This is a genomic window from Streptomyces sp. NPDC050704 (assembly GCF_040654355.1).
Lineage (GTDB): Bacteria > Actinomycetota > Actinomycetes > Streptomycetales > Streptomycetaceae > Streptomyces.
On record NZ_JBFAHW010000022.1, the window covers coordinates 54584 to 105489 of the forward strand.

81 protein-coding genes (2 of these 81 running past the window's edge) are annotated in these 50906 nt (G+C 68.0%); 65 read left to right on the top strand and 16 right to left on the bottom strand.

The window, feature by feature from the left end; genetic code table 11:
* Nucleotides 1-893: the 3' portion of a DNA cytosine methyltransferase gene (locus AB0I18_RS15415; protein ID WP_363105960.1), read on the top strand. 871 nt of this gene lie to the left of the window's left edge; the window shows 893 of its 1764 coding nt (coding positions 872-1764); the start codon falls outside the window, past its left edge; its stop codon occupies nt 891-893.
* Between the two features lie 64 nt (nt 894-957).
* Here AB0I18_RS15415 and AB0I18_RS15420 read toward each other — a convergent pair whose 3' ends face one another.
* Nucleotides 958-1197 (bottom strand): hypothetical protein, encoded by a 240-nt coding sequence (locus tag AB0I18_RS15420; RefSeq protein WP_363105961.1) that lies wholly within the window; start codon nt 1195-1197, stop codon nt 958-960.
* Nucleotides 1198-1379: 182 nt separating this feature from the next.
* Between AB0I18_RS15420 and AB0I18_RS15425 the strand changes: the two genes are divergently transcribed.
* The 16 genes from AB0I18_RS15425 to AB0I18_RS15500 all read left to right on the top strand — a co-directional run bounded on the left by AB0I18_RS15425 (nt 1380) and on the right by AB0I18_RS15500 (nt 10491).
* A complete protein-coding gene (locus tag AB0I18_RS15425; RefSeq protein ID WP_363105962.1) occupies nt 1380-2570 on the top strand; it encodes an HNH endonuclease signature motif containing protein in 1191 nt (396 codons plus the stop codon).
* Nucleotides 2567-2809 (top strand): hypothetical protein, encoded by a 243-nt coding sequence (locus tag AB0I18_RS15430; protein ID WP_363105963.1) that lies wholly within the window; start codon nt 2567-2569, stop codon nt 2807-2809. The genes AB0I18_RS15425 and AB0I18_RS15430 overlap by 4 nt, the downstream gene beginning before the upstream one ends.
* The gene (locus AB0I18_RS15435) at nt 2810-4129 is read left to right on the top strand and encodes a DnaB-like helicase N-terminal domain-containing protein (protein WP_363105964.1); all 1320 of its coding nucleotides are present in this window, start codon (nt 2810-2812) and stop codon (nt 4127-4129) included.
* The gene (locus tag AB0I18_RS15440; protein ID WP_363105965.1) at nt 4126-4875 is read left to right on the top strand and encodes a hypothetical protein; all 750 of its coding nucleotides are present in this window, start codon (nt 4126-4128) and stop codon (nt 4873-4875) included. The genes AB0I18_RS15435 and AB0I18_RS15440 overlap by 4 nt, the downstream gene beginning before the upstream one ends.
* A gap of 104 nt (nt 4876-4979) precedes the next feature.
* The gene (locus AB0I18_RS15445; RefSeq protein WP_363105966.1) at nt 4980-5297 is read left to right on the top strand and encodes a MazG-like family protein; all 318 of its coding nucleotides are present in this window, start codon (nt 4980-4982) and stop codon (nt 5295-5297) included.
* The gene (locus AB0I18_RS15450) at nt 5297-5563 is read left to right on the top strand and encodes a hypothetical protein (RefSeq protein ID WP_363105967.1); all 267 of its coding nucleotides are present in this window, start codon (nt 5297-5299) and stop codon (nt 5561-5563) included. The genes AB0I18_RS15445 and AB0I18_RS15450 overlap by 1 nt, the downstream gene beginning before the upstream one ends.
* A gap of 60 nt (nt 5564-5623) precedes the next feature.
* A complete protein-coding gene (locus AB0I18_RS15455) occupies nt 5624-5890 on the top strand; it encodes a hypothetical protein (RefSeq protein WP_363105968.1) in 267 nt (88 codons plus the stop codon).
* 42 nt (nt 5891-5932) lie between these two features.
* Nucleotides 5933-6874 (top strand): hypothetical protein, encoded by a 942-nt coding sequence (locus AB0I18_RS15460; RefSeq protein ID WP_363105969.1) that lies wholly within the window; start codon nt 5933-5935, stop codon nt 6872-6874.
* A gap of 99 nt (nt 6875-6973) precedes the next feature.
* Entirely contained in the window at nt 6974-8005 is a 1032-nt protein-coding gene (locus AB0I18_RS15465; RefSeq protein ID WP_363105970.1) for a hypothetical protein, read from the top strand.
* Entirely contained in the window at nt 8002-8247 is a 246-nt protein-coding gene (locus AB0I18_RS15470; RefSeq protein ID WP_363105971.1) for a hypothetical protein, read from the top strand. The genes AB0I18_RS15465 and AB0I18_RS15470 overlap by 4 nt, the downstream gene beginning before the upstream one ends.
* Nucleotides 8244-8561 (top strand): hypothetical protein, encoded by a 318-nt coding sequence (locus tag AB0I18_RS15475; protein WP_363105972.1) that lies wholly within the window; start codon nt 8244-8246, stop codon nt 8559-8561. Before AB0I18_RS15470 ends, AB0I18_RS15475 begins: the two co-directional genes overlap by 4 nt.
* Nucleotides 8558-8872, top strand: coding sequence for a hypothetical protein (locus tag AB0I18_RS15480; RefSeq protein ID WP_363105973.1), 315 nt, complete (start codon nt 8558-8560; stop codon nt 8870-8872). The genes AB0I18_RS15475 and AB0I18_RS15480 overlap by 4 nt, the downstream gene beginning before the upstream one ends.
* On the top strand, nt 8869-9213 hold the full coding sequence (locus AB0I18_RS15485) for a hypothetical protein (protein WP_363105974.1): 345 nt from the start codon (nt 8869-8871) through the stop codon (nt 9211-9213). Before AB0I18_RS15480 ends, AB0I18_RS15485 begins: the two co-directional genes overlap by 4 nt.
* 269 nt (nt 9214-9482) lie before the next feature.
* Entirely contained in the window at nt 9483-10100 is a 618-nt protein-coding gene (locus tag AB0I18_RS15490) for a hypothetical protein (protein WP_363105975.1), read from the top strand.
* Nucleotides 10097-10327, top strand: coding sequence for a hypothetical protein (locus tag AB0I18_RS15495; RefSeq protein WP_363105976.1), 231 nt, complete (start codon nt 10097-10099; stop codon nt 10325-10327). The genes AB0I18_RS15490 and AB0I18_RS15495 overlap by 4 nt, the downstream gene beginning before the upstream one ends.
* Entirely contained in the window at nt 10324-10491 is a 168-nt protein-coding gene (locus tag AB0I18_RS15500) for a hypothetical protein (RefSeq protein WP_363105977.1), read from the top strand. The genes AB0I18_RS15495 and AB0I18_RS15500 overlap by 4 nt, the downstream gene beginning before the upstream one ends.
* A 52-nt stretch (nt 10492-10543) precedes the next feature.
* On the opposite strand, the gene AB0I18_RS15505 is transcribed toward AB0I18_RS15500, so the two are convergent.
* From AB0I18_RS15505 to AB0I18_RS15530, 6 genes are all read right to left on the bottom strand, one after another.
* On the bottom strand, nt 10544-10858 hold the full coding sequence (locus tag AB0I18_RS15505) for a hypothetical protein (RefSeq protein WP_363105978.1): 315 nt from the start codon (nt 10856-10858) through the stop codon (nt 10544-10546).
* 393 nt (nt 10859-11251) lie between these two features.
* Nucleotides 11252-11611, bottom strand: coding sequence for a hypothetical protein (locus tag AB0I18_RS15510; RefSeq protein WP_363105979.1), 360 nt, complete (start codon nt 11609-11611; stop codon nt 11252-11254).
* A 186-nt stretch (nt 11612-11797) separates the two neighbouring features.
* Entirely contained in the window at nt 11798-12112 is a 315-nt protein-coding gene (locus AB0I18_RS15515) for a hypothetical protein (RefSeq protein ID WP_363105980.1), read from the bottom strand.
* A gap of 279 nt (nt 12113-12391) precedes the next feature.
* Nucleotides 12392-12802, bottom strand: coding sequence for an NUDIX hydrolase (locus AB0I18_RS15520; RefSeq protein ID WP_363105981.1), 411 nt, complete (start codon nt 12800-12802; stop codon nt 12392-12394).
* The gene (locus tag AB0I18_RS15525) at nt 12799-13437 is read right to left on the bottom strand and encodes an NUDIX domain-containing protein (RefSeq protein WP_363105982.1); all 639 of its coding nucleotides are present in this window, start codon (nt 13435-13437) and stop codon (nt 12799-12801) included. Before AB0I18_RS15525 ends, AB0I18_RS15520 begins: the two co-directional genes overlap by 4 nt.
* A gap of 149 nt (nt 13438-13586) precedes the next feature.
* The gene (locus AB0I18_RS15530; protein WP_363105983.1) at nt 13587-13841 is read right to left on the bottom strand and encodes a hypothetical protein; all 255 of its coding nucleotides are present in this window, start codon (nt 13839-13841) and stop codon (nt 13587-13589) included.
* Between the two features lie 263 nt (nt 13842-14104).
* Between AB0I18_RS15530 and AB0I18_RS15535 the strand changes: the two genes are divergently transcribed.
* From AB0I18_RS15535 to AB0I18_RS15650, 24 genes are all read left to right on the top strand, one after another.
* The gene (locus tag AB0I18_RS15535) at nt 14105-14479 is read left to right on the top strand and encodes a hypothetical protein (protein WP_363105984.1); all 375 of its coding nucleotides are present in this window, start codon (nt 14105-14107) and stop codon (nt 14477-14479) included.
* A complete protein-coding gene (locus tag AB0I18_RS15540) occupies nt 14476-15024 on the top strand; it encodes a hypothetical protein (RefSeq protein WP_363105985.1) in 549 nt (182 codons plus the stop codon). The genes AB0I18_RS15535 and AB0I18_RS15540 overlap by 4 nt, the downstream gene beginning before the upstream one ends.
* Nucleotides 15024-15374: a hypothetical protein gene (locus AB0I18_RS15545; protein WP_363105986.1), complete on the top strand. Its 351-nt coding sequence runs from the start codon at nt 15024-15026 to the stop codon at nt 15372-15374. The genes AB0I18_RS15540 and AB0I18_RS15545 overlap by 1 nt, the downstream gene beginning before the upstream one ends.
* Nucleotides 15371-15526 (top strand): hypothetical protein, encoded by a 156-nt coding sequence (locus tag AB0I18_RS15550; protein WP_363105987.1) that lies wholly within the window; start codon nt 15371-15373, stop codon nt 15524-15526. Before AB0I18_RS15545 ends, AB0I18_RS15550 begins: the two co-directional genes overlap by 4 nt.
* A gap of 105 nt (nt 15527-15631) precedes the next feature.
* Entirely contained in the window at nt 15632-16063 is a 432-nt protein-coding gene (locus AB0I18_RS15555) for a hypothetical protein (RefSeq protein ID WP_363105988.1), read from the top strand.
* 56 nt (nt 16064-16119) lie between these two features.
* Nucleotides 16120-16353, top strand: coding sequence for a hypothetical protein (locus tag AB0I18_RS15560; RefSeq protein ID WP_363105989.1), 234 nt, complete (start codon nt 16120-16122; stop codon nt 16351-16353).
* A gap of 151 nt (nt 16354-16504) precedes the next feature.
* A complete protein-coding gene (locus tag AB0I18_RS15565) occupies nt 16505-16672 on the top strand; it encodes a hypothetical protein (protein ID WP_363105990.1) in 168 nt (55 codons plus the stop codon).
* 89 nt (nt 16673-16761) lie between these two features.
* Nucleotides 16762-16944, top strand: coding sequence for a hypothetical protein (locus AB0I18_RS15570; RefSeq protein WP_363105991.1), 183 nt, complete (start codon nt 16762-16764; stop codon nt 16942-16944).
* A 96-nt stretch (nt 16945-17040) separates the two neighbouring features.
* A complete protein-coding gene (locus tag AB0I18_RS15575) occupies nt 17041-17226 on the top strand; it encodes a hypothetical protein (RefSeq protein WP_363105992.1) in 186 nt (61 codons plus the stop codon).
* Between the two features lie 3 nt (nt 17227-17229).
* The gene (locus tag AB0I18_RS15580; protein ID WP_363105993.1) at nt 17230-17751 is read left to right on the top strand and encodes a hypothetical protein; all 522 of its coding nucleotides are present in this window, start codon (nt 17230-17232) and stop codon (nt 17749-17751) included.
* A complete protein-coding gene (locus AB0I18_RS15585) occupies nt 17751-17954 on the top strand; it encodes a DUF4236 domain-containing protein (RefSeq protein WP_363105994.1) in 204 nt (67 codons plus the stop codon). The genes AB0I18_RS15580 and AB0I18_RS15585 overlap by 1 nt, the downstream gene beginning before the upstream one ends.
* A 47-nt stretch (nt 17955-18001) precedes the next feature.
* Entirely contained in the window at nt 18002-18130 is a 129-nt protein-coding gene (locus AB0I18_RS15590; protein ID WP_363105995.1) for a hypothetical protein, read from the top strand.
* Between the two features lie 36 nt (nt 18131-18166).
* Nucleotides 18167-19534: a hypothetical protein gene (locus tag AB0I18_RS15595; RefSeq protein WP_363105996.1), complete on the top strand. Its 1368-nt coding sequence runs from the start codon at nt 18167-18169 to the stop codon at nt 19532-19534.
* A gap of 23 nt (nt 19535-19557) precedes the next feature.
* Nucleotides 19558-20157, top strand: a complete 600-nt coding sequence (locus tag AB0I18_RS15600; RefSeq protein ID WP_363105997.1) for a hypothetical protein — start codon at nt 19558-19560, stop codon at nt 20155-20157.
* 57 nt (nt 20158-20214) lie between these two features.
* Complete coding sequence (locus tag AB0I18_RS15605; protein WP_363105998.1) at nt 20215-22401, top strand: hypothetical protein; 2187 nt, start codon at nt 20215-20217, stop codon at nt 22399-22401.
* A gap of 177 nt (nt 22402-22578) precedes the next feature.
* Entirely contained in the window at nt 22579-22989 is a 411-nt protein-coding gene (locus AB0I18_RS15610; RefSeq protein WP_363105999.1) for a hypothetical protein, read from the top strand.
* Between the two features lie 21 nt (nt 22990-23010).
* A complete protein-coding gene (locus AB0I18_RS15615; protein ID WP_363106000.1) occupies nt 23011-23193 on the top strand; it encodes a hypothetical protein in 183 nt (60 codons plus the stop codon).
* Between the two features lie 3 nt (nt 23194-23196).
* A complete protein-coding gene (locus AB0I18_RS15620; protein WP_363106001.1) occupies nt 23197-23382 on the top strand; it encodes a hypothetical protein in 186 nt (61 codons plus the stop codon).
* 41 nt (nt 23383-23423) lie between these two features.
* The gene (locus AB0I18_RS15625; RefSeq protein WP_363106002.1) at nt 23424-23669 is read left to right on the top strand and encodes a hypothetical protein; all 246 of its coding nucleotides are present in this window, start codon (nt 23424-23426) and stop codon (nt 23667-23669) included.
* Nucleotides 23670-23757: 88 nt separating this feature from the next.
* Entirely contained in the window at nt 23758-24273 is a 516-nt protein-coding gene (locus AB0I18_RS15630) for a hypothetical protein (protein WP_363106003.1), read from the top strand.
* 23 nt (nt 24274-24296) lie between these two features.
* Nucleotides 24297-24506: a hypothetical protein gene (locus AB0I18_RS15635; protein WP_363106004.1), complete on the top strand. Its 210-nt coding sequence runs from the start codon at nt 24297-24299 to the stop codon at nt 24504-24506.
* Between the two features lie 13 nt (nt 24507-24519).
* A complete protein-coding gene (locus tag AB0I18_RS15640; protein WP_363106005.1) occupies nt 24520-24717 on the top strand; it encodes a hypothetical protein in 198 nt (65 codons plus the stop codon).
* Nucleotides 24718-24786: 69 nt separating this feature from the next.
* A complete protein-coding gene (locus AB0I18_RS15645) occupies nt 24787-25134 on the top strand; it encodes a hypothetical protein (RefSeq protein WP_363106006.1) in 348 nt (115 codons plus the stop codon).
* A complete protein-coding gene (locus AB0I18_RS15650) occupies nt 25134-25343 on the top strand; it encodes a hypothetical protein (protein WP_363106007.1) in 210 nt (69 codons plus the stop codon). Before AB0I18_RS15645 ends, AB0I18_RS15650 begins: the two co-directional genes overlap by 1 nt.
* Here AB0I18_RS15650 and AB0I18_RS15655 read toward each other — a convergent pair whose 3' ends face one another.
* Together AB0I18_RS15655 and AB0I18_RS15660 are read right to left on the bottom strand one after the other, a co-directional pair.
* Complete coding sequence (locus AB0I18_RS15655; RefSeq protein WP_363106008.1) at nt 25344-25544, bottom strand: hypothetical protein; 201 nt, start codon at nt 25542-25544, stop codon at nt 25344-25346.
* Nucleotides 25545-25596: 52 nt separating this feature from the next.
* The gene (locus AB0I18_RS15660; protein ID WP_363106009.1) at nt 25597-25875 is read right to left on the bottom strand and encodes a sigma-70 family RNA polymerase sigma factor; all 279 of its coding nucleotides are present in this window, start codon (nt 25873-25875) and stop codon (nt 25597-25599) included.
* 414 nt (nt 25876-26289) lie between these two features.
* On the opposite strand from AB0I18_RS15660, the gene AB0I18_RS15665 reads away from it, so the two are divergent.
* The 5 genes from AB0I18_RS15665 (at nt 26290) to AB0I18_RS15685 (ending at nt 28423) form a co-directional block, all read left to right on the top strand.
* Nucleotides 26290-26784: a hypothetical protein gene (locus AB0I18_RS15665; RefSeq protein ID WP_363106010.1), complete on the top strand. Its 495-nt coding sequence runs from the start codon at nt 26290-26292 to the stop codon at nt 26782-26784.
* Nucleotides 26781-27056 carry a hypothetical protein gene (locus tag AB0I18_RS15670; protein WP_363106011.1) on the top strand — a complete coding sequence of 92 codons (276 nt, stop codon included), beginning with the start codon at nt 26781-26783 and terminating at the stop codon, nt 27054-27056. The genes AB0I18_RS15665 and AB0I18_RS15670 overlap by 4 nt, the downstream gene beginning before the upstream one ends.
* A 172-nt stretch (nt 27057-27228) precedes the next feature.
* Nucleotides 27229-27696 (top strand): hypothetical protein, encoded by a 468-nt coding sequence (locus AB0I18_RS15675; protein WP_363106012.1) that lies wholly within the window; start codon nt 27229-27231, stop codon nt 27694-27696.
* Between the two features lie 17 nt (nt 27697-27713).
* Nucleotides 27714-28175 carry a hypothetical protein gene (locus AB0I18_RS15680; RefSeq protein WP_363106013.1) on the top strand — a complete coding sequence of 154 codons (462 nt, stop codon included), beginning with the start codon at nt 27714-27716 and terminating at the stop codon, nt 28173-28175.
* The gene (locus AB0I18_RS15685) at nt 28172-28423 is read left to right on the top strand and encodes a hypothetical protein (RefSeq protein WP_363106014.1); all 252 of its coding nucleotides are present in this window, start codon (nt 28172-28174) and stop codon (nt 28421-28423) included. The genes AB0I18_RS15680 and AB0I18_RS15685 overlap by 4 nt, the downstream gene beginning before the upstream one ends.
* Before the next feature lie 104 nt (nt 28424-28527).
* On the opposite strand, the gene AB0I18_RS15690 is transcribed toward AB0I18_RS15685, so the two are convergent.
* The 3 genes from AB0I18_RS15690 to AB0I18_RS15700 all read right to left on the bottom strand — a co-directional run bounded on the left by AB0I18_RS15690 (nt 28528) and on the right by AB0I18_RS15700 (nt 29459).
* The gene (locus tag AB0I18_RS15690; RefSeq protein WP_363106015.1) at nt 28528-29016 is read right to left on the bottom strand and encodes a hypothetical protein; all 489 of its coding nucleotides are present in this window, start codon (nt 29014-29016) and stop codon (nt 28528-28530) included.
* A 66-nt stretch (nt 29017-29082) separates the two neighbouring features.
* Nucleotides 29083-29271, bottom strand: a complete 189-nt coding sequence (locus tag AB0I18_RS15695; RefSeq protein WP_363106016.1) for a hypothetical protein — start codon at nt 29269-29271, stop codon at nt 29083-29085.
* Nucleotides 29271-29459, bottom strand: a complete 189-nt coding sequence (locus AB0I18_RS15700) for a hypothetical protein (protein ID WP_363106017.1) — start codon at nt 29457-29459, stop codon at nt 29271-29273. Before AB0I18_RS15700 ends, AB0I18_RS15695 begins: the two co-directional genes overlap by 1 nt.
* Before the next feature lie 153 nt (nt 29460-29612).
* On the opposite strand from AB0I18_RS15700, the gene AB0I18_RS15705 reads away from it, so the two are divergent.
* The 19 genes from AB0I18_RS15705 (at nt 29613) to AB0I18_RS15795 (ending at nt 48673) form a co-directional block, all read left to right on the top strand.
* Nucleotides 29613-30221 carry a hypothetical protein gene (locus AB0I18_RS15705; RefSeq protein ID WP_363106018.1) on the top strand — a complete coding sequence of 203 codons (609 nt, stop codon included), beginning with the start codon at nt 29613-29615 and terminating at the stop codon, nt 30219-30221.
* The gene (locus AB0I18_RS15710; protein WP_363106019.1) at nt 30218-31798 is read left to right on the top strand and encodes a hypothetical protein; all 1581 of its coding nucleotides are present in this window, start codon (nt 30218-30220) and stop codon (nt 31796-31798) included. The genes AB0I18_RS15705 and AB0I18_RS15710 overlap by 4 nt, the downstream gene beginning before the upstream one ends.
* A 7-nt stretch (nt 31799-31805) precedes the next feature.
* A complete protein-coding gene (locus AB0I18_RS15715) occupies nt 31806-33326 on the top strand; it encodes a hypothetical protein (protein ID WP_363106020.1) in 1521 nt (506 codons plus the stop codon).
* Nucleotides 33319-34365, top strand: a complete 1047-nt coding sequence (locus AB0I18_RS15720; RefSeq protein ID WP_363106021.1) for a hypothetical protein — start codon at nt 33319-33321, stop codon at nt 34363-34365. The genes AB0I18_RS15715 and AB0I18_RS15720 overlap by 8 nt, the downstream gene beginning before the upstream one ends.
* A gap of 14 nt (nt 34366-34379) precedes the next feature.
* The gene (locus tag AB0I18_RS15725; protein ID WP_363106022.1) at nt 34380-35156 is read left to right on the top strand and encodes a hypothetical protein; all 777 of its coding nucleotides are present in this window, start codon (nt 34380-34382) and stop codon (nt 35154-35156) included.
* A 138-nt stretch (nt 35157-35294) separates the two neighbouring features.
* The gene (locus AB0I18_RS15730) at nt 35295-36236 is read left to right on the top strand and encodes a phage major capsid protein (protein ID WP_363106023.1); all 942 of its coding nucleotides are present in this window, start codon (nt 35295-35297) and stop codon (nt 36234-36236) included.
* Between the two features lie 76 nt (nt 36237-36312).
* Nucleotides 36313-36795: an SAP domain-containing protein gene (locus AB0I18_RS15735; protein WP_363106024.1), complete on the top strand. Its 483-nt coding sequence runs from the start codon at nt 36313-36315 to the stop codon at nt 36793-36795.
* On the top strand, nt 36795-37253 hold the full coding sequence (locus AB0I18_RS15740; protein WP_363106025.1) for a hypothetical protein: 459 nt from the start codon (nt 36795-36797) through the stop codon (nt 37251-37253). The genes AB0I18_RS15735 and AB0I18_RS15740 overlap by 1 nt, the downstream gene beginning before the upstream one ends.
* Nucleotides 37253-37591, top strand: coding sequence for a hypothetical protein (locus AB0I18_RS15745; RefSeq protein ID WP_363106026.1), 339 nt, complete (start codon nt 37253-37255; stop codon nt 37589-37591). The genes AB0I18_RS15740 and AB0I18_RS15745 overlap by 1 nt, the downstream gene beginning before the upstream one ends.
* Nucleotides 37592-37690: 99 nt before the next feature.
* Nucleotides 37691-38065: an HK97 gp10 family phage protein gene (locus AB0I18_RS15750; RefSeq protein WP_363106027.1), complete on the top strand. Its 375-nt coding sequence runs from the start codon at nt 37691-37693 to the stop codon at nt 38063-38065.
* Nucleotides 38065-38517 (top strand): hypothetical protein, encoded by a 453-nt coding sequence (locus tag AB0I18_RS15755; protein WP_363106028.1) that lies wholly within the window; start codon nt 38065-38067, stop codon nt 38515-38517. Before AB0I18_RS15750 ends, AB0I18_RS15755 begins: the two co-directional genes overlap by 1 nt.
* A 7-nt stretch (nt 38518-38524) precedes the next feature.
* Nucleotides 38525-38692 (top strand): hypothetical protein, encoded by a 168-nt coding sequence (locus AB0I18_RS15760; protein ID WP_363106029.1) that lies wholly within the window; start codon nt 38525-38527, stop codon nt 38690-38692.
* Nucleotides 38693-38695: 3 nt separating this feature from the next.
* Nucleotides 38696-39256 carry a hypothetical protein gene (locus tag AB0I18_RS15765; protein WP_363106030.1) on the top strand — a complete coding sequence of 187 codons (561 nt, stop codon included), beginning with the start codon at nt 38696-38698 and terminating at the stop codon, nt 39254-39256.
* A 9-nt stretch (nt 39257-39265) separates the two neighbouring features.
* Nucleotides 39266-39670: a hypothetical protein gene (locus tag AB0I18_RS15770; RefSeq protein WP_363106031.1), complete on the top strand. Its 405-nt coding sequence runs from the start codon at nt 39266-39268 to the stop codon at nt 39668-39670.
* Nucleotides 39671-39822: 152 nt separating this feature from the next.
* The gene (locus AB0I18_RS15775) at nt 39823-39954 is read left to right on the top strand and encodes a hypothetical protein (protein ID WP_363106032.1); all 132 of its coding nucleotides are present in this window, start codon (nt 39823-39825) and stop codon (nt 39952-39954) included.
* Nucleotides 39955-39956: 2 nt separating this feature from the next.
* A complete protein-coding gene (locus AB0I18_RS15780) occupies nt 39957-43631 on the top strand; it encodes a hypothetical protein (protein WP_363106033.1) in 3675 nt (1224 codons plus the stop codon).
* Nucleotides 43631-45274 carry a hypothetical protein gene (locus tag AB0I18_RS15785; protein ID WP_363106034.1) on the top strand — a complete coding sequence of 548 codons (1644 nt, stop codon included), beginning with the start codon at nt 43631-43633 and terminating at the stop codon, nt 45272-45274. Before AB0I18_RS15780 ends, AB0I18_RS15785 begins: the two co-directional genes overlap by 1 nt.
* A gap of 2 nt (nt 45275-45276) precedes the next feature.
* Nucleotides 45277-48072 (top strand): fibronectin type III domain-containing protein, encoded by a 2796-nt coding sequence (locus AB0I18_RS15790; protein ID WP_363106035.1) that lies wholly within the window; start codon nt 45277-45279, stop codon nt 48070-48072.
* 13 nt (nt 48073-48085) lie between these two features.
* On the top strand, nt 48086-48673 hold the full coding sequence (locus AB0I18_RS15795) for a hypothetical protein (RefSeq protein ID WP_363106036.1): 588 nt from the start codon (nt 48086-48088) through the stop codon (nt 48671-48673).
* Between the two features lie 92 nt (nt 48674-48765).
* On the opposite strand, the gene AB0I18_RS15800 is transcribed toward AB0I18_RS15795, so the two are convergent.
* The 4 genes in view from AB0I18_RS15800 to AB0I18_RS15815 are tightly spaced (each overlapping or abutting the next) and all read right to left on the bottom strand, a layout consistent with a single transcriptional unit that may run on beyond the window.
* Nucleotides 48766-48960, bottom strand: coding sequence for a hypothetical protein (locus AB0I18_RS15800; protein WP_363106037.1), 195 nt, complete (start codon nt 48958-48960; stop codon nt 48766-48768).
* Nucleotides 48957-49859, bottom strand: coding sequence for a hypothetical protein (locus tag AB0I18_RS15805; RefSeq protein WP_363106038.1), 903 nt, complete (start codon nt 49857-49859; stop codon nt 48957-48959). The genes AB0I18_RS15800 and AB0I18_RS15805 overlap by 4 nt, the downstream gene beginning before the upstream one ends.
* Nucleotides 49820-50575, bottom strand: a complete 756-nt coding sequence (locus AB0I18_RS15810) for a glycosyltransferase (protein ID WP_363106039.1) — start codon at nt 50573-50575, stop codon at nt 49820-49822. Before AB0I18_RS15810 ends, AB0I18_RS15805 begins: the two co-directional genes overlap by 40 nt.
* Nucleotides 50572-50906, bottom strand: partial view of an NAD-dependent epimerase/dehydratase family protein gene (locus AB0I18_RS15815; RefSeq protein WP_363106040.1) — the 3' end only. Its footprint extends 514 nt past the window's final position; 335 of the gene's 849 nt are visible here — the last part of the coding sequence; its start codon lies beyond the right edge, outside the window; it ends in the stop codon at nt 50572-50574. Before AB0I18_RS15815 ends, AB0I18_RS15810 begins: the two co-directional genes overlap by 4 nt.

Genomic DNA, 50906 nt, shown 5'->3' on the forward strand with positions numbered 1-50906 from the left:
TGGCCGCCCTGGACCTGAGCGACCTCGGGACGCGCCTCGGCGACAAGCCGGTCAAGACGTTCGCGGACGGGTTCGTCGGACCGCTTGCGCGGGCGACTATGGCCCGCGCGGAGCGCTGTCGGTCACGGTTCGCCGAGTTCCCCGCAGTGCTCATGCCGGCGAAGGCCGTGCACGGCAGCGAGCGGCACCCGTGGCAGCCGCTATCAACGCAGACCAGCCAGCAGGAGACGTCGATCCTGTCGACCGGCACGGTCACCTCGCCGATCGCGCTCGCGGTGGACAACTACCAGGGCGGCCCGCGCGGCGCTGATACCCCGCTGCCCACCCAGGTCGGCAGCGAGACGCTCGCCGTCGTCTCCTCCGGAGTCATCCCGTTCCGACAGAACACCGTGCCCACGATGCACAGCGAGGCCATGCCGACGGTCACCTCCGACCAGATCCCCGGCTTGCTCACCGCCGCCGGAATCATCAAGAACAACGGCTCCATCAATGAGGCGAAGTACCGCGCCCACCCCGTAACCAACCCGCTGGGAACCCTCGTCGGCTCCGCCGCCTCCCAGGCCCTGCTGTTCTCCGGATGGGCGCACGACGACCTCAGCAACGACCCGATGGCGCCGTTCATGGCGGAGTGGCGGGCCGCCCTCGCCGACCTGCCGTTGGAGGAGTGCTACTTCCGCATGATGGCCGCCCACGAGGTCGGCCGCGGGTGCGGCTTCGACGTCGACTTCCCCGAGCACAAGGGCACGTTCCGCGTCTGGGGATCTGCCCGCAACCAAGTCGACGGCTTCGGAAACGCCGTATCCAAGCAGGTCGGGACCTGGATCGGCGCCCGACTGCGGGCCGTCCTCCACACCTCCCAGGACCGCGGCCCAGAACTCGCCACCGCCGCCTAGCCCGGACACGACGAAGCCCCGCCGATGAGGCGGGGCCGGAGGAGAAGGAGGGGGAGCGATGAGGTCAGGACTCGGCGATGTTCTTCGCGGCGGCGATGTCGCGCTGCACCTTGGGGTCCGGTGCGATCTTCGCTACCCACTCGCGGGTCATGCCGGACCAGCGCGCCATGTCGGAGGGGCCCTTGCCTTCGGCGCGCCACTTCACGAACAGCTCCCGCAGGGCTGCGTCGTCGCGCTCGAACGCGGCTTTCGACCGCTCGCGCTTGCGGGCGGCGGCTCGGATCTCCTCCTCGGCGGTGGTCATGCAACTCATGTTGCCATGCGCGGTCGCGATTCCGCTACGCGATCGCGGTCATCACTCGCGCACAGCGTATGCGAACGGTATTCTCGTGTCTGGGGTCGAGAGATCACCGAGAACGGGCCGCCCTGAGGCCCTGGTTCCGTGCGCCTAGATCCCTGTCAACACCCTCAGGAAGAAGTCATCGAATGCCCCGCATCCGAACCGTGAAGCCCGAGTTCTGGGAGGACGAGCTCCTCGGCGTCATGCCCCGCGACGCGCGGCTGCTTTTCATCGCCACGTTCAACATGGCGGACGACGAGGGGATCCTGCGCTGGACGCCGGCTTACATCAAGGCGCAGGCGTTCATGTACGACGACGACTTGGCGATCGGCGACGTCGGCAAGCTCATGCAGTGCCTCGCCGACTCGGGCCTCGTCTTCCCGTTCATCGGGGGCGTGGCCCGTCAGCAGATGGCCGTGGTCGTCAACTTCCGCAAGCACCAAAAGATCAACCGGCCACAGAAGAGCAAGCTCCCTGCGCCGTCGCTGGGTAACTGGCAGGTTCGCGCGATGTATGCCCGGCGCGACGGTTGGACGTGCCAGCTGTGTGGCGGCGGCATCCCGGAGAAGCCGGTCAGTAACGACTCGCACAACCTGTCCATCGATCACATCCGGCCGGTGTCCGCGGGGGGCACCGATCACCCTTCCAACGTTCGCGCGGCGCACCAGGCGTGCAACAAGAGCCGTCGCGACACCCCGGACGGGGAGGAGTTCATTCCGCCCCGGAGCCTCTCCGGTCTTGAAGCCTCACTGAACGACGCACTGAACCGTTCACGGAACCATTCACTGAATGACTCAGTGAACGAATCTGACGCAGCGTTCAACTCAGACCGTCACGCGGATGCAGACAGTGAGGTTTCTTCACTGAACCATTCACTGACGGAAGGGAAGGGAAGGGAAGGGAAGGGAACAGGGAAGGGAACCCCCCACCCCCCCGCCTCCCAGTCATCCGACCGCCCCGCCGTCGTGCAGACGGGCGAGAGGGCCATCGAGGACCAGATGACCGGGTCCTTTCTCGACCGCTACCGCGCCGGCAACGCCTACAGCCAGCGACAGGTGCGCAAGGTCGTCGCCGACACCCTCGCCAACGGCACGAACCCAGACGAGCTCTGGAGCGCCTTGGAGCGCCTTGGCTCTCTGTCCAAGCCGGTGAGCCCCGGCACCCTCCAGTTCGCCTTCTCCGAGATTCGCGCCCAGAAGGCCAACAACGTCGTCGAGATGCGCCCCTCCACCGCCGACCAGCGCTTCGCAGCCGGCCAGGCCCTCGCTGCCAAATTCCGTGCGCAAGAACAGCGCGCCCTTGAGGCCGCGCCCGACGCCAACCAGGAGCCCGCATGACCCTCGCCGAAACGGCCGACCTGCTGTCCATCGCAGCCGCCATCGACAAGCGCACGCTCGGCGAATCCGACGTCGTCGCCTGGCAGATGGTCCTCGACGACATCCCGTTCGACGCCGCCCGCGACGCCCTGCGAGCCCACTACCGGGAGACGACCAAGCACGCCATGCCCGCCGACATCGTCCGCCGCACCAAGCCGAAGGCCGGCTACGAGTCCAACGTCGAAAAGGGGATCTTCTAAGTGACCGACGAGTTCGGCCCCGACTTTCCGCCGTTCGAGCGGAAGCCGCCCAACGACATCGACGCCGAGAAGTCGGCGCTCGGCTCCTGCCTCATGTCGCAGCGGGCCTGCGCCGAAGTCCTTGCCGCTGTCGCCCCCGAGGCGTACTACAAGCCGCAGCATGCGACGATCCACCGCGCCATCGCCGACTTGTTCGTGGCTGGCCAGCCCGTCGACCAGATCACCCTGGGCAAGTACCTGGCCGACCGCGGGGAGCTCAGCAAGGTCGGCGGCCAGTCGTATCTGGTTGAGCTCGTCCAGTCGGTGCCCACGCCGGGCACCGGTGGGTGGTACGCCGACATCGTCCAGGACCGTGGCCTGCGCCGGGCGCTGATCGAACTCGGCACCCGGCTCGTGCAGATGGGCTACAGCCCCGACGGCGAGACCAGCGAACTCATCGAACGCGCCGTCACCATGTCCCGGGAACTGCGGGACCGCACTGGCGACGAAGACGACATGCCGACCGAGGACATCCTCGACTTCGTCCAACACGAAGACACCTACGACTGGATCGTGCCCGGCCTCATCGAGCGCATGGACCGACTGATCCTCACCGCGGGGGAAGGCGGCGGCAAGTCGGTCCTGCTCCGACAGATGGCCGTCACCCTCGCCGCGGGCGTCCACCCGTTCGAGACGTGGAAGACCATCGACCCGATCAAGGTGCTGGTCCTCGACTGCGAGAACGGCGAAGCCGCATCCCGCCGCAAGTTCCGGCCCTTGCTCGCCGCTGCCGACAGCCTCGAACTGCCGGTCCGCCGCGGCCAGTTCCACATCCGCTGCCGCCCCGAAGGCCTCGACCTCACCCGGCCACAAGACCGGTCATGGGTGATGCGCCGCGTTGAGGACTTCAACCCCGACCTGCTGATCATCGGCCCGATCTACCGGCTCCACGCAGGCGACCCCAATAGCGAAGAGCTCGCCCGGAAAGTCTCCGTCGTCCTCGATGAAGCCCGCGCCACCGCCGGATGCGCCGTCTTCATGGAAGCCCACAGCCCCCACCACAACGGCTTCGGCCAGCACCGCACCCTGCGCCCCGTCGGCTCCTCGCTGTGGATGCGCTGGCCCGAGTTCGGTTTCGGCCTGCGCCCCGTCGAAGACGAGAAGTCCGCCGAAGACGGCGACGGCGCCCGCGGCCGTCGCTTCATGCCATGGCGCGGCATGCGCGACGAACGGGCCTGGCCGCAATTCATCAAGCAGGGCGAGAAGTGGCCGTGGATCTCCTACCGGCCCATCGACACCAACGAATTCACAGGCCACTCCGAGACAGGAGCCATCTGGTGAACGAGCAAAACGACTGGGAGGAGTACGTCGAGCAACTCCTCAAGGACTGCACCGACCGTCAGGCGACCGCGAACCTGCGCGCCGGGCGTGCGACGGACAGCAGCCTCGACGAGCAGGCCGGCATCGCAGCCCTCCCGACGATCTACCGAGGGACCGAGTTTCGGTCTCTACTGGAGGCCTCGTGGGCGGCAACCCTGGACTCCTTCGGCATCGCGTGGGAGTACGAGCCGGAGACCTTCGTCCTTCCGTCCGAAGTCCGGTACCTGCCTGACTTTCATCTGACCGAGATAGGCGTCTGGCTTGAGGTCAAAGGGCCCGGCATACCTCGGATCGAAAAGGCCTACGAGCTCGGCAAGATGCTCGCCTGCGGCTGCGAGGACCTCTCCTGCGCGTGCTCCTGGGCCGGTGGTGAAATGGTCATCATCGGCCACCCGCCCAAGCCGTTCGACCCGTGGAGCGACGAGAAGTACAGCCACTGGCCCGGCCGCTCGAAAGCCGAGATCGCCCGGAACCACGGCGGCTTCATCCGCTGGACATCGACACGCCGCCACAACTCCTGGCTGACGCGCTGCTCCGGCTGCGCGCGCATGTCCTGGGTCGAGGGCGTCAGGCTCCTCCGCTGCCCGGTATGCGGCGCTTCTTCCGAGTCCCAGCTCTACCGCGACTTCGAGGACGGCTTCGAGTTCGTCCGCCTTCCCTGGCTCTCCGCTGCATCCGTGCAGCCCGACGCGGGCGAGGCCGCCTGATGCGGATGTCGCCCGTTGATCCGCGCCCGGCGGGGACCGGGCGGCGACCAGAACGCGCGCCTGCCCGGCCCTCCCTCGCAACGAACTCACCGACAGGAGAACCGATGTTGAGCACCGAGCAGTGGGCCACGATCCGCGGCCTCGTCGACTGGCTGGACCGCAGCAACGGCCGCAGCCAACAAGAGATCACCCTCCGCCTGCTGAAGATTACCGAGGAGGCGGGTGAGGCAGCCCAAGCCTGGATCGGCGTCATGGGGCAGAACCCGCGCAAGGGCGTCACCCACACCCATCCGCAGGTGCAGGACGAACTCTGCGACGTCATCGTCACCGCCGCGGTCGCCCTGGCCAGCCTCGTCGACAACCCCGGCTACGTCCTCGACCAGAAGCTCGCGAAGATCACGGCCCGGTCGGAGGCGTCCTGATGGCCCGCCACATTCGTGCCGTCGCCGTCGACGCCGTCCTGGCCCGCAACGGCTACGAGCCGTCCGAGTTCGTCGACGGCGACTGGGGGCCCGGCTACCGCACCGCCCAGGACGGCCGCCGCCAGGTGAACGTCTTCCACGACGGGCCCGGCGAGCAGGACGGCATCGAGCGCTACCGGCTTGAACTGCAGGCCGCCGGCTACCACGTGATCCCCGACCAGCAGCCCGGCGGCGGACGGCGCCGACTCCACGTCACCAAGCCCTAACCCCGCCGGCCGCGCACCGAGACGACAGTCCAACGATCAACATCCACGCGAAGGAGCCCCGTGACCGACCTCCACCTGATCATCAGCCGCCCCGCGCCCGGCCACTGGCACGCCCGCCTCGACGTCGCCGAAGCCCTCGAAGCCGCGGGCTGGACCGGCGACGCACCCACCCTCCTCGGCAAGGACGGCGCCTTCTGGGGTGTGACGAGCGTCGACGACGACTCCAAGCTCACCTGCCCGAACGACACCGTCATCGAGTTCCCCGCCGGCACCCCGACCGTCGTGGTCGTCGCCGCCTGCCTCGCCGCCGCCGACCAGCCCGTCTGACCTGCCCTCCGGTTACCGACCAGCCCACCCCAGGAGACCGAAATGACCGACCCGACCCTCCGGATCCTCAGCCTCGGCGCCGGGGTGCAATCCACCAGCGTGCTTCTCCTCGCCGCCGAGGGACGCCTCCCCAAGCCTGACGCGGCGATCTTCGCGAACACCGGCTGGGAGCCGAAGAAGGTGTACCGCCACCTCGAACGCCTGAACCGCGAAGTGGCCCAGCCCGCAGGCATCCCGATCTACGAAGTGTCCGCCGGGAACATCCGCAACGACGCCCTCGACCCCCTCCACCGCTTCGCCTCCATGCCGCTGTTCATCAAGAACCAGGACGGCGGCGACGGGATGACCCGACGCCAGTGCTCGAACGAGTACAAGGTCAAGGTCATCAAGGCGCAGACCAGGGTGCTCCTCGGCTATCCGCACCCGAAGCCCGTGCCGCGCGGCGTGTACGTCGAGCAGTGGATCGGCATCTCCCGCGACGAGATCGGCCGCGCCAGCGACGCCGACGTGAAGTACATGCGCAACGCCTTCCCCCTCCTCGACATGGGGGGGGCGGCCGACGGCCGCGAAGGCTGGACCCGCGACGACTGCCAGCGCTACCTGAACATGCGCGGCTACGGCGACACCCCCAAGTCCGCCTGCATCGGCTGCCCGTTCCACGGCAACGCCCAGTGGCGTCGCATGCGGGACGAGGAGCCGGAGGAGTGGGCGGACGCGGTCGCCTTCGACCACGCCATCCGTTCCGGAAACGCGCGGGGCAACGCCAACGGGAAGCCGCTCCTCGGCGAGGCGTACCTGCATCGGTCGCGTCTGCCGCTCGACCTGGCGCCGATCGACCGGGTCACCGCGCACGAGTGGCGCCAGAAGCAGACCGACATCTTCGGCCAGATCGCCGATGCCGAGCTCGAAGAGGGCGACCCGGACGGCTGCTCGCCGTGGTCCTGCCGCTCCGGCCAGCCCGTGACCGTCGACCCTGCGGCTTGACCGACGGACAGCACCGGCCGGGCGCATCGGTAGTGCGCCCGGCCGGCACCTCGAACCCTACGCAGCCCGTCCCTGCACCCGACTGGAGAACCCGAACCCATGAACGCTGACCCGCAGACCCCGGCTACCCGGATCCGCGCCTATCTCGACGCCCTCCCCGGCACCGTGAACCTCGGCGCCGAGTTCGCCTACGGCAGCCAGTTCCGTTCGGAGGAGTGGCCGCACGACTCGTACCCGCTGACCCGGGATGACGTTGAGGCGCTGCTTGCCGAGCTGGCCCGTGCTCGGGCCGAAGTGCACCAGTACCGGACGGCGTTGCAGGGAGTCGCGCGTGCTGCTGCCGTGCCTGTTGCCGTACCGCCCACGGTGGAACGCCGCGACCGGTACGCGCAGGCGATCTGTGAGGCCACGGGCGAGAGGTGGCCCGCACAGGCGTTCTGGACGGAAGCGAACGCGGTGCTGGCCGTCGCGGACGCCGAGCAGGCCGCCATCCGCCGCGAGCGTGACCTCGCCATCGCCCACGACCGGCAGCCGTACCCGACCGCGTGGGCCTACGAGCAGGCGTGCGCAGCGCTGCATCGGAAGGAGGCCGCGATCGCCCGGGTGCTGGAGTTCGCGGCCAGCCTCGACGAGACCGGCCGTCAACTGGCCGGGCCGGAAGCTGTGCATCCGGTGGCCGCGCACATCCGGCACCTGCTCGACACGCAGCCCGTCGACAGCCCGAGCCGTGTGGCCGACGAGGAGCAGCAGCCCGAGACGCAGGCCGTGACGCTGCCGTTCACCCACGCCGACGACGACAGCGACCAACTGATCATCGGCGTCACCATGGCCTCCACGCTCGACGGCCAGGCGTCCATCGTCTACGTCTGCGCGCAGCAGTTCAGCGACGACGGCACGGAACAGACGACCGTCTACGTCCGACCGGAGCGCGTGGAGCAGGTCGTCACGGCTCTGCGGGCGGCGCGCAGCAAGGCGGAGGAGCAGCCCGCCGTTGTCGCCGAGCCCGGCAAGGAGTGCGCCGCGTCGATCTCCGGCAACTGCCTTGCCGAGGCCCAGTCCGAGACCGGATGCGCGACCGAAGACGGCGAGTGCATCTACGCGGGCCAGCCCGGCAAGGAGCCCACGTCGTGATCTTCGAGGCGATAGAGGCGATGGAGTACGTCGCCCACGCGCTCGCCGTGTGGCTCGTCATCGGCGCAGCGATCCTCACCGCCGTCGGCTGGGCTGCCGCGTGGGCAGCGCGTGCCGCATGGCGGCGCCTCACAGGGGCCAGGAGCGCCGTAGACGCCACGGAAGCCCCTCGCTGCCCTCAATGCGCTCCTGGCGCCCTAGAGACCCCGTACAGCGAATCCGGCTACCAGGAGGCAGCGTGAGCACCCACCGCCTCGACGTCCCCGAACTCCACCGCAGACTCGACGCCCACCGCCAAGACCTCGGCCTCACCTGGCGTGCCGTCGGACGCCAAGTCGGCCTCCCCGTCTCCACGTTCACCCGCATCAGCAAAGGCCGCAGTCTCGAAGCCGACGCCCTCGTCACCCTGCTGGTCTGGCTCGACCTCGACAACGAGATCGCCGTGCTCATCGAACCCGGCCAGCCCAAGGTCCCGTGCCCTGACTGCCGCCGCCTGTTCGAGCCGAAGAACGACGGCACCGTCCGCGCCCACAACTGCCCCGAGCAGACCGCGTGACCGCCGCCCGTCTCGCCCACACCAACCGGAGAACCACCGTGACCTACATCGACGACATCCGCACCGCACTCGACTCGCAGACACCCGGACTCGCCCCCGAACTCCTCGACCTGTACACCCTCCTCGCCCTCGTCCAAGGGCCGAACGTGCGACTCGCCGACATCCACGACGCGTGGGCCATCTGGCGCTCACGCACACGTCCGGACCACCGGTCGATCGTGCCGTTCAACGACCTCACCCCAGAGGTGCAGGCTCTTGACCAGCCCTACGCGGACGCCGTGGCCCGCGCCGTCACCGGAGGCCAGCCGTGATCACCTACCTGATCCTCACCGCCACCCTCAGCGCCAGCGCCGGCTTCACCCTCGGCTTCCGCATGCGGCCCTTCACCCCGCCGGCACCCGGCTGCCCATGCCGAGGCCAGACCGCACTCGACGCGCAGGCCACCGTCGAGCAGCGCGACGAACCCCACTGCGAAGACGTGATCCGTGGCGCCCGCCTCAACAGCCTCGGCGTACTCCTCTCCCGCATCGCCAACGGCATCACCCTCACGTCCGACGAGGCGCAGCTCCTCATCGACCACATCGACATAGAAGTCCGCGAAAGCACCACGGCCCGCGAGATCGCCAACAGCGCCACACGGAGGACCCGATGACCGCCCTCGACCGCCTCCGCCAACTCTGCGAAGGCCTCGCCGCACAACCACCCACACACCCCAACCCAACCCCCCACATCCTGTGCGCCCAGCACCACCCCACCAGCCACACCACCATCTGCGACCAGGCCGCCGGCCACGACACCCACCAAGGCGCCAGCCACGACCGGCGCGTCACCTGGACAACCGAGCCCCGACCCAACCCCGCCACCAACATCCGAAGCGACCAACACCCGTCGGCAGCCGGACGAACCCCTCAAGGAGACGACGTGACCGACCAGCCGGCACCCGAGACCAGCACCCTGTTCGTGCCCCCGGCCGCCCGCAACCTGCCCCTGGCCGCCCTCGACTCCGCCACCGCAGGCGCCGACATGCTCGACGCGACGGCACGCACCCCCACCGGCCGCAACCTGCTCGCCCACGCACTCGTGCAGCTCGCCCGCGACGGGTGGCTACGGGTTGAGCCGGGGGAGGGGTTCGAGCCGCGTGGCGGGGCGCCGTCGGCCGCCACGCCCCCGCAGGACGGACTCAGCGGCCCCCAGGACGGCCCGGAGGTGCCGGAAGCGGGCGCGGAGCCGCGAGGAGGGCCGAGCGGGGCGGAGACGGGCGTACAGGGCCGCGAGACGCTGCGGCAGCAGTACGCGGCAGCCATCGACGAGGTGACCGGAGGAATCTGCCCCGGCGACATCATCGACGCCGCCCTCGCCGTCCACCACCGCGACACCGCGCAACTGCGGCGCGAACGCGACATGGCGCTCACCGCCGCCGACGAAGCGCGCGGCCTCAACCAGCGCATCACCACTGAAGCCGCACGACGGGGCGTCATCAGCATCGACGGCATACGCCGCATCGGCGGCGTCACCGACCAGATCCAGGAGCAGCCGTGAAGGTCATCGTCAACTACGCCTGGTGCTTCTCCCACGGCACCCTCCACCGCTTCCGGTACCGGGAAACGCCCTGGTGCACCGCCCAGTGGGTTTCGCTCGACGCCTACAGCGAAGAAGCCGCACTCGCCGTCAAGCAGCGCGCATGGGGCGGCGCCCGCTTCCTCCACGAACTCCCCGCCGAACAGCAGCTGGCCATCGCCGGCGGCGAGGCAGGGGAGCAGCCGTGAACGTGATCGACCGCATCCGCGACCTCTGGGCCCGGCTGCACGGCAACACCCCGCGCTACTGCCACGACTGCCGGCGCCGCATCCGGGGCGCCTACCGCAGCGACATGGACGCGCCCGTCACCCGGCCCATCCACCGATGCTGGCCCGACTGCCCGCCGACCTGACACGACGACGCCCCCGCCCGGATCACTCCGGTACGGGGGCGCGCTGCTGCGTCTAGAACCGTCCCGTGCAGGCGAGGCAGATCCGTGCCGTACTCCACTCCGCAAACGACCGCTGGTACGCCTCAACGCCCGCATGCATCACCGCACCCCAGACGAGACCGCCCACCGCCACCAGCAGCCCGAGCAGTACCTCGCCAGACACTGCGAACGCGATACCCGCCGCTACCGCCAGCAGGGCCACCCAGTACCGGGCCTCGACCTTGCTCGGCGGCGCGTACTTCACCCGCAACGGCGACTCCGCCGGCAGCGCCTGCCAGTAGTGGGCGAGCTTCTCGATATTGGTCGACGAGCACGTCTTGCACTGCATACCAACCCCCGGCATCCGCACGGCACTTGACCGCAGGCTCGCCAACCGGGGGACGGGCGGCAAGTCGTACCGCCCGGTGTGTGAGCGGCGGCACAACCCAGACGCGGCAAGGGCCCCACCTGGCGCAGGCGGAGCCCTCAGGTAGCGGTGCGGCTACACGCTGGGAAGCTCATGCCATGACTCGGCTGCCAGCAATGTGAGGCGATCAAGCCTCGCGCGTGCGCACGCACTACGGCTGGGCTTCGCCCCGAAATATTTGCCTGCCGCGGAAGCGGGAGTGTTTGCCAGCCAGTGTTGAGTAACCCCGTGTAGGTCTTTTAGGGCCGCGTTCACGAAGTGTTCCGTCAGGAAGTGTTCGTGGTGGAAGGCTTCGCCACTGACACCTTCCAGAGGTCATCTCTCCGAGGTGTCGTAGACCGTCAGGATCGTCACGAAGTCCCCTGCTCCCGGCTTCCCCTTGGGGACCTTCGTCTTCACTCGGGTCATGTAGCCGACCGCCTCCAGCTCGGCGAAGGCCCGCCGGAAGGCCCGCTTGCTCTCGGCCTGGGCGCCGCGGTGCCGGTCGGCCGTCTCCCACAGCTTCGCCGCGTTGGTCTGCCAACCCGGCCGGTGCGCGAGCATCTGGATCAAGACCAGACGGGCGAGGGCACTCAGGCGCTCGTCGTTCACCAACTCGTTGGGGATTTGGACGAAGTTGTTCTTCGGCTTCGACCGCTCCACGATCAGCACGCGGTCACCGCCTGGTGGCGACATGGCGGTGTCATCGGTATCGTCATGCGTAGACCTCGCTTGGTGGTGAGGGTGAACGAAGCGGGTGGCGACCCGCTTTGGATAGGCGAACGGCCGGACGGAATGAGCCCCGTCCGGCCGCTGTCTTTTTGCAGATAATTCTAGTGGCGAATGGGTCTCAAGTGGCCGCATTCGCCTGGCAATTCGCCCTTAGATCCAACTCGTGACGAACGGTTCCGAAAGCTCCGGCAGGCCGACCTCGAAGACCTGCGCGAGCAGGTAGCGGGCCATCGTGTCGTGTTCAAGCTCGCTGCGCCCCGTCGGCATGGTCAGATACACCTCGCCGCTCCTCCGCTGCACGACCGCACCGAAGAACTCGCGGTCCGTGATCGAGCTGTCGACGATCTCAACGCCGGCCTCAGCAAGCAGGTCGTCCAGTGGGGAGTCGAGGATGCGGTCGGGCGACAGGGGCGGCGTGACGTATGCCGCAGGCGGCATCGCAGGGTCGCGCAGTAAGGTGTTCATGAGACCTCTTCTCTAGCGGGGAGTGGTTGTTGATCGGCGAGCGTGAACTCGCTGGTCGAAACGGCCGGGGTGTTGACGCACCTCGGCCGCTCGCTTTTCCGCTACTGACGCTAGGCCACTTTCGGCCCCTGCTTGCGCAGTTGGTTACAGATCCAGACTGTTGGCGATCTGGTCGTCTAGCTGGGCGGATCGCGGATTTGCCTGATCCGATAGGATGTGTCGCGTCTCCGTCCCCTCGCGCGGACATATCGGCCGCCGGCCAAGGGTGGCCGGAAGACGTCAGTGCGGCAGGATGCTGTCGAGGTACTCCTGCACTGGGCCGAACAAGCCGTAGGGCACGTACTCCGCGATCTCCGAGTGGGCCACCCAGGCGACCGCGTCCAGCTCCTCGTCATCCGCCACATGCGCCGTGCCCTCGAGCACCTCGCAGGCCGTGTACGACATCAGCCGGCCCGTCTTCGGGTGCACGCGCTCCCCAAGCAGCTTGATCGCCTCGACGGTGAGGCCCGTCTCCTCGAGCGTCTCCCGAACGGCCGCAGCCTCCGCGGACTCGTCGCCCTCGATCGCGCCCGCCGGGAACTGCCACATGAGCTCCCCCTCCTTGACGGCTCGGCGCACCATCAGCACACGGTCGTTGCGCACGATGATTGCCGCACTGATGCCGGGCTTCTCGGTGATGGTCTCGGTCATACGGTTGCCTCCAAGGCGTCCAGGATCGGCGGGAAGATGCGGTCGGCTGGGATGTAGCGCGCGAGATCCCTTATCGGCGCCCACGCCACGGCGGCATTCTCGGAAGCATCCCCGTTGATCGCCTCACCGTGCACGAAATCGCAAATGAAGTATGAGCAAAGCGCCCGCGTCACGGGATGCAGTCGTTCACCCAAATGCTCACGGACCATGCAATGCACGCCCGTCTCGTCCAACGTCTCGCGGACTGCGACCTTCGTGGCGGAGCCGCCCGGCTTGACGATGCCAGCTGGGAACTGCCACGTGATGTCCGTGCCGTCCTGCCTGCAGACGAGGAGCACTTCACCCTCGCGCCGCACCACTGCAATAGCCACGCGCAGAGCCTGCGCCTCAATGTGGCCTGCGGCTATGCGCGATAGGTGGATGAACCGCCGGCGCACCGCATCACCTGCCCTCTCGTATGCCGTGTCGAGGATTCGCTGCGTTTCGCGCTGAGGAATCATGTTCGGTGAGGCGTGCCAATTGGCGACGCTGCGCACCGATACTCCGAGGCGACCCGCGAACTCTTCCTGGGTCATGTCGAATGCTTCATTGAGCCAGGCTGCTTTCTGCCCGGTCCACTGGTGAACGACGTCCACTATCGGCTCCTCGGCCGCGTTTGTGGGACCTGTCGCGGCGGGTCTGCATGGCGCCTGCATACCCGCTGCAGATCACTGCATGTTGCTGCATGGGGCCTTCATGGTTTGAGCGCGCGCACACGCGTTGACTCGATCCCATGGACCCTCGATCACTCGCCCTTGCCGTACTGGAAGGCGCGCTGGAAAGAAACGTCTCCCATGATCGTGCCGATCTCCTTCCACTTCTTGCCCTCGACCCGGAGCCCCTGCGCGATTTCCTGGCGCTGTCTCCGCCGCCACAGCTCGAGCTCGTCCTCGAGGAACTTGGCCAGGTCGAGGTAGGCGGCCCAGCGCTCGGTCAGGTCTTCGATTGCGCGCAGCTGGTCGTCGTAGCGCGCGTAGGGAGCGTCGGGAGAGTCGGCCATGACGTGAGAGTACGGGCGATCCGACGGTCGCTCAAGATGCAACTAGAAAACTTGAGTTGGGCGCTTGACTCGCCGCTGCGGGCCCTCTACGGTCGCACCAAGTCTTCAAGGCGCCACCTAGAAACTGGCGCAGTCGTCCACTCCTACCGGACCCAGTCCGCGGACGACACCACAACCGAAAAGCAGAGCGGGCCGGGCGCTTGCGACTCCTACATCGCGCACGCACCGACCCTGACCACCAGGCTCTTGTGAGGAGCACCCTGATGGCTACGCAGAACTCTACTGGCACGCCCGAGCGCGTCGATCACTACCGCCCCACCGCTCGTTCTCACTACGCCCACATGCGTTGCGCCGAGCAGTCGGCCCGCAATATCTCGGTCCGGCTGTCGGTGCGCGGCTTCCTCGCTTCCGAGTCGGCCGACGTGATCGCTGACTTGCAGGCCACCCAGACCAGCCACTACCTGCTCGCGGCGGCGTACCGCAGTGCTGGCCGTCGCCGTGAGCGTGCCGAGCGTCGTGCCGCGCACCGGAAGCTGTTCCGGCAGGAGCCGGCCCGGTACTTCCGTCTCACGGCCCGCGAGATGCAGTCGACGGTGCGCGCCGCTTTCCGCCGGATCGTCAAGGCGGTGTCGGCATGAGCACCGCAACCCCACTTTCCCCCGCCGACCGTCTGGCCCACGATGCGGCGTCCCACGTCACGTGGCGTGCCCGCGAGCGTTACCTCGCCGACAGGGCCGCGAATGGCCGCATCCGCACGGCGGGTGGCCTGTGGCTGGCCGACCGTGCCGGTCACATCGTCGACATCGAGGTGACCGTCGAGTACGTCAGCCCGGTGTCTCCGGACGGGGACGTGTTCCTGATCCTCCGATCCCTGGATGGCACCGGTATGGCGCTCGCGATGACGGATGCTTCCGAGCGGCCGGACGCCCTGAGCTGGATGGACCGCAGCCTCGTTAGTCTGTTCGCCCGCGCCACCACGCTGTTCGGGCAGCCGGCCATCGACCTGCGCCGCGCCACTGCGATCCATGGCAGCGTCACCGCCAACACGGCCTCACTCCCGCAGGCGGCCGTCGACGCTATGCGCAGCGTGGAGCGGACTTTCGTCGCCGAGCACGACAAGGCGAAGGAGCCGACGCTTCCGCAGCATCTGCGTGGCCCGCACCCGCAGTCGGCGGTGCGCTGATGTCTGCCGCGAATGAGTTCAAGTTGCGTTGGCAGCGTGCCGCGCACCGTGCGCTGGACGAGTTTCTGACGTCGGCTGCCGAGCTGGGGTTGCCTGCGCTGTCGTGGACGATCGCCACGTCGGGTGCGCTGGTCGGCGATGTCGATTCGTTGACGTCGACACCGGATGAGATGCGGGCCGCGTTCCGGACGTGGGCCGGAGTGCTCGGCGGGACCGTGACGCCGGAGCGCACCGACTCGGACGGTGCCGCCCACCTGTACGCCAAGTTCACCTGGTCGAAGGACCCGGAGGTGCGCGGCGCGATCCGGGCGACGATCGTCCCGCCGTTCGAGGACGGTGACGAGTCGTGACCGCCTCGACGAAGCCCCGGATGCCGGTCGTGTTCTCCGACGACTTGGACCGTGTTCTGCGCCGTGAGACCCGCGAGCAGACCCCGGACGCCGATCGCCTGACCTGCCCGGTGCATCTCGACTGGCGGGACCGCTGCCGCAGCTGGCATTAGCCAGCCCCTGATCGCCGCGGGTTGGCGGATGTTCCGGTTCCCCCCGTCCCGCCAGCCCGCGGCTTCCAACCCCGAACCGCTTCTTCGTCGCCCTGGAGGGCTGCCATGTCGTACACCCCGAGCGCCCCGGACCTGAAGACCGAGCTCGCCGACCGGATCCGCAGCCATCGCAAGAACCGCGACAACGGCGGCAGGTACTTCAGCCCGCACGTGAAGGTGCGTGAGGAGGCTGGCCGCTTCACCGCCGCCGGTGAGGCTGAGGTCACCGTCGAGGCGCTCGTCTCCTTCAGCACCAAGTACGTCTACGACAATCCGGGTTCCCACGACGAACACCGGATCGCCGTCGGCGCGGTCGCGAAGTGCCACGGCAACGGCTGCGTCGCGCCGGACTTCGAGAAGAACCATGCCGGTCACTGGCTGCTGGAAGACGACGCGGACAAGACCGCCGAGTCCTCCTTGCCGCTAGTCCAGGCGGCCCGCGAGTGGGCCCAGTCCCATGCCGAGAAGTGCCGCGCCCAGCCCTACACCGGCCGCTGAACCACCCCGAACTTCCGCCCCACCCTCACCAGCTCCCGTGACCGAAAGGGTCTCCCATGTCTCCGTACCTCATCTCTGACGCCGATCTGGCCCGCACGACTCCGCTGGCGGCCCTTCGCCGGGAGCGCACCACGGTCGCCGACGTCATGACCGAGCTGTTCGGCGACGGCTTCACCCGCGCCCTGTACCGGGAGACCACTTACGCGGTGCCGGACTCGGAGCGGCAGACGTGCCCGGTGCATCAGGACTGGCGGTCGCACTGCATCGACCTGCACCTGAAGGCCGCCTGACCCCTGTTCGGCCGTGGTGGTGGCCGGCTGGTCCCCTCCCGTTCCACCGCCACGGCATCCCTTCTGGCCGCGCCAGTCGCCGCCCCGCATCCGCGGGTTGGCGTCGAGCACGACCAGCACCAACCCAATCCGACAACTGAGAGGACGCGTGATGTTCAAGAAGGGCGACCGGGTCGAGATCGTGGATGCCGAACATTTCCGGTGCGGCCAGAAGGGAACGATCGCCGGTCCGCCGGAGCGTGGCGAGTGGCCGGTTGACGATCTGCCGGGCACCAACTGGACCACCCTCTACAGGACTGACCAGCTCCGCAAGGCCTGACCCCCTGGCGTCGTGGCGTCGTGGCGGTGGGCCCCTCCCGCCGCCACGACCTCCAGCCCGAACCCCACCCAACCCGAGAGGAGCCCGTCATGGGCACGTGGAACTTCACCGCAATCACCCGCGACATCGACGGGAAAATCGATGAGCGCATCCGTGGGCAGGTGTCCGGCCCTCACCCGGGGGACGCCCAGGAGGCAGTTCGCGAGCAGGTCCAGGAGAGGACCGGCCGACGGTGGGTCGAGGTGTACGTGGACGACCCCTACTTCGACTGACCCGCCACCCCAGCCCCGGCCTGGCCACCACGGGCGTGAGCAGCAAAGCAGGCCGGGGCACGCACAGGCATCCAATCCGATCGAGAGGACTGAGCAATGCATAGCGGAAGCCCAGAGGAGCTGCGCGACAAGGAGCGCAGGGCGCTGGAGATCGGGCAGCAGATCGCCTCGCTGCTCGACGACTTGGAGCAGATCGCGCCCGGCTCGGTCCACGCCCAGGTGTCCGGCCTCGGCTTCAGCATCCGGCGCCGCGGCGGCGGCTTCACCGCAGTGGAGGGCTGATCTGTGCGCATCGTCAGCCATCGTCTCGGCCGTCAGCATCGTCCCGTCGTCGAGCGTGTCACCCGGATCGCCGACGAGGCCGGTCGTCTGGCCGCCCGGCATGCGCGGTCTTCGCTGGGCCGGGTCGAGTTGGCGGTCACGACCACCAAGGGCATTCCGGACCTGATCTGTGCCGCGCATGAGCGGATCTTCGGTACGAGCGACTGGGATGCCTGGCACGAGCAGGGTGTCGCCGGCTGCACGACGATCCGTCCGGGCGGCTCCCTCGTGGTGATCAACGCTGAGGCGAACCGCGGGTGTCTCGATGAGGCCGACATGACGGTCATTCACGAGTTGGTGCACGCCGCCCAGGTCAACCGGCGCGGGATGTGGGAGCTGGTCGCCCGCGGCCTGGCCCACAACTACGGCATCGAGCCGATGTCCGACCGCGAGGTGTGGGCGGCGAACCTGCGGCGCGACCGCGATGAGCGGGAAGCCGCAGCGGCGGAGCGCCTGCACCGGCAGCTCGCGAAGGCGGTGGCGTGATGCCGATCACCTTCCGCAAGAGCTTCCGGGTCTTCCCCGAGGTCCGTCTCAACATCAACCGCCGGTCGTGGTCGATCACCGTCGGCGCCTGCAACGGGCCGCGCTACACCCGCAGTTCGACCGGCCGCGACACCACGTCGATGAACCTGCCCGGCGGGTTCGGCTGGCGCTCCACCCGCACCCGACGCAATCGAGAGGACTGAGCGTGCCGGCCTGGATGTTCACTGCGACCTCCCGTACCGGTCAGCCGGTGAACCAGATCACGAAGGCACCGACCGACTCGATCACCGTCTACGACCGGGCCGACCTCGACCGGCGGCTCGCCGCCGCGAAGACCGACCCGCGCGACCTTGACGTCACCGTCCAGCGCATCGCCTGACTGCCCACCAAGATCCCGGAAAGGACTGAATCCGCCATGACTGCCAGCCCGCCCAAGGTGAACGGCCGGTCGCGGCCTGCCATGCCCGTGCTGGGGGACTGGCAGCCGATAGAGGCCACCCCCACCGAGCCGGAGGCCACCGAACCCCCCACCCCCCAGCCCGACGCGATCGCCCAGGCCGAAGCCGAAGCCATCCGGGCCCGCGCCTGGGCCGATTCCGAAGAGCGGCGCCTCGCCGCCGAAGCCGAGAAGGAGGCCGCCCTCAAGCTGGCCGAAGCCGAAGCCGACGCCATCCGCGCCAAGGCCGAGGAAGAGGCCCGCAAGCAGCGCCTCGCCAACGACCGGGCTGAGCGCAAGACGGCCGAGGAGAAGGCCGCATCTGAGGCGCGTATCGCTGACCACAATCGGCGCCGCGACGACTCCGAACGCGCCCGCCGTCAGGCTGTCCGCCAGGATGCGGAGCAGCAGCAAACCGAGGCCGAGCAGGCGAAGGCCGTCGAGAAGTCCGGCAAGCGGTGGAGGAACGTCGCCCTCGCCTTCTACGGCCTGTGCGCGGCGGTCGCCCTGCCGGTCCAGATGAACGCCTTCTACGACCCGAACGCCGAATACCTGCTCATTGCCCCGGTATTCATCGAGGTGATCGCGCTGGTCGCCCTCGTCGGGGCCGCCGCCGCAGTCACTGCCGGGCGCCCGCACTGGCATTACCGGCTCGTCGCCTGGGCGGGGGCGCTTACCGCGGCCAGCATCAACATCGTTCACGGGCTTGCCGAGTACGACGCAGCGACCGCGTTCGGTACAGCGCTCGCCTCGATCGCAGGCCCCGGCATGTGGGACCTCCATGAGCACGGACGCATCCGCAAGCGCGACGGCCGCCCGTCGTGGCACGAGCGCCGCGCGGTGAAGAAGGCGGCCGAGGAGCAAGCTGCCGAGGAGGAGCGGAGGGCCGCCGAAAAGGAGGCCGACGAAGAGGCTACCGAGCTGGCCCAGTACGAGCTTGCGGAGGACCGCCAGCGGGAGTTCCCGGACGTCTGGCAGGAGGCCCTGAAGATCGCCGCTGCGGTTGGATCGACCACCGACGACGACGCCGTGTGGGTGCGCGCCTACCGCAACATCAAGGGCTGCGACCCCGGCGAGTCCATCGAGTCCATCACCGCCCGCCGCGCCGCCGAGAAGCGCGTCGAAGCCGCCCTCACCGGGACCCCCGTGAACACCCTCAGCAAGACCACGAACGCACAGCGTGCGATCCAAATTAAGAACCCTGCGCGCCGGTCCACGTACAAGCCCGTTCCGCCCGTCCGGCAGCCCGGCGATACCCCCAGCTATCACCCCGCCGCGCGTCGCGCTCACGGAGAGACGAAGCGCCGCTCGAACGCCGCCAAGAACTCCCGCCCGAACGACAGCTAACCCACCCTCAGGAGACCCCAGTCATGAACGCCACCCTTCGCCGGATCGCCGTTTCGGGCAGCGCGGCCGTAGCCCTCCTCGGAGGCGCCACCGCGATCACCACCGCCACCGCGCCGACCGCATCCGCCGCCGACATGCAGACCGCCATCAACCGGGCCACCGGAGCGCCGGTGACCATGCCGGACGGCCGCGTCGTCCATGTCCGCGGCATGGACGCCGCAAGCTACCGGGCCACCCCCGAGCAGACGTCCACGATCGTCCTCGCCGCAGCCAAGGCGGAGGACGACCCGAACATCGGCACCGGGCTGACCCCCGACAACGGCAGCGGGGCCGCGCTCCAGAACCCGAATCAGCCGAACGTCAACGGGCAAGTCAACGGCATCAACCCGCAGCAGATCCAGACGCAGGCCGGCGGCGGCACCATCAGCCTCACCGTGGCTATCGGCCTGGCCCTGCTCGCCATCGTCATCGTCATGGTCAAGAAGGGCAGCGTGAAGTTCGCGCAGGCCTTCATCTGCGTCGCCCTCGGCGTCTACCTGGCCCCGACGTTCTTCGGCCCGCTGATCCAGCAGCTCGGCGGCTCCGCTGCCAGCGGTCTCGGCAACGTCTGGGCCGGCTTCTAAACCGCTCGCCCGCGGGGCCCACCCGGCCCCGCCCCACCCAAGGAAGGAACTAGGCCAGTGGCCACCGAAGTGCAGCCCGACCCAATCGAGCAGCAGCCCGCCGAGGAGGCCGCCGAGCCCACCCGCAAGCAGCGCGCCAAGGCGGCATTCGCCGTACAGCGCAGCCACGCCGGCGCCCGCGCCAAGGACTGGCTGGCCACCCGCGACATCGACGACGTCGAGATCATGCAGCTCGCCATCCAGAAGAAGCAGGACAAGCACCACCAGAGCATCGCCCAGCAGGAGCGTCTCGCCGCGCAACTGCACGCCCGCTTCGCCGTCGCCAAAGCCCAGGCAGAGATGAACGAGACACAGAGCAACAGTGGCACTCTGTCCCGCCTGGCCGGGGACGTCGCCGCTGCCGAATCCAAGCTGGAAGCGCTGCGGAACACGCCGGTGCTCGCGCCCAACGACCGCGAAGCCAACAGTGTCCGCCACAGTAAGCGTGCAGGCCGTGCCGCCGCGATTGCCGGTGGTGGCCTCGGCTCCCTGTCCGCGCTGGGCAGCGCCGTCGAGATGACCGTCAATGGGCAGCCGCTCCTCCTGGCCGCCATCGGAACGGCGGCCGGCTACGGCTGGTACCTGGTCTCCCGCCCTTTCGTCGACGGCCAGCCTGCCCCCACCCCGATCACGGTGCAGCTGGCCACGCCGATCAACATGACGAAGCCGGAAGTGCAGGCCGGGCAGCGGGAGTTCAACGCCCCGCCGCCACCCGCGCTCACCTCGGAGGAACTTGAGCAGGCACTGCGCAACATCGGCGAGGTCAAGCCGCACGAGCAGATCCAGATTCTGGCCGTACCGCAGCGCGACGGCGACGGCAACACCACCGTCGTGTTCGACCTGCCGCCGCGCACCACCGTCGCCGAGCTGAAGAAGAAACTGCCCAAGCTGGCCGGGGCCCTCGGCCGCGACGCCTCCATGGTCGACATCGAGAAGGCCGGCAACGAAGTCCGCACCTCCCTGTGGATGACCGACCGGGACCCCTTCGAAGACACCCGGCCGTCGCCACTCCTCAAGAAGCCCAGCCAGATCGACGCCTGGAAGGACGGCGTCCCGGTCGCCTGGAACAAGCGGGGCATCACGATCCGCCTCGCGATCAACAACCAGTCCTATGTGATCGCGGGAACCACCCGCTCCGGTAAGGGCGTTGGCGCGTCCAACCTGGTGGTGGGTGCGTCCTTCGATCCGCGCATCAACCTGCGGATCGTCGCTGGCAAGAACAACGCCGAGTGGAACCCTTACGCCAAGGCGGGCATCGCCAGCACCTACTTCAAGCCCGACCCGGCGCGCCTCCTCGCTCTGCTGAAGGCGTTGCTGGCGGACAAGGACCGGCGCGAGCGGGACCTCGACAAGCTCAGCAAGAGCAAGGTGGTTGCCCCCGTCATTGAGCAGGTTGGTGGCTTGGAGATCCTGGTCATCGACGAGCTGGCCACGTACACGCGCCCCGGCAAGCCGCTGCGTGAGGGGATCCTCGAAGCGCTGATCGAACTGTCCGCCGTAGCGGCGGGCGCCGGAATCCTCATGGTGCTGATCACTCAGTACCCGGACGTCGACGTCCTTCCGCAGGCGCTGGCTATGAACTGTGGCGCCCGGTGGGCAATGCGCGTGGAGAACGCCATCCAGTCCAACGCGATCCTTGGCGCGGGACAGGCGGGCGGGGGCCGGGACGCCTCCAAGTTCGACCCGCCCCGTCCGGGCTTCGGGTGGCTGGTCAACCCGTTCGCCGGGGTCACCGACCTTGCCCGGTCCTTCGACCTCGACGAGGACGACCGCGGTGAGGTCACGATGCTGTTGGAGAAGGCGGCGAAGATTCGCGAGGCTGCGGGCCGTCTGGCCGGGCAGTGGGACGACCCGATCGAGAAGCACCTCCTCAACGCCACCGTCCTCTCCTCGGTCGCTGGCGGGCCCAAGCGGGACGGGACGCCCGGACGCAATGTCTTTCAGTTGACTCCCGAGCAGCGCCAGCAGATGGACGCTTGTCGGGGTGCACTGAAGGCGATGCAGGACTTCGACCGGGACGTGGCGCAGCTCGACGAGATGGCCGAGTTCATCGGCGGATCCATGACCGCCGAGCGCCTCGGCGAGTTGCTGCGTGCAGCCGGCGCAGGACCGACGACAAAGGTCACGATCGAGAGCCGGGGCCGGGTCAACGGCTACCGGAAGGATGACGTCGCCTCGGCGCTCAGCTTCCTCGAAGGGGCCTGACCGCCCCGGACAGTAGGACGTTTCGTCGCCTTTGTTCGCTGGCCACGACACGGACGGAGGGTGGACCCGACCCGGGGACTGACCACCTCCCGTCCGACCTGCCAAACACCATCAAACCTGGGTGAAACATGCCCGTGTCCGCGTCACATAACGCACAAACCGGAATGGAGATCAGTCATGTCAGGCAAGACCTGGGAGCCCACCAAGAGGGGTGCCCGTGACCTTGAGCGGCACATCCGTAAGGGAACCGTCGTCTACACCGTCTCGGAGATCGCCCGCAACCTCGCCCCCTACGAAGACTCGCAGCTGTACGACGCCCACACGTTCACCCACCGCAGCCCCATCACCGGCCACTGGATGACCGGGCACCTCTCCGTCCAGGGACTGATGGGCCAGTCCGGCACCGTCTACGAGAAGCCGCCCGTCGGGATGCGCGGCATGGCCGACCCCCCGCGGCAGGTCGGCGCCCCGCTCGGCGACAACTACGAGGGAATCCTCGACGAGGCCGAACTCGCCGCCCTGGCGAAACTCCAGCGCGGCAACCTTCCCCCGAAGCTGCGCCGCGCCCTCAACGCCTACCGCCCCTAACCCACGAGGAGGAGAACTCGCATGCAGTACACCCACCAGTCCGTCCGCGACTACGTCGCCGCGAAGAAGCGCGGCGACCGCGCCACCACCGACCGCATCATCGCCGAGGTGAATGCCCGCTTCGACACCCGCACCACCGACGGCAGCGAAGCCGCAGAACTCCTTGACGCCACCATGGCCGTCCGCTTCGGCGAAGGGGAGTGACCCGTGGCCACTCGCGAAGAAGTCTTCCAGCGCGCCGTGACGGCTCTCAGGGAAGGCAACCGGCTGGTCGCCGCAGGAGTCCCCGAATCCCATCCCGGCTACGCCGCAACAGAGGACAGTCTCCGAGCCGCCCAGGCCGCAGGTTTCGAGGACTACGAGATCGTCGCAGCCGCCTGCGACCTGCCCTAACCAAGCCGGGTATCCCACCGCATCACGATCAAGGAGACGCCATGACCAACTACAGCAACCCGAACACCCGGCTCACCGCCGCCCGTTACGCGTGGGACGTCACGTTCAAGCGCGGACCCGTGAGCAACGGGAAGTTCACGACGCAGCGCATCGAGGGCAGCTACGACCGACAGCCCGGCGCCACCGTGGGATCCCTCCTCGCAGGGCTCACCAACTGGTACGCGCAGAGCAACAACATCCCCGCTGCCGACGTCACTATCGCGAGCTACTCGCTGCGCGAGAAGTAGTTGAGCCGGGGCGCCCCTTCCCGCCTGCCAGCAATCAGGGGCGCCCCTTCCACCCGCCACGCGCGAACGCGCAGGAGGCACCAGAGAGATGACCACGCACGCCCCCGTACAGGCAAGCCCACCACCCGACATCGGAACCCGCCTCGACTTCGCGGCGCGGCTCGCCCTCACCGACGCGATCATGGCCGACCGGCTCGACCGGGCCGGACTCGCCTTCGACGTCAACACCGCCCACATTCCCGCGGCCCTGCCCGTCGAGGTCGCCGCACCCCTGACGCTCACCCCGACGTCGCCCCCCAGCCCGTACACGACGCCGATCGCCGGAACCCTCCACCAGGCCCGCAACCGGATCATGCGCGACGGCTGGTGCCGAGATGCCGTATTCGACGACGACGGAGCCGTCTGTCCGATCCGGGCCATCCGCCTCGAAGCCGCTAGCCGGCGCCAAGCCGACGACGCCTGCGTGCTGCTCCTCGACGTCATCCAGGCCGCATTCCCCGGAGCCGAAACGATCCCCAGCTGGAACTCCGAACAGACCAGCGCCGCCCCCGTCCTGCTCTACCTCGGCCGCGCCGCCGACCACGCCCACGCGCGCGGCATCTGACCCGCCCATCGAAGGAGCACCTCGTGACCACCCAAACCGACCCCCGCGAAGCCGCCATCCAAGCCCTCTTCACCGGATATCTCGACGCCCACTCCGGCGCCGAGCCGGACCACGAAGCCATCCAAGCCGCCCACGACGCAGCAGGCCGTGCGCAGATCCCGTCAGCCGAGATCTTCCGGGCAGCTGACCGGCGCTTCGCCAAATGGCTCCTCGACAACATCGACCGGCACTGAAAAGGAGACCCCCATGCCCAAACCCACCCCCGAAGAAATTCAGGAAGCCGCCCGCCAACTCCAGCGCGGCGGACACCTCGGCCGCGGCAGCAGCAAGAAGGCCGACAAGGTCGTCGAAGAGGCCGTCGCAGCCGGAGCCGACCGACAGGACGTCGCGATGGAGATCTTCGCCGCCGCAGCCGACTACGAGCCCAGGCCCTGGGCCCGATAAGAGCGAAACCCGCACGTCGACCCGCGGCGTGTGGGCCCGCACCAACAACCAGCAGCAGGAGGAGAGCCCGTGGCCTCGACCACTGTCCCGCTCGTAGAGGTCCTCGACGGATGCCCCGAACCCCGGTTCGTTGTCTGGCTGGACGAATACAGCAGCTACCTGCTCCTCGGCCACCTGGACGCCGGCACGGCTCAGGCCCGTATCCGTACCGGCTACACCATCGACCCGGCCACTCTGGAGCACCGGCGGATCCGCTTCGACCGGCACTGCTACGGCAGCTGCGAAGGCGGCATCGACGACTGCGGACGGGACTGCCACGAACAGCCCTGGTGGGTCCGCGACGCGCCCGATGATGCCGATGCCGTCGACGTAACCATGGTCATGGCCAGCTACATCCGCGAGAAGGCGGCTGCCTGATGCCTGGAGCTGGGCGTATCCCGACCGACGCCGAGATTCACGAGGCGGCACGCCAGCTCTGGGCGGGCGGCTTCAATGGCAAAGACCCGGAGAAGGCTGCCTACGCCAACCGGCTCGTCGACGAAGCGGGCAGCCAGGGCGGCCAGGTTTCCGCGATGATCCTGGGGGCCGCAGCCGACCAAAACCGAGAAGCAGGCGAGGTGGACTGATTAGCCCGACATGCCAGGGCCCCGGCCGGATTCCTCGGCCGGGGCCTTCGTCGTCGGTGCGGGTACAGCCCGGGCCAGCCAGCGCCTGTCCGTCAACAGTGTCGGCAGCATGACGGGCACCATCCCCGCATCCACCAGCCGCGCCAACCCCTCAGCGCACTCGTCCTCGCTGTCCGCCTGCACCCCGTACCGGATCGCCATGACCGCAGTCTGGCCGGGGTCGTGGGGGAGACAGGGCGGAATGCGGGAAGCGCTACTCGGCGGATGGCGGCTCGGCTCGCTTGCCGCTGGCTCGCCCTTCGGCGATCTGCTGGGCGCGCGCCCTGCTGAGCCCTAGTTCTTTGCTGACCTCGGCGTGACTCATTCCGCTGTCGCGCATCTCCCGAACGGCGCCTTGGCGAATCTCCCGTAGCCAGTGCTGCAGGGCCGGGATGGACTCCAGGACTCTGCCGACGTTCTTGGCGCGGTCGGTCGGATCGCCCTGGTCGGCGAGGTGTTTGAGGCTTTCGAAGGGGGGCGGCGGCGTGGTCATGAATTCAGTGTAAGGGGTGGGTTGACATGACGTAAGGGGTCCCCTTACAGTTGAGGTGTCGGGGCAACCCGGCAACAACTCCACAGAGAGCGAAGCAGAACTTGGGTAGCGGCCTCGAAAGGGGTACCGGGAATCGACCCGTAAACGCGGACACAGTGGCGAAGCCCAAGGCGAGTGTGGTGATAGAGGAACCGTGTCGACCGTAAACTGTGCGGTCGCTCTGGCCGAGCCGGGGACAGCGAGAGCTGGGTCCCGTGGGGTGGGGGACATAGATAGACCCACTAGCGCCGGGCACGAGGATGGCAGCGAGGCTCTTCGGAGCAACGGAACTGTCGGTCGTACTCCGCTCCTACCGCATAACGAAGGTTGCTTCGCTCTCTGTGGACCCAGAGGTCAGACCAGGGGGTGGCGAGAGTGGAGCAGCAGGACCAGGAGTACGTCACCTGCCCTAAGTGCAACGGCAAGCAGGGCTTCGACACGTACCGCCACGTCCCCCACAAGCGCATCGGCGGACTCTGCTACGAGTGCGACGGCGAGGGCGTCATTCCTGTCGCCGACGCTGCCGCCTACCTCCGCCGCCAGCAGGCCGCCACGGACGCCCGTATCGCCTGGGACCAGGTTCGCGCCGACGAACGCAAGGCCAAGGAAGCCGCGGCCCACGATGCCGCCTTCGACCGCTACGGCGAGGAGTACCGGCTGGTGTACGCGCTGTCCCGCTACGACCACCGCGCCACCCTCGGCGCCGTCATTGATCTGAACGCCTACCGGGCAAACGACGCCGCCGCCATGCGCCGGGTGCGCGACCGGCTCCCGTACATGGTCGAAGAGGCTGGGCTGGACGGCCTCAGCCTGGAAGAGATCGAAGCACTCGCCGCCGACAGCGAGAACCACACCAAGGAGAAACCGTGATTGCCCGCCCGCCGCGCACGGTCCCCGTCCCGGATGCGGTCGCCTCCCTGTCCGGCCGTCAACTCCCCGCGCACGTGCGGGATGCGATCACGGAGGCGGCCTTGTGCGGGCGACTCCTCACCTCCCGCACCCACGCCGCCTGCCCACTCGACGTGCGACTCGAAGCCGGAGGGCACCTGCATCAGCGGATTGCTCGCGCCAACCGGGTGCTTGCCGCCCACAACCCCGGACTGACCTTCGGCTGGGGCGACATGCCCGGCCGCGAACGATAGGAGCACGAATGCCCCGCATGATCGGACGCCACTGCCCCGACGGCCCCGGGGGACGCGACTGCCACTGCTGCGGCCAGACCCCCGGTCGCGACCGGAAGAACGCCCCCCGCCGACGCATCAAGCGCTCCGAACGCCACAGCTGGCAGCAGCAAGCCCGCCGAGAGGCAGAGTGATGAACCCCGTCACCTGGCTCCGCCCCGAATACCAGGGCCGCGAGGACGAGCTGATTCACCTCGCGGCCGGCGCCGACCTCGTTGGCGTCACCCGCTCCGCTGTCTCCAACTGGGCCGCCCGGCACGGCAACTTCCCGAAGATTGTGATGTTGGCCGGGCCGCGCGAGAAGCGCACGAAGTGGGTCGTCCGTACCGAGTTCGAAGAGTTCGCCCGAGGGCAGCTCGCGAAGAAGCGCGGCGGCCCGGCCGGCAAGCAGGCACCCCGCAGGCCACGCGTGGAGGCCCTCGCCATGCGGATCCGCCATCACGAAGCGCAGGTCGTTCGGCTCGCACAACTCGCACAGAAGCAGGAGGAAGCGCTCCGGCGGACGAAGGACACGCTGAACCGCCACAAAGCCGGCCTGAAGGAGGCCCGTCAGCAACTGGCAGCCGAAGCAGTAGCCGTGAACCGGCTGAACGAAGCCTGACCCGAATGGAGAACCCGATGAACTTCCACACCGCGTTCAGCACCGTCATCGCCGAACTGACCCCGCAGCCCTGGGACTACACCACCCCGGACGGAACCCGCCTCCGCGTCATCCCCGAGGGGCTGTCGCAGGATCCGGGCGACGGCGTGGTCCTGATGCAGATCTGCGAGGCCGCACACGTCCAGGTGACCCCGGACGGACCCGAGTTCTCGCTCCGCACCTCCGCCATGCCGGAACTCCTGGCCGCTCTTCACGCGCGCACCGAGTGCACGGTCTCCGCCAGCTGGGACGAGGAACTCACCGTCCGCCCCGAAGCCGACGGCATGCGCCTCGCGTACACCGTGTGGGCACGGGACACCACGGGCCAGGGAGCCGACGTCGACCGCACCATGCTGCTGCCGGAGGCGCAGCGTTTGCCGCTCGCCTCCGCGCTCGCCCGCGCTGCGGGCGTTGCCCGGGGCTGGGAGGACCGCGCGTGACCGCTCCGCCCGCCCCGCCGATCGCCGACGAGTACCCGGTCCGCGACGTGCGCTTCGTCAACGGCCGCACCCGCCACCGCACCAAACGACCCGACGGCGAACAGTGGTGGGAGCTGTTGGAAGCCGCCTGCGGGAAGACCGGATACCTGTGCACCGGATACACCGCCGGGGCCGTGCGCGACTGCCGGGGATGCGTGCGGGCCACTGGCGGCCAGACCAGCAACCACGACACGGAAGGAACCCGATGACCGCGCACCCGGAGGTGTTCCCGCCCACCGCCGACCGCCCGTGCCCCGCGCTGTGATGGCCCGCCCCACCGTCCGGGGCGGGCCATCGGCGTGTGTGGCGACCGTCAGGTCGAGTACTCGTCCGTCGTCAGCGTCATCGACAGGCTGGCCGGTCCGAGCAGCAGCGTCGCCGTGTAGCCAGCGCAGGCGGAGTCGCCCAACGTGGTGTCGGTGCTGCCTTTGCACTCCCCGGCGACGTAGGCCTCGGATGCTGCCGTGACGTCCTCGATGTGCTTCATCGACCGCGGGTACAGCGCCTTCGCGTCGGCTTCTTCGATGGCGGTCTCGACGTCGTACACCACCTCGGTGAGCTGCGTGATGTGCGTGACGCACTCCGGCGATCCGACCTTCGTACACACGCCCTGCTCGCCCTTGTCGCCGGCGGCGTCCAGCTTGGGCGCCCACTTCTCGGACAGCTTCACCGGCACGGCCGAGGCGGTTTCGGCGGCTGCATCCACGGTGGCCTTCGACTCCGGCTTGTCGCCGCTGCTCTCCCCCGAACAGCCAGCCAGCAGCAGCCCTGCCGCTGCGATCCCCACGATGTGTCGCCTCATGGCGTACCCCCCTTGCTCAGTGAAGGAAAGGTAGAGCACGGGCGATTGGGGCGATAGCGATACAGGTCAACGCTTGCGACGGCTGCGCGTCCGCCAACCTTTGCGCGCCATACGGGACCGCCCGGCGAAGGCGCGCCCGGCGTTGCTGATGCGGGCTGCCTTCGCCTTGCTCGCACCCTTCCGCCGCAGTGCGCGGTACGCGCTGTGCCTGCTCCGGTAGACGAAGCCGGCGCGTCCCCCGCGGTCGGAGACCATCAGCGCTTCTTGGCTGCGCGCCGTCGGCCGGCTGCGGCCATCTTCGCCATGCGCTTCGCCCCGTACTTCTTCCTGCCCGCCATCGCGGCGACGGCGTTGGGGTCGCGGGCCCCGGACTTGCGGGCGGACGCGGCGACTTGCTTGAACCGTTTGCCGCTCCCGAGCTTCGGCTTCTTTCGGGTGGCCATGGTGGCGCCTCCTGTCGCGGACTGTCTTCCATGGTGCGCCCGCGATGGGGGTTGCGGTAGGTGAGTTGGTGCCCAAAGTCAATCCATGACCTACGATTCAAAGGTGACGATGGTGTAATTCTGAAGAATCGATGGACTTGAGGAGGGTGAGGCATGGCAGGCGGACCCGCCCCGTACTTGAAGAGAAACTCTGCCGAGCGCGCCAAAGCGGCAGAGATCGTCTTCGATCTCCGGGCGCGCGGCATGCACTTCAGCGCCATCGACACCCTCACCCAGCACCCCGACGGGCCCACCGGAGGCCAGCGCATCAGCGCCAGCACCGCCAAGGAACTCGTCCGCGAGGAAGGCGCTCGCCGCGTCGACCCCAAGATCGACGCGTACCGGGCCCTCGTCCTCGACCGCATCGAAGCCGCACTCCCACGCCTCGAAAAGCTGGAACAGGCCGCCATCGAAGTACTGGAGCGGCACCACATCACCGTCAACAACGGTCGCGTCATCAAGCTCGACGACGGCGAACCGCTGATCGATGACGCTCCCGTCCTCGCCGCCATCGACCGCCTCGTCAGGATCGAAGCCGAGCGGGAGAAGAACACCGCCGCGCTGCGGAAGCTCTTCGGGCTCGATGCGCCCGCCCGAGTCGACGCGACCATCACCGAGGTGACCCGCGAGGACGTCGCGTTGCAGGAACTGGTCGCCGAAATGCGGGCCAAGAACGCCAACGTGATCGAAGGCCTGCGCGCCGACCGGGAGCCCGGCGAGTGACCACCTCCGTCGACCAGCCGCGCATCGCCGACCCCTACGACCCGGCAGCGAACGCCGACACGTTCGACTTCCCCGCCTGGGTCAACAGCATCGACGCGCGACTCCTCGACGGCAGCCCCGAATACCGCGACGCCCGCATCGAAGCCACACGCCTCGACCCGCTGCTCTTCGCCGTCCTCTACTGCCTGCACCACCTCCGCGACCCCGAGAAGCACGTCACCTTCGCTGACGCCCACCTCGAATGGGTGCGCCTCGCCCGCCGCTGGGCCATCCCGCCGCGCGCACCCATGGAGCAGCGCGACGCGTTCCTCGCCCCACGCGACACCGGCAAAAGCACGTGGATGCTGTTCATCCTGCCCCTCTGGGCCGCAGCGCACGGGCACATCAAGTTCGCGGCCGTCTTCGCGGACTCCGGCCCGCAGGCGGAAATGCACCTCGCAACCTTCCGCAAGGAGGTCGACGAGAACGCGGCCCTGCGCCGCGACTTCCCCAAGTTGTGCACGGCCGGCCGACGTCCGTCCGGGGCCTCCGAGTCGGACGCCAAGCACATGGTTATCCGCTCCAACGGGTTCGTGTTCGCGGCGAAGGGCATCGACTCCAGCTCGCTCGGCATGAAGGTGGGGGAGCGACGCCCCGACCTCCTGCTACTCGACGACGTGGAGCCGGACGAGAGCAACTACAGCGCCTACCAGGCAGACAAGCGGCTGAAGACCGTCGCCGACGCGATCCTGCCCCTCAACATTTATGCGCGCGTCGTCCTGTCCGGGACAGTGACGATGCCCGGGAGTATCACCCACCAGTTGATCAAGTGGGGCAAGAAGGAACGCTCCGAGGGCAACGCGTGGGTGGGGGAGCAGCAGTTCCGTGTTCACCACCACTTGCCGATCATTCGAGACGACTACGGCAACGAACGTTCGATGTGGCCGTCGAAGTGGCCCCTCGACTTCTTGAAGAAGATCGAGCACACGCGTAGCTACCGGAAGAACTACCTCAACGACCCGATGGCCGCCGACGGCGCCTACTGGTCCGAGGACGACTTCACCTACGGCAGCTTCCCCACTGCCCGCACCTACCTGTCCGTTGACGGCGCCGTCACAACGAAGAAGACCAGCGACTACACCGGCCTGTCCGTCGTCAGCTGGGCCCCCGCCAGCGGATCCAACCAGGCCCGCTGCCTGGTGAAGTTCGCGCAAGCCGTGAAGCTCAAAGGCAAGCCGCTACGTGCCCGGGTCCTGCAGATCCTGGAGTCGTTTCCCGAGATCGGCGCGATCCTCGTCGAGTCGAATCAAGGCGGCGACCTGTGGCTTGAGGTCTTCCACGACCTGCCCGTCAAGGTCATCACCTTCAGCAACAGCGACAAGAAGGAAACCCGCGCCGAACGCCTCCTCAACCTGTACCAGCTGATCCCCACCCGGGTCACGCATGCCGAGCCGCTGCCCGCCCTCGAAGAGCAGATGGTCGCGTTCCCGAAGGCCCCCAACGACGACCTCGTCGACACCGTCGGCAACGCGGTCCTGCGTTTCCTGAAGCCCCCCGCCCGACCGAAGGCCGCGGTGCGGTCTGTGAGCCCGAGGTGACTGCCTGATGGCCGGGACCGACGACCTGAAGTACGCCTACGCCGAACTGTGCGCCCATCGGCCCCAATATGCGAAGGCTGAGGCGTACTACGACGGCGACGTCGACGAGGTCTTCGCGTCGGACAAGGTCGCCAAGATGCTCGCCAAGTCGCATCTCAACGAGCTCGACGAGGTGAATTTCGCCCGCATCCCCGTTGATGCGGTCGCCAACAGGCTGCACGTCACCGCCATCACCACCGACAGTGAGGCGGCGGACGAGGAGATCAGCGGCCTCGTTCTGCGCAACGAACTCGACGAGGAAGGCCCGGCACTTCAGCGCAGGGGCTGCTCACAGGGCGACGTCTACCTGATGGTGTGGCCGGAGACCGACGAGCAGGGCGACATGCTCGGCGTGAACATGTTCGTCAACTCGGCGTCGACTGTGCGCGTGATCTACGACGAGGAGAATCCGCTCCGCAAGAAGCTCGCCATCAAGTCGTGGACGTTCGGCTCCGGGAAAGATCAGGTGATCCGCGCCGACCTCTGGTATGCGGACCGCATCGAGCGCTGGCTGTGGGCGGGCAAACACAACGGCCGGCAGGACAAGTGGGAGCAGTGGGCCGGAGACGGGCAGGACTGGAAGCTCGACAACCCCTACCGTGAGGTCCCGTTCTTCCACTTCAGGACGAGCAGGCCCTACGGCCGGCCGGTGCACTATGCGGCCTACGGTCCGCAGGCTCTCATCAACAAGCTGATCGTCAGCCATGCGGCGACGGTCGACTTCCAGTCGCTGCCGCAGCGGTACGGGCTCATCGACCCGGCCGTCGACCAGTCGGGCATGCAGTCGGACTTCGACCCCGACTTCCCCGAGGATGCGGCAGGTGATCCTGAGGGGCCGCTGAATCCGTCGCAGTTGCGCAACGACCCGGGCGAACTGTGGATGCTGCAGGGCCTCAAGGGGGTCGGCCAGTTCGATGCCGCGCAGCCGGACGTCTACCTCAAGCCCCTCGACCGGTACATCAAGGCCATGTCGCAGGTCACCGGAGTGCCGTTCACTCTGTTCGACTCGACAGGGGATGCCATCTCCGGGGAGGCGCGGCAGGAGGCGAAGGCGGAACTCACCGCCATGGTGGAGGCCATTCAGCGGTCCTTCGGCGGCACCTGGGCTGCGGCCTACCAGTTCGCGTTGCGGATCCTCGACTTCGACGACGTCACTGTGAAGGTCCACTGGAAGCCTGCGGACCAGGTCACGTCGTCTGACGGGTGGGCCACCATCGAAGCGAAGATCCGCAACGGGGTGCCGCGCGAACAGGCCCTCGTAGAGGCCGGCTACCCGCCGGAGATCGTCAAGGCGTGGCTGGTCAACCTCGACGATGACGCCGAACTCCAGCGCCGTGTAGAGCTGCTCGCCACCCTCGGCGACGCGATCCAGAAGCTCGGCTCCGGCGTCGCCCTGGGCGCGGTCACGGACCAGCAGGTCGCCACAATCCTCGACGGGGTCCTGGCCGCGGCCGAGCGCACCGACCGGGAGGTGACCGCCGGTGGCTAGCCGCGACGAGAACATCATCCGCCTCATCCAGGGGCCGCACACTGAGGCGATCCAACGCATCGAAGACGAAGCTATCGACGCCGCGGTGGGCGGGCTGGATGCCGAGTTCACGCAGGCGGCCCGCGACACGACCGCACTGTGGACGCGCCTGTTCGGCGGGCCGCGAGCCGACGCCGGAGACGATAAACTGCTTGCCCGCATCCTGACCGCGGTGAAGGCGGCGCTCACCCGCCTGTTCAAGGGACTCGGCGCCCGCTCCAGTGCCGCCCTCGAACGCGCCCTCGACCCGGCCGCGGCATTGGGTGTGACGCAGGGCGCGCAGGTGCTGTCGATGCTGGCCGGCCACCGAACCAAGGGCGTTGGCGTGAAGCCGTCACGTGCCCTGCGTCGCGCCGCGCGCAGCCTGCCGGAAGTCGCCGACGAGCAGCACCGCGGCGCCCTCACCCTCCTGAAGGTCAAGCTGGTGCGCCGCCTCGGTCTCACCGGCGCCCTCGCCGCAATCGGCAGGGCGCGCGGCGTCATCGGCCGGCTCAAGGCGGCCATCTCCCGAACGGTCAACGAGGCCGCGAACGAAGGCATCGCCGAGCAGATCCGGCAGGCCGGCGCGAAGAAGGTGTGGGTCGCCGAGCGGGATGCATGCGTGAACTGCGCGGCTTACGCCGGGCACGTGGTCGACGCCGGCGCCGACTTCCCCGGCGGGCTTTCGTGGGATCCGAACCAGCGGGGCCGCGGCGAACCGGTACCCGGGCCGCCTCTTCACCCGCACTGCCGCTGCCGACCCGCACCGTGGCGCGACGAATGGGCGGTGCCTGGAGTGCCGCCGCTGCCGGAGGTACTACAGCGCGAGGCGCGCCGCTCTGTCGCCCGCGGCTGGTCGTTGCCCACGGAGTCCAACGCCGCTCGTATCCGTGCCGCCCGCGAGCTGATCCGCACCGGACCGCGGCTGCCCAAGTCCGTCGTCGAGTTCGCCTCCGACGCCGTGCGCGCCGGGCGATTCGAGAACCGCACCTTTCCCGCCACCGGCCCCGGTACGGGTTGAACAAGGAGAACGACATGGCACCCCGAACCCTCGCCCGCTCCCGCATCCACACACCTGGCTGGGCACACCCCGCCTGGTACCGCGGCGGCGCCTTCAGCCCCGTCTTCTACGCCGACGGCGATCCCACGGCCGAGCCCGACGGCGCCCCCGAAGACGAGCCGGAGCCGCAGACGGAGCCGGAGGACGACTGGACACCGCCGACCCGCGAGGAGTGGGAGACCCACCAGGCGAAGCTGAAGACCGCATCGGGTGAGGCCGCGGCGCGCCGCAAGTTTCTGCGCGCCAACGGCATTGATCCCAAGACCGGGCAGAAGGTAAATCAGGACCTCGACCCCGAGCCTGCAGCGGACCCGGAGCCGGGCAAGGACGACCAGCCCCGCGGCCTCACTCAGGCCGAAGTGCAGCGGGCCGTCGACAAGGCCGTCACCGAAACCCAGCTCAAGGGCACCCGGCAGATGCGGACCTTCACCGTCGGCTTCAACAAGGCGCTCTCCGAAGCAGGCTGGAACGGCACGCGCCTCGACAGCCTGATGAAGCTCCTCGACCTCGACGACGTCGACATCGACGACGGGGAGATCACCGGACTCTCCGACCAGATCGACGCGATCAAGTCCGAGTGGCCGGAGTTCTTCAGGCGCAACCGTTCTGCCAATCCGTCCAACGGGACTGGTGGTTCTGGCCAGAATGGTGTAACCCCGGCTAAGATCGATGCAGCCGACAAGAAGCCGCCGGCCCCCGAACCCAAGGACTGGGTGGAGAAGCTGGCCCGGCAGGCAGCACGCGGCGCGTAGTACGCCCCAGGTGGGGCACGGCACGACGAACCCCTCGGGGTTTGAACAGGAACGAGCGGGACGCTCACAGGTCCGCCCAGGTAGGGCACCCACCCAACCGTGCGGGCCGTGAGCCCCCGTCCTTCCTGAGGTGCCCTCGTGGCTTCCACCGACATCATCAACGACTGGATCCCGATCGAGTGGGACTCCGAGGTCATCCAGCGCATCCAGCGCGAGTCCGCGATCGAACAGCTCGGCTACCGCGTCCCCATGAGTTCCGCCACGAAGCGGATCCTGCGCTCCGCCGGCCTCACCGTGACGGCGGGCACGACGTACACCGACGACACGTCGACGAACGACTACATCACCCTCACCGCCCGGCGGCTGATCGCGAAGTTCACCGTCGACGAGGACGACCTGTCCGACGCGGCGACAGTCGTAGACACGATCCGCATCAAGGGCATGGACTGGGCGATCTCCTACGCCGACTCCTTCGACAACGCCTGCATCGGCGTGAGCGCCGCAGAGAACGGCTCCACCGTCCCGTTCACCAGCGCCTACAAGTCGCTGCGCACCACCAACTCGGCGACCGGCTACACCGCCGACGACAACTACCTGACCTGGGACGACGACCTCATCGCCATCCCCTCCACCCCGGTCGGAACGTCGCTGTACGAGAAGCTCTCCACCGCGTTCAAGAAGGTGGAGACCGGACAGTTCTGGTCCATGGCCGACCAGTTCGTCGTCGCCGCCCCCGGCTGGCGTGACGCGCTGCGCCTGTGCACCGACGCGCAAGGGCGCCCCATCTTCCAGCCTGCGTCCGGGTCCACCCCGGAGACTCTGTTCGGCGCCCCCGTCACTTGGTCCCGCGGTGCGAAGGTGTCCGCGACCATGCTCGGCGCCCCGACCGGCAACGACCTGCTGCTCTTCGGCAACAGGTCGTACCTGAAGAAGGGCGAGCGCTCCCAGCCCGAATCCCTCGTCGACCAGGCCCGCGCACAGGACAACACCGACGACACCGCCGTCAAGTTCCGCGTCCGCCGCGCGTTCCAGCTGGCGCACGAGAAGGCGTTCTCCATCGTCGAGCGCGTCACCGACTAGCCATCGCTACGGGACTGCCGCCGGGGATTGGTGGGTGCCACCCCGGCGGCACCGGCACACGAAAGGGAGGGCAGGCATGGACTACGAGCAGATGACAACGCCGCAACTGCAGGCGGAATGCAAGCGGCGCGGCCTGCCGTCCGGCCGCGTCAAGGCCGAACTCGTCGAACGCCTCACCGCAGCCGATACCGAGGATGAAGCTGTGCCGGTTGCCGAGAGTCCGGACGTGGCAGACAGCAGCGACACGCCCACCGTCATCCTCAGCGATGGCGAGCAGGTGCCGCAGCCGGACGTCACCGTGGACGCGCAGCCCGACCTGCTCCCGCCTGCTCCGGAGCCGTTCGAGACGCATGAACCCGAACCAGCCGCACCGGCATCGTTCCGCCGCACCTGGCTGCTCGGCCCCGGCGGGCTCGACGAGGCCACGCACACCCAACTGCGGCAACAGACCCGCGAGGCCGCCGTCGCCGCCGGCCACACACCGCGCGGTGACGCCTACCGAGTCGGCACCACCGCCGACGGCGAGGTGTACGAAATCAACGTGCGGAGGCGGTCCTGATGCCGTGGGCCACCACCAGCAACGTCACCACCTACACCGGGGTCACAGTGACTGCGGCGCAGGTCGAGCAAGCGCAGGCCATCGTCGAAATCTTCGCCGACACAACCGAGGACGCCTCCGACGCGGGCAATATCAGCTCGAAGAACCTACGACTCCTGAAGCTCGCGGTCGCCTACCAGGCGGCGTGGATCACGCAGCATCCGGACGCGTTCACGAACATCGACATCACGCAGGTGCAGCAGGACGGCGTCGTCGCCACCATGCAGCACAACAACGCCCTCGTCCTCGCGCCGATGGCGAAGCGCTGCATCGACCGACTGTCCTGGCGGCGCACCCGCAGCCTGCGCATCGGCCGCATGGCGGGCTCCGGCTCCGGGATTCCGCGACGTATGAACCTCACCAATGCGGTCCTGGACGACAACGACCCGCGCTGGCGGCCCATGAGCGGGGGCTGCTGATGCTCGCTTTGGCGACCACCACCGTCAGCGTCCTCCGCGGCACCAGCGCAGATGCGTTCGGCGACGAGACGGACGCGGCGACCCCGCACGCGACGGGCATCCCGGCCTCACTTATCGAGTCGACGCGCACCGCACAGGAGCCCGTCACCGGCACCCCACGGATCATCCGCACCCACATCTGCCGCCTGCCCGCGACCACGGACGTCACCGAAGACGACCGCATCAAGGACGAGCGGACCAGCGAGATCTACATCGTCGTCTCGGTCACGAAGAACTCCAACCCCGTCCTCACGCAGCCTTTGCGGGCGGACCTGAAACGCACAGGACGAGCCGCATAGCTCCGACATAGCCACACCGCCCCGACGGCATCCAGGGCCCGTAAACGGCCAGCCGGACGGGCGCAGAGAGACCCGCCGAACGTAGAGGGAGGTGACGGGATGGGCGCTGACTACCGCGTCGTCGTGAACGCTGGCTGGCAGGGCTGGGTCCGCAACTCCGTCACCCGCTACCTCCACAAACTGGGCCGCGAAATCCAGTCCGACATGGAGCGCATGGCCCCGGTACGCAGTGGCCGGCTGCGGGCCGGGATGTATCACGAGGTGAACCGCGGGGAGCTGCGTGTCGGCGTCCGCGACGTGCCGTACTGGTCGACGGTTGAGTTCGGGTCGGGGCCGCACATCATCACGCCGAACACGAAGAAGGCTTTGTCCTGGCCGGGGGCCCGGCATCCGGTGAACCGGGTCATGCACCCCGGTACCCCGGCTCAGCCTTTTATGCGGCCTGCCCTTTACAAGCACCGGGGGAGGCTCTGATGGCCGTCACCCCGAAGGCGAACACCGAGCTCGTCGCCGTGGCCTGGCTGCTGAGCGCTGACGGCATCGAGGCGGGTCAGGTGGCCACCACCCTCCCGTCGGACGCCTCGGCCTGGTCGACGAACGGTTTCGTCCATGTGGTTGGCGCGGTGGGCGGATCGCCGCAGTTGTACTACGCACTGCGCGAGCCGGTGGTCCAAGTCGACTGCTATGCCGTCAATCTCCAGTCCGGGAAACCGCCATGGGGTAAAGCGGCGAGCCTGATGGAGCTGGTCGTCGCGGCGACCTACGACACGGCCGGACTCCAGCGGGTCCTCACCCTGCGGCCGGGCTACCCCCAAGCCCGCGTCCTCACCGCCCACTTCATCTCCGAGCCGCGCCGCATGCCCAACGACGACGCCTCGTTCGCCCGCTACCAGGCCGACCTCGCCCTGCACTGGATCACTCTCTAGGAGCGCCATGCCGACCGTCCGCACCACCATGCAGCCGCACGTCGAACTCGAAGTCGGCGACGCCGAGTACACAGACCTGAAGCGGCAGGGCCTCCTCGTCGAGGATGCTCCCGCTGCTGCTCCTGCCGCCGCACCGGCCAAGACCCTCACCACCGGCGCGAAGAGCAAGGAGTAGACCATGGCGGTCACCACCACCGAGCTGATCATGGGCCCGGCCGATCTGTACATCGGCAGCTTCGGCGCCCTTGAACCGCTCGACACGGCGATCAACACCACCCCCGCGGCCTCAAGCTGGACCGACCTCGGCGGCACGCAGGACGGCGTCAAGCTCGGCATCGACCAGACGTACACGGCCCTCGAAGTCGACCAGGTCGTCGACGAGGTCGGCGGCCGTCTCACGAAGCGCCTGTTCACCGTCGAAACGAACCTGGCGCAGCCCACGCTCGAAAACCTGAAGTACGTCCTCAACGACGGCACCGCCGCATCCGGCGCAGGCTACAAGTCGTTCGAGCCGATCTACGCATCGAGTGCAACACAGCCCACCTACCGGGCCGTGATCCTCGACGGCTACGCACCCGGCCAACTGCGGCGCCGCTTCATCGTCCGCCGCTGCCTGTCCAACGACAAGGTCGAGTCCAGCTACAAGAAGGACGGAATGACCTTGTTCCCCGTCAAGTGGCAGGGCTTCTTCGTGTCCGCCTCGATCGCCCCGTTCAAGCTCATCGACGCCACCGCCTAGGAGCCCACCGTGCCTGCCCGAGCGCCCAAGACCCGCACCGCTCCGGTGCCCGCCCCTGTCGAAGACGACGGCGTGCTGCGCATCTCCACCACCTCGGCGCCGTCCGTCGAGGAGGTGCGAGTGCCCCTCTGCTACATCGACGACGAAGAGTTCACCGTCCCCAAGGTCATTGACGAGCGCATCGTGTTTCTCGCCCTCAACTCGATGCGCGACGACGGGCCGCTGTTCAGCTCGCAGCGGGTCGTCGAACTTGTCCTCGGCAAGCCGCAGTACAACCGGCTCCTCGCCCTCTACGAGCGGAAGAAGATCGAACAGAAGGACTTCGACACGATCGTGAAGACGGTCTCTGCCCTGTTCTTCGACCATATGAACAGCGACGACGACGCGGCGGGAAAAGGTTCACCCGCTTCGTAGAGCGGATCGCAGGCTACGGCTGGATCGTCGACCATCGCGCCGACCTTGACGCCGACTTCCTCGCCATCTACCGCATCGACCTCGAATCCACCGTCGTCGGCGCCAAACGGTTCCTGGAACTCGCCGCCAGACTCCCCGCCTACCAGAGCGTGATGGCCGCCCGCATGGCCACAGAAGAGCAGCAACAGGCAGCCGCACCTGCCACGCAAGCCGACACCGAAGAGGTTTCCGTCGACGCGATGAACCTCCTCATCCCCGGCCTGATCGAACGCGTGGAGGTATAGCAGTGTCGTTCCTGATCGCCTCCGGGCACGTCTCGGTCGAGGCGCGCACAGACAAAGCGATGCGGGACGTCACCGCCCTCATCGGCGCCATGGGGGCTCTCGGGCCAGCTACAGCCGTCGCCGGTGCAGGCGTCGCGGCAGCAGGGGTTGGGGTTCTGGCGTTTGGTGTCGCGGCGGGCAAGCAAGTCCTCAACATGGCCAAGGCGACGCAGGCGCAGAACAAGTACAAGGATGCGGTCGCCGAGCACGGCAGGGCCAGCAAGAAGGCCACCGACGCGGAGGCCGACTATCAGAGGGTCTTGGCGAAGCAGCCAGCCGCGACGCGGGAGGCGACGGCTGCATGGTCGGCCCTGGGTGCCGAGTACACGAAGTGGTCGGACTCGTTGGCCGGCGATACGATGCCGGTCTTCACCAAGTCGTTCGGTCTCTTTCAGGCGATGCTGCCGAAAACGTCGGGCTTGGTGCGCGGAACGAGCGCGGAGCTTGACCGCTTCCTCACCTTGGTCGCTGGCGAGGTGGCCAGTCCGGGCTTCGACCGGGTCATGGACGATTTCACGGACTTCGCCGTGGGTTCGCTGCGCTTCGGCCTCGACGGCATCCTGAAACTGTCCAGCGCCCTGGCGAATTTCGGCGCGGACGGCGGCTTCGATGCTTTCATCGACAACGCGCGAGAGACCGGGCCGCTGCTCGGCGAGACTCTCACGAACCTGGCGAAGGCTGTCCTCAACCTGACTGTCGCAGGCGGCGACCTGGGCATCTCGATGCTGACGGCGGCGAACGCCCTGGCGGAGATGGTCAACGCGATCCCGCCCGAGGTGCTCGGCACAATCCTGCAGCTGTACGCGGGGCTGAAGCTGCTGAGTATGGGCATGGCCGCAATGACGGCCATCGCGAGCGTGGCCGCCATCGGGCGGCTCAGGACCTTTTTTGCCGCGGTCTGGTTTGCTGGTTTCACCTCTGCGGCGGGCGGGGCGCTGGCGACGATGACCCGCCTGCAGAAGGTGGCTCTCGGGCTGGGTGTTCTGGGCGTGGTCGCGTTCGGCATCAGCAAGCTCGCCGACAAAGCCCGGGGCGCGCCGCCGGACGTCGACCGGCTGACGACCAGCCTGAAGCAGCTCGCCGCGACAGGAAAGTTCTCTGGCGAACTCCAGAAAACGTTCGGCGACATGGACGGCCTGGTCGCCAAGGTCCGGCAGCTCGACACGGAGACAAAAAAGGCCTCCAACACCGCTTTCGGGTTCCGTATCCCACTGCTCGACGACGCCGCGGACTCCATAGCCGGCGCCATCAACGACATGTCCAAGGGCGACGAGTCCCTCAATGCCCTCAAGGACGACTTCAAGTCCCTCGATGCGGCTATGTCGGGCATGGTTTCGTCCGGCTTCGCCCCGCAGGCCGCGCGGGACTTCAACCTCATGCGGGACTCGCTGAAGGAGGCGGGCTACTCCACCAAGGAGATCAACGCCCTCTTCCCGGAGTACCGGGCATCCGTCGCGGGCCTCAAGGAGGAGCAGCGGCTCGCGGCGGCAGGCATGGGCCTGTTCGGCGCCCAGGCCATGGCCACGAAGACCCAATTGGATGCGCAGAAGCAGTCGGCTGAGGGTTTGCGGGCGAGCATCATGGCCCTGAACGACGTGAACCGGTCCGCGTATGACGCGCAGATCGGCTTCGAGCAGTCCCTCGATGCTCTGACCGCCTCGTTCAAGGAGCACGGCGCCTCACTGAACCTGGACACGGAGGCCGGGCAGAAGAACGGCCAGGCCATGTCGGCGGCGGCGAAGGCCCACGACGAAATGCTCGCGGCCGGTCTCGCGGCGGGCGAGTCCCTCGGCTCGATGACGGCGAAGTCCGACACCCTGCGCACCTCGATGATGCGCCTGGCGGTGGACGCCTTCGACGGTAACAAGCAGAAGGCCACCGAGTACGTCAACAAGCTGCTGGGGATGCCCGGCGAGATCAAGACTGCGGTCAAGCTGGAGCGCACGCAGGCCATCGCGGGCCTGAAGGATGTTCAGGCGGAGATCAGGAAGACGCCGGGCGCCAAGAGCGTCAAGGTCGACACCCTCAACGCGGCGGCCATCAAGGCGCTTGAGTCGGTGGGGTTGAAGACGAGGCAGCTGCCGGACGGGCGCACCGAGGTCTACACGAAGAACGGCCAGTCGATCGGGTCGATCGGAGCCGTGTCGAGGGCGCTGGCCAATCTCAACGGGAAGACCGCCACGACCTGGACGTACCACAACGTCAAGACCACCTACATCAACAGCCTCGCCAAGTCGGGGCAGTCGGTTCACGACGCCGTTGGCGCGACGGGCGGCCGGTTCACCGGCTCGGGGTTCCGCACGAAGTATGGCACTGGCGGCAAGGTCAAGGGTCCCGGAACCGGCACGTCCGACGACGTGTTCGCGCCGTGGCTATCGAACGACGAGTGGGTGATCAAGGCCGCTTCGGTCGCAAAATACGGCGACAAGTTCATGGCCTCGGTCAACGACGGCACCCTCAAGCTCGGCCCGCAGATGGCGAAGGGCGGTAAGCTCAGCGCCAAGCAGAAGAAGGCCCAGGAGGCGGCAAAGAAGCAGGCCGCCGCAGAGAAGACCGGCAAGAACGAGCTCGCCGACGCGTTCGGGATCAGCCACTTCGGGACCATCGCGAAATACAAGCGGGACCCGTTCGAGAAGTCCCTTGCAGGCGCAGACAGCCTCAGTGATCTCGTGTCCAACCTGAACAAGGCCCGCGCGCAGATCAAGGCGGCATCCCACGGCAAGACCGAGTCGACGCTGCTGAAGCGCCTGGACTCCTCCGGTAAGGCTTTGATCGCCAACCAGCGGAAGCTGGACGGCGTCAACAAGGCCCTCGACGGCGCGAAGAACAAGCTCGACGACCTGAAGGGCAAGTTCGACAGCCTGAAGACGTCGGTGAGTTCGTCACTGGTCGGCTTCGCGAACATCACAAAGATCGGCAAGTACGGCACCAGCGCCGAGACCCTCATCAACCAGCTGCGCTCCGACACCACCCGCACGACTGAGTTCTCCAAGCAGCTGGAGCAGCTGAAGGCGAAGGGCCTCAACGCCCAGTCGATCAGCGAGATCGCCCAGGCCGGGGTGACCGGCGGCGGCATGTCGACCGCTCAGTCACTGCTGAACGCGACACCGCAGCAGATCGCCGAGATCAACGCCCTCGAAGCCCAGCTGAAGAAGTCGGCAGATGCCGCCGGTGCGACCACGGCGAACGCCATGTACGGGGCAGGGATCAAGGCATCGGAGGGGCTCGTCAAGGGGCTGACGGCCCAGCAGGACAAGATCGAAGCCGCCATGATGAAGATCGCCAAGGCGATGGAGGCGTCCATCAAGAAGGCGCTCGGCATCAAGTCACCTGCCGCACGCATGGTGCCCATCGGCGACTACACCTTCCAGGGCGTCGAGCAGGGCTGGGCAAAGCGAATGGCCAGGGGCAACACGCTGCTCTCCGGCAGCGCGGCCGGGCTGCGCCTGAAGCCGGCGGTCGCCGGCGTCGGGGCCGCGGTCCAGGCTCCCGCCGGGCCGTCCGTGGTGGTGCATCTGAATCCGGCCTTCAGCCTGATGACGCTGCCGAGCCCGACGGAACGGAAGGCCTTCGTGAAGGCGATGGTCAAGGACATCAACGACGAACTGCTCGACTTCCAGAAGCAGCGGAGGCGCTGATGCCCCAGGGCGATTACGGAGACCTCAAGGTCGGCCGCCTCCTGCTGAGGGAGACTTTCAAGACTGGGGAGTCCGTCGGCACCGCGCGCACCCTGGACTTGGAGGGCCAGGAGTCGAATCCGCCGCTGACGCGCGCCGAACTGGTGTGGCGGCACGACAACGTCACCGCGCTGGAGTCGGGCTGTGTTACGCCGCTGACCTTCACCGACAAGCCGGAGCGGAACGCCTACGTCACCGTCGACTCTGTGTCGGCGGAGTACACGGAGTGGCGCAACGACGTCGTCACCTCCGACTGGAAGCTCGGCCTCACCCGCCTCGGCTCGGACGCCGAGGTCGACTTGCAGAGCAGGCTCACCGGCGTGGTTCGGGTCAACGACTTCGCGTTGTCGGGGGAGCGGTGGCATGCCCCGCCGATTGGCCACTACGGGTACCAGACCGGCACCACCAACCCGACCACGATGACCCGCACCGGTTTGGACGGCGCCATCACGGTCTACCGCGGCATCCCGACAGGGGCGTCGCCGCGCTGGGGTTGCACGCCTGCCAACTACCTGAACGGGCGGGTGCGGCTCACCTCGGGCGGCACGGAGTTGTGCGGCGTAGACCAGTCCCTGTCGCCCACCGGCTGGGCACTGACGAACGGCCTCGTCAACGTCACCCAGTCCGGAACCGGCCGCCTCGACGTACAGACGTACACCGGCGGCGCATGGCGGTCCAAGGTGTGGACCGTCTACAGCCAGACCGGCACCGAAGTGCTGGCCTGGGACGGCGCCACACTGCTGCGCAACGGGCCCGAGCACGTCATCCTCCGCCTCACCAAGGGCCTCAACCCCGGCCGGCTGACCCTCGACCTCGCGTTGCGTCGCGGCTCTCGCATCGTCGAGGGCTACCTGCAACGCAGTACCAGCGCCGACCTGAAGGTCACCCTGAACACCGCAGAGGCTTACACCAACACGTCGGCGCAGGGCTACCTCGTGGCCAGCAGCGACGACATCGACGGCAACAGGTTCGCCTGCGGCTCCGCACGCACGTTCACCGCCGACGCCAACGGGGGCGTCATTAAGAGCAGCACGACGAGCCTCGACTTCTGGCTGGGCGTTGTCGCCTCCCAGGCCACCCTCAACACCAACCCGACCTTCGAGACCGATGGCACGGGCTGGACCGCTTTCGGCGGTGCCACCTATGCGCGCTCCAACACGCAGGCCAAGTTCGGGTCCTGGTCCGGTCTGCTCACCACCGGCGCCGATGCGAGCCCCCGGTATGAAGCCGCCACGACGGCCGTGACGGCTGGCGCGTCCTACCGGGCATCCGGATGGATCAACCCCGGGTCGGCTCTTCCGGCAGGCGTGGGCATCAGCGTCAACTGGTACACGTCGGCCGACGCGTACATCTCCACCTCGTCCAACAACCTCGTGCCGACGGCGGGCGTGTGGGCGCAGTGGGACGCTACGGTCACTGCCCCGCCCACCGCGGCGAAGGCCGGGATTCTGCTTGTCGCCGCAGGCACTCCGGGTGCGGGAATCCTGGTGTACGGAGACGACATCCGCCTGCGGGGCGCCACCCCGTCCGGGGACGCAGCCACCGACCTGCGCAACCAGTACATCGCCAGCCTGCCGGAGACGATCTATGCGGTGAGGCGGTAGCCATGCCCGTAACCGACGTTCTCTCCGCGCTCGGCTCCTGGGACATCACCCTCAAGCCGACCACCCCGCCCGACCTGTGGGACACGATCGCCCACTTCGGGCACGTCGCCATGATCCCGGGACGCCTCGACCCCGCCCAGTACGGCGACAACCTCCTCGACGCGGCCCGCTACGTCGGCGTCGTCCGCAAGCGCAACAACGGCGGCGACGACCGGCGCACCAACGCCATCGAGCAGAGCTACGAACTCGGCGGCGTCGGCATGGCGATGTGGCTCGGCGACGAAGACGACAAGGGCGACGTCTACGAAACCGCGGTCACAATCAACGGCGCCACCTTCGCCAACAGCATCCGCGCCCTCCTGCCGGCCTCCGGCGCCGTCACCGAAGGCACCCTGCACAGCGTGGCGGGCACCTACTCCAGCCGCCATCAGTACGAGACGCCCCGCAAAGCGATCGCCTACGTGTGTGAAACGTTCACCGCCTCCTCGGGCGGGAAGGTCGGCTGGCGCGTCAACGGGGACGGCACCCTGGACGCCGGGCCGGAGGCGAACCTGTACGTCACCACCCCGACGTGTGTGATCTCCCGCAAGACGGCTGGCAAGGACACGTCGGGCCTGGAGTCGGTGCCGGGCGCGTTTGGCGTCGGCCGGGACGTGGACGACTACTCGACGCGGCTCGTGCTCCTCGCGGAGGGTGAGGGCGAGTCGATCGCCACCGGCGCCGCGGACATCTCGCCGGGCCTCAACCCGTACAAGGACATCCACGGCGGGGTGCTCAAGCTGACCCGGCTGGCCTCCGAGTCGGACACGCCGGGCACGCTCGCTGACACCCGGGCCGAGCTGCTCCTCAGCCAGTACACGTCCAGCCAAGACGAGTTGGTAGTTGAAACCGACAACTACTACATCGAGGGCAGCTTCAAGCCTGGCGACTACGTGTGGGTGTACGACCCCAACGCCGGACTCGTCGACACAGCGAACGAAATCACCTTCCGGGGCGAGCGCCTCAACCCAATCAAACTCCAGGTCACCGAAGCCCGCTGGCCTGTCACCGAGGGTTACACGGTCGCCTACCGAGCCGCCAACGGCACCTGGCACGACCTCACCGACCACGTCGAATGGGATGGTTCGCATACGGTCTATGTGACCGTCGGCGGGTTCACCCGCGCACTCGAAGGCGCCGGCGGGCAGCCCGTCGGCTCACGGCCCAGTCAGGACACCAGCGTGCCCGCCGCGCCCGTCCTCGTGGAGCCGTTCACCGGCAGCAGCTACCTGACCGGGGAGGGCTTCACCAGGGCCCGCGTCGTCGTCGCCTGGAACGCACCGTTGAACACTGACGGCTCCACGATCATCGACGGCGACCACTACGAAATCCAACACGGCATCAACCCGGCCACCGTGTGGCAGAGCATGTTCGTCGCCTGGGGTGCCAGCTCGGCGCAACTAGTCGACCTGTCGCCCGGAGTGACGTACAACGTGCGAATCCGGGCCGTCGACAAAACGGGCAACATGGGGGCCTGGTCGGCGACCAGCACGTTCGTAGCCACAGCGGACACCATCGCCCCGTCGACTCCGGCCGCCCCGACCGTGGCCGGCTCACGGATCGCCGTGCAGGTCACGCATCAGCTCGGCAAGTCCAGTGGTGGCACGTTCAACCTGGAGTCGGACCTCGACCACTTCGAGATCCACGTCGGCGGGACGGTCGGGTTCACGCCGGACGCGACGACCCTCAAGGGCAAGGCGCCGGCGAACTCTGGCATGATCCAGGCCGGGATCCCCGTCGTGGCGACCGTACAGGTGGAGGAGACGACGGCCCGATGGGTGAAGGTCATCGCCGTCGACATCACCGGCAACAAGTCCGCGGCCTCCGCCGGCGCGACCGCGACCGCGCTCCTCATCGACGACGCACACATCTCCGACCTGACCGTCACCAAGGTCACCGCAGGCACGATCTCCGCGAACTGGCTACTCGCCGCATCCATCCGCACCGCGGCCTCCGGTGCCCGCGTCGAAACCAACGCGTCCGGCATCCAGGCCTACAACTCCGGCGGCACCCAAACCGTCAACATCGCCTCCGCCGACGGATCCGTCACCCTCCTCGGACAGATCATCTCCGGCACCTCGGGCCGCCGCCTGGAGATCAACCCCACCTCCACCTACCTGCCAGAACTCCGCCTCTACGCCAACACCGGCGCCAACTACAGCTACATCAACGCAGTCTCCACCGGCACCAACAGCAACCTCGGACTGAACGGCGGCACCTTCGACGACGCCGGAGTCACCGTCTACCCGAGGTTGTTCCTCACCTCCGCCACAACGGAACTCGCCGTCATCCGCGAAGACACCCAGGTACGCCGGGGCGGCTACTCCCGCTACACCGTCAGTCAATTCCTCGCCGGCTTCCAGTCGGGGGGCGTGGACGGCGGCGTTTACACGGCCACCTCGTCGCAGGCGAAGGCCGGATGGGATGCGGGCACCGCCAGTACGGCCAACTACATGAACTTCAGCAGCAACAGGACCCGGCAGATCGGGCGCTGGTCGGACTATGCCGTGCCCGACACCAACGAGGGCATTTTCACGGGCTCGGTCGCCGGCGCTAGCGGCGCCTCGTCTCTTTCGCTCACCTACGGGGCGACGATGCTCACGCAACTCCTGCCGATTGTGTCGATCCGTGACGCGCCGACCGTGGCCAACACCCGCGGCTTCGTGGTCACTGCGGCGGACACGGCAGGCTTTACCGTCCAACTGTCCGGCGCCGCCGACGGCGCCTGGAGCGTCTATTTCTGGTGCTTCCGAATCTGAAAGGCGGCCACTCGTGGCAGCAGAGGAACTCACCCCGGTCGACGTCACAACGCGAACGTCGGGCGCTGGCACGCCGTGCTGGATGGTCACCTACCAGCTGGCCGACGGCCGCATGCACGGCCACGCCTTCCCGCAGGAGACCCTGGAGTGGCGGGTGGCCGAGTACGGGCTCGACACCATCGACGAAGCCCTCGACGTCGTCCTCCACGAACCGTGGGCCATCACTCCGTCAGAGGTGTGGCTGATCCCCGCCGACGCAGCTACACGCCAGGGCATGGTCATCCGGGCGCGGGGTCCGGTCGTCGATTACGAGCCGATCGTCCTGCGCAACGCCGACAGCATCGAAGACGCCCGTACCGCGCACCGGATGCGGATCGCCGACGCCAAGACCCGCGTCCATGTGGTGCCGCCGAAGGGGAAGCCGGACCCGCTCGACGTCATCCGGCAGCGGCATGGCGTGACCGGCGAAGGCGTCCAGGAGAAGGCGGCGCTCGTCGATGCTGTCCGGCGCGCCGAGCGCGGCGAAGCACCTGCGCCGCAGCCCGACATCATCCTCGACCCTGACGCCCGCCGTCGCCGGATAGAGATCACCTCCGTCTGAATCAAGGGAGACGCCATGTCCACGTTCCAGATCATCCTGCTACTCGAAGTCGGCATCCTCGCCCTCGCCGCCCTGCTCGGCACGCGCCGTCCCTAGCCTCGTTCATCGTCCGGGCGTGGGTGCTGCTCAGCCAGATCGGGGCCGACGACTGGCGCAGGGCTGGCCGCGTCCAGCTGCCGTTGCAGGACGTCGACCTGTGCACGGAGGAGGAGGTTCTCCTCGAAGAGCTCGGCGCAGCGCTTCTGGAAGGTGGGGAACGCGTCCTCGACACTGATCTGCTGGTTCATGAGGTGACCGCCTTGTCTGCGAGGTCCCGGTACCGGTCGAGGAGATCGGTCTGGTTGAGGAACGGGTGCTGCGTGAAGAAGCTGTAGTGCGACACGATCGCGTTGCCGCGGATGATGTTCGGCGCGCCCGTGGCCAGCGGCTGGTGGATGGTGTGCCAGGACTCTTCCTCATCCGGAACCAGGACGCCGGGCTTCGACAGTGCTGCGTAGTCCTCGCCGCGGCTGGCGAAGCAGCTGACGCTGAATTGGGTGCCGGGCTGGAGGCTGAAGTCCTGGTAGAGGTACAGGTCTTCGACGGTGCCCGCTTCGATGTGGGACAACAGCAGTTCGTGCATTTTCACGGCGAATGCGCCGTTGGCCCAGCCATTTGAGTCCATGCAGAAGAGCGAGACAGGCCCCCACTCCATCGGCACCTTCCCGCAGGCCTGGAGGAAGTGGGAGCAGATCGCGTTGTTCCAGATGACCGGGAACACGGCGACCGGCGCGGGCATGTCGATCCGGGCTCGGACGAGGTTCTCCACGGCGTCCTCGTGCACGTAGATCACGTCGTCGTCGAACCGGAGATAGATGGTGTCGGGGGCTGTCATCTCCCGATAGGCGAGGCCGGTGTAACGCTGCTTGGGCAGGTTGCCGAGGTCGATGCCTTCGGGGCGGTGCTTGAGATGAAACCAGGGGTGCTGTTCGGCGAGCTGGTGGGCGTAGGCGATGTCGCCTTCCTGGCCCTGCGGGTCGGTGTTCATGTAGGCCCAGACCTCGTCGACGAGGCCCCGCTGGACATCCCGCTCCAGGTACTTGATGAGGATGCTGTACGTCCGGACCCGTCCGTAGGGGGTCCAAGCAATCACCCGGCGGTCGTCGATCATGCAGCTCTCCTCGTAGTGCGGTGCCGTGGCGGCCACTGCCCGGATGCTTCGGTCCACGGCAGGTCGGGGTGCAGCTTGCGGAACAGGGCGACGGTGGCCGCGTGGTGCTCGCCGCGGTCGTTGGACAGTTGGCCGGGGTGGACGCGGACGAAGTACAGCGGCTGCTCAATCACCGCGTACTTCGACAGTCCGACCTTCCAGACTTTGATCCAGAACTCCCAGTCCTCCGCGCAACCGTAGGAGCCGGGCAGTGTGGCCTTGGGGGAGTAGCCGCGCACCGCCTGCCACGTCGCACGGCGGATCAGCGCCTTGTCGATGAGCGGCGGCCACACCGCGAAATCGTCCAGGATCGCATCCGGCAGCGACGCCTGCACGTGGTCGGCGGCCCCGAACTGGCGGGCGTAGGGGATCACGAAGTCGAGGCCGCCAGCGTCGAGGGTGGCAACGCAGCGGGCGATGCACTTGGGATGCAGCTTGTCGTCTGCCGAAGCGGTGAACACGGCATCACAGCCGTCGGCGAGCGCCAGCTTGGCGGCAGCGTTGAGACTGCCCGCCCAGCCGAGGCGCTTCTTGTTGCGGTGCAGACCGGACCAGCAGTCGGGGTTCTGCCGCAGCCACTCGTAGGTACCGTCGTCGGAACGGTCCTCGGCAATGTAGGTGTGCACCGGGTGCGTCTGCCTGCGGATACTGCCGACCATTTCGGCAAGGTAGGGCAGCGCGTTGCGGGCGGGAATGATGACGCCGACCTTCACCACTGCTCTCCGATCCAGTCGAGCGTGGACCGGACGCCGTCGATCCAGGGCGTGGTGGGCTGCCAGCCGCGCACGCCGCTGATGCCGGTGTTGTCGGTGACGACCCGCTGAAGGTCACCGGGCATCCGCTGGGTATGCGTCACGTTGCGGTAGTCGAGGGCTTCGAGGAGTCCGAGCAGGCTGACCTCGTTCTCGGGCCCGCCGCCGACCTCGTAGGTGCGCCCTTGGTAGGCGTCGAAGTGCTCGACGATGTCGACGAGCAGTGTCGTGAAGTCGCTGACGTGGAGGATGTCTCTGCTCTGGCTGCCGTCTCCGTAGATGGTGAGCGGCT

Bases quoted from the DNA above. Each gene is read 5' to 3' on its own strand.
- AB0I18_RS15420 (WP_363105961.1), bottom strand. From the start codon at position 1,197: ATGACCACCGCCGAGGAGGAGATCCGAGCCGCCGCCCGCAAGCGCGAG.
- AB0I18_RS15425 (WP_363105962.1), top strand. From the start codon at position 1,380: ATGCCCCGCATCCGAACCGTGAAGCCCGAGTTCTGGGAGGACGAGCTC.
- AB0I18_RS15430 (WP_363105963.1), top strand. From the start codon at position 2,567: ATGACCCTCGCCGAAACGGCCGACCTGCTGTCCATCGCAGCCGCCATC.
- AB0I18_RS15445 (WP_363105966.1), top strand. From the start codon at position 4,980: ATGTTGAGCACCGAGCAGTGGGCCACGATCCGCGGCCTCGTCGACTGG.
- AB0I18_RS15450 (WP_363105967.1), top strand. From the start codon at position 5,297: ATGGCCCGCCACATTCGTGCCGTCGCCGTCGACGCCGTCCTGGCCCGC.
- AB0I18_RS15460 (WP_363105969.1), top strand. From the start codon at position 5,933: ATGACCGACCCGACCCTCCGGATCCTCAGCCTCGGCGCCGGGGTGCAA.
- AB0I18_RS15465 (WP_363105970.1), top strand. From the start codon at position 6,974: ATGAACGCTGACCCGCAGACCCCGGCTACCCGGATCCGCGCCTATCTC.
- AB0I18_RS15505 (WP_363105978.1), bottom strand. From the start codon at position 10,858: ATGCAGTGCAAGACGTGCTCGTCGACCAATATCGAGAAGCTCGCCCAC.
- AB0I18_RS15510 (WP_363105979.1), bottom strand. From the start codon at position 11,611: ATGTCGCCACCAGGCGGTGACCGCGTGCTGATCGTGGAGCGGTCGAAG.
- AB0I18_RS15515 (WP_363105980.1), bottom strand. From the start codon at position 12,112: ATGAACACCTTACTGCGCGACCCTGCGATGCCGCCTGCGGCATACGTC.
- AB0I18_RS15520 (WP_363105981.1), bottom strand. From the start codon at position 12,802: ATGACCGAGACCATCACCGAGAAGCCCGGCATCAGTGCGGCAATCATC.
- AB0I18_RS15530 (WP_363105983.1), bottom strand. From the start codon at position 13,841: ATGGCCGACTCTCCCGACGCTCCCTACGCGCGCTACGACGACCAGCTG.
- AB0I18_RS15535 (WP_363105984.1), top strand. From the start codon at position 14,105: ATGGCTACGCAGAACTCTACTGGCACGCCCGAGCGCGTCGATCACTAC.
- AB0I18_RS15540 (WP_363105985.1), top strand. From the start codon at position 14,476: ATGAGCACCGCAACCCCACTTTCCCCCGCCGACCGTCTGGCCCACGAT.
- AB0I18_RS15545 (WP_363105986.1), top strand. From the start codon at position 15,024: ATGTCTGCCGCGAATGAGTTCAAGTTGCGTTGGCAGCGTGCCGCGCAC.
- AB0I18_RS15555 (WP_363105988.1), top strand. From the start codon at position 15,632: ATGTCGTACACCCCGAGCGCCCCGGACCTGAAGACCGAGCTCGCCGAC.
- AB0I18_RS15560 (WP_363105989.1), top strand. From the start codon at position 16,120: ATGTCTCCGTACCTCATCTCTGACGCCGATCTGGCCCGCACGACTCCG.
- AB0I18_RS15565 (WP_363105990.1), top strand. From the start codon at position 16,505: ATGTTCAAGAAGGGCGACCGGGTCGAGATCGTGGATGCCGAACATTTC.
- AB0I18_RS15570 (WP_363105991.1), top strand. From the start codon at position 16,762: ATGGGCACGTGGAACTTCACCGCAATCACCCGCGACATCGACGGGAAA.
- AB0I18_RS15575 (WP_363105992.1), top strand. From the start codon at position 17,041: ATGCATAGCGGAAGCCCAGAGGAGCTGCGCGACAAGGAGCGCAGGGCG.
- AB0I18_RS15585 (WP_363105994.1), top strand. From the start codon at position 17,751: ATGCCGATCACCTTCCGCAAGAGCTTCCGGGTCTTCCCCGAGGTCCGT.
- AB0I18_RS15595 (WP_363105996.1), top strand. From the start codon at position 18,167: ATGACTGCCAGCCCGCCCAAGGTGAACGGCCGGTCGCGGCCTGCCATG.
- AB0I18_RS15600 (WP_363105997.1), top strand. From the start codon at position 19,558: ATGAACGCCACCCTTCGCCGGATCGCCGTTTCGGGCAGCGCGGCCGTA.
- AB0I18_RS15610 (WP_363105999.1), top strand. From the start codon at position 22,579: ATGTCAGGCAAGACCTGGGAGCCCACCAAGAGGGGTGCCCGTGACCTT.
- AB0I18_RS15615 (WP_363106000.1), top strand. From the start codon at position 23,011: ATGCAGTACACCCACCAGTCCGTCCGCGACTACGTCGCCGCGAAGAAG.
- AB0I18_RS15625 (WP_363106002.1), top strand. From the start codon at position 23,424: ATGACCAACTACAGCAACCCGAACACCCGGCTCACCGCCGCCCGTTAC.
- AB0I18_RS15630 (WP_363106003.1), top strand. From the start codon at position 23,758: ATGACCACGCACGCCCCCGTACAGGCAAGCCCACCACCCGACATCGGA.
- AB0I18_RS15640 (WP_363106005.1), top strand. From the start codon at position 24,520: ATGCCCAAACCCACCCCCGAAGAAATTCAGGAAGCCGCCCGCCAACTC.
- AB0I18_RS15650 (WP_363106007.1), top strand. From the start codon at position 25,134: ATGCCTGGAGCTGGGCGTATCCCGACCGACGCCGAGATTCACGAGGCG.
- AB0I18_RS15655 (WP_363106008.1), bottom strand. From the start codon at position 25,544: ATGGCGATCCGGTACGGGGTGCAGGCGGACAGCGAGGACGAGTGCGCT.
- AB0I18_RS15660 (WP_363106009.1), bottom strand. From the start codon at position 25,875: ATGACCACGCCGCCGCCCCCCTTCGAAAGCCTCAAACACCTCGCCGAC.
- AB0I18_RS15675 (WP_363106012.1), top strand. From the start codon at position 27,229: ATGAACCCCGTCACCTGGCTCCGCCCCGAATACCAGGGCCGCGAGGAC.
- AB0I18_RS15680 (WP_363106013.1), top strand. From the start codon at position 27,714: ATGAACTTCCACACCGCGTTCAGCACCGTCATCGCCGAACTGACCCCG.
- AB0I18_RS15690 (WP_363106015.1), bottom strand. From the start codon at position 29,016: ATGAGGCGACACATCGTGGGGATCGCAGCGGCAGGGCTGCTGCTGGCT.
- AB0I18_RS15695 (WP_363106016.1), bottom strand. From the start codon at position 29,271: ATGGTCTCCGACCGCGGGGGACGCGCCGGCTTCGTCTACCGGAGCAGG.
- AB0I18_RS15700 (WP_363106017.1), bottom strand. From the start codon at position 29,459: ATGGCCACCCGAAAGAAGCCGAAGCTCGGGAGCGGCAAACGGTTCAAG.
- AB0I18_RS15705 (WP_363106018.1), top strand. From the start codon at position 29,613: ATGGCAGGCGGACCCGCCCCGTACTTGAAGAGAAACTCTGCCGAGCGC.
- AB0I18_RS15715 (WP_363106020.1), top strand. From the start codon at position 31,806: ATGGCCGGGACCGACGACCTGAAGTACGCCTACGCCGAACTGTGCGCC.
- AB0I18_RS15725 (WP_363106022.1), top strand. From the start codon at position 34,380: ATGGCACCCCGAACCCTCGCCCGCTCCCGCATCCACACACCTGGCTGG.
- AB0I18_RS15735 (WP_363106024.1), top strand. From the start codon at position 36,313: ATGGACTACGAGCAGATGACAACGCCGCAACTGCAGGCGGAATGCAAG.
- AB0I18_RS15740 (WP_363106025.1), top strand. From the start codon at position 36,795: ATGCCGTGGGCCACCACCAGCAACGTCACCACCTACACCGGGGTCACA.
- AB0I18_RS15745 (WP_363106026.1), top strand. From the start codon at position 37,253: ATGCTCGCTTTGGCGACCACCACCGTCAGCGTCCTCCGCGGCACCAGC.
- AB0I18_RS15750 (WP_363106027.1), top strand. From the start codon at position 37,691: ATGGGCGCTGACTACCGCGTCGTCGTGAACGCTGGCTGGCAGGGCTGG.
- AB0I18_RS15755 (WP_363106028.1), top strand. From the start codon at position 38,065: ATGGCCGTCACCCCGAAGGCGAACACCGAGCTCGTCGCCGTGGCCTGG.
- AB0I18_RS15760 (WP_363106029.1), top strand. From the start codon at position 38,525: ATGCCGACCGTCCGCACCACCATGCAGCCGCACGTCGAACTCGAAGTC.
- AB0I18_RS15765 (WP_363106030.1), top strand. From the start codon at position 38,696: ATGGCGGTCACCACCACCGAGCTGATCATGGGCCCGGCCGATCTGTAC.
- AB0I18_RS15775 (WP_363106032.1), top strand. From the start codon at position 39,823: ATGGCCGCCCGCATGGCCACAGAAGAGCAGCAACAGGCAGCCGCACCT.
- AB0I18_RS15785 (WP_363106034.1), top strand. From the start codon at position 43,631: ATGCCCCAGGGCGATTACGGAGACCTCAAGGTCGGCCGCCTCCTGCTG.
- AB0I18_RS15790 (WP_363106035.1), top strand. From the start codon at position 45,277: ATGCCCGTAACCGACGTTCTCTCCGCGCTCGGCTCCTGGGACATCACC.
- AB0I18_RS15800 (WP_363106037.1), bottom strand. From the start codon at position 48,960: ATGAACCAGCAGATCAGTGTCGAGGACGCGTTCCCCACCTTCCAGAAG.